The organism is Aeromonas sp. QDB11, from assembly GCF_027705265.1.
GTDB classification, from domain to species: domain Bacteria; phylum Pseudomonadota; class Gammaproteobacteria; order Enterobacterales; family Aeromonadaceae; genus Aeromonas; species Aeromonas allosaccharophila.
In genome coordinates, this window is the sequence record NZ_JAPDBM010000006.1 from 56,879 (window position 1) to 104,200 (window position 47,322).

Annotated in this window: 50 protein-coding genes and 1 tRNA gene; 18 read left to right on the plus strand and 33 right to left on the minus strand. The window is 58.4% G+C overall.

Features of this window, described 5'->3' with window-relative positions:
- Nucleotides 1-46 precede the first annotated feature (46 nt).
- Nucleotides 47-1,018, minus strand: coding sequence for an octaprenyl diphosphate synthase (gene ispB, locus OKC40_RS03325; RefSeq protein WP_270794070.1), 972 nt, complete (start codon nt 1,016-1,018; stop codon nt 47-49).
- Between the two features lie 242 nt (nt 1,019-1,260).
- Between ispB and rplU the strand changes: the two genes are divergently transcribed.
- From rplU to OKC40_RS03355, 6 genes are all read left to right on the plus strand, one after another.
- Nucleotides 1,261-1,572, plus strand: a complete 312-nt coding sequence (rplU, locus tag OKC40_RS03330) for a 50S ribosomal protein L21 (protein ID WP_005304210.1) — start codon at nt 1,261-1,263, stop codon at nt 1,570-1,572.
- A 17-nt stretch (nt 1,573-1,589) separates the two neighbouring features.
- The gene (gene rpmA / locus OKC40_RS03335; protein ID WP_005339028.1) at nt 1,590-1,847 is read left to right on the plus strand and encodes a 50S ribosomal protein L27; all 258 of its coding nucleotides are present in this window, start codon (nt 1,590-1,592) and stop codon (nt 1,845-1,847) included.
- Nucleotides 1,848-2,038: 191 nt separating this feature from the next.
- Nucleotides 2,039-3,241, plus strand: coding sequence for an Obg family GTPase CgtA (gene cgtA / locus OKC40_RS03340; protein ID WP_042059940.1), 1,203 nt, complete (start codon nt 2,039-2,041; stop codon nt 3,239-3,241).
- Nucleotides 3,242-3,608: 367 nt separating this feature from the next.
- A complete protein-coding gene (locus OKC40_RS03345) occupies nt 3,609-4,979 on the plus strand; it encodes a YjiH family protein (protein WP_270794071.1) in 1,371 nt (456 codons plus the stop codon).
- 165 nt (nt 4,980-5,144) lie between these two features.
- Nucleotides 5,145-6,134: a luciferase-like monooxygenase gene (locus OKC40_RS03350; protein WP_270794072.1), complete on the plus strand. Its 990-nt coding sequence runs from the start codon at nt 5,145-5,147 to the stop codon at nt 6,132-6,134.
- Between the two features lie 234 nt (nt 6,135-6,368).
- Entirely contained in the window at nt 6,369-6,869 is a 501-nt protein-coding gene (locus OKC40_RS03355; RefSeq protein WP_042059946.1) for a 2TM domain-containing protein, read from the plus strand.
- Nucleotides 6,870-6,987: 118 nt separating this feature from the next.
- On the opposite strand, the gene OKC40_RS03360 is transcribed toward OKC40_RS03355, so the two are convergent.
- From OKC40_RS03360 to lptD, 6 genes are read right to left on the minus strand one after another with little or no spacing between them, the layout of a single operon-like run.
- Nucleotides 6,988-7,809 (minus strand): symmetrical bis(5'-nucleosyl)-tetraphosphatase, encoded by an 822-nt coding sequence (locus tag OKC40_RS03360; RefSeq protein WP_075112529.1) that lies wholly within the window; start codon nt 7,807-7,809, stop codon nt 6,988-6,990.
- Between the two features lie 6 nt (nt 7,810-7,815).
- A complete protein-coding gene (apaG, locus tag OKC40_RS03365) occupies nt 7,816-8,178 on the minus strand; it encodes a Co2+/Mg2+ efflux protein ApaG (RefSeq protein ID WP_270794073.1) in 363 nt (120 codons plus the stop codon).
- A 4-nt stretch (nt 8,179-8,182) separates the two neighbouring features.
- Nucleotides 8,183-9,010, minus strand: coding sequence for a 16S rRNA (adenine(1518)-N(6)/adenine(1519)-N(6))-dimethyltransferase RsmA (gene rsmA, locus OKC40_RS03370; RefSeq protein ID WP_162518047.1), 828 nt, complete (start codon nt 9,008-9,010; stop codon nt 8,183-8,185).
- Nucleotides 9,000-9,995 carry a 4-hydroxythreonine-4-phosphate dehydrogenase PdxA gene (gene pdxA / locus OKC40_RS03375; RefSeq protein WP_270794074.1) on the minus strand — a complete coding sequence of 332 codons (996 nt, stop codon included), beginning with the start codon at nt 9,993-9,995 and terminating at the stop codon, nt 9,000-9,002. Before pdxA ends, rsmA begins: the two co-directional genes overlap by 11 nt.
- On the minus strand, nt 9,995-11,293 hold the full coding sequence (gene surA / locus OKC40_RS03380) for a peptidylprolyl isomerase SurA (protein WP_042060135.1): 1,299 nt from the start codon (nt 11,291-11,293) through the stop codon (nt 9,995-9,997). The genes pdxA and surA overlap by 1 nt, the downstream gene beginning before the upstream one ends.
- Nucleotides 11,294-11,319: 26 nt before the next feature.
- Nucleotides 11,320-13,785 (minus strand): LPS assembly protein LptD, encoded by a 2,466-nt coding sequence (gene lptD, locus OKC40_RS03385; protein ID WP_270794075.1) that lies wholly within the window; start codon nt 13,783-13,785, stop codon nt 11,320-11,322.
- A gap of 174 nt (nt 13,786-13,959) precedes the next feature.
- Here lptD and OKC40_RS03390 point away from each other — a divergent pair, with 174 nt between their 5' ends.
- The 3 genes from OKC40_RS03390 to djlA are packed head-to-tail and all read left to right on the plus strand — an operon-like array spanning nt 13,960 to nt 16,488.
- Nucleotides 13,960-14,970 (plus strand): aminoglycoside phosphotransferase family protein, encoded by a 1,011-nt coding sequence (locus tag OKC40_RS03390; protein ID WP_270794076.1) that lies wholly within the window; start codon nt 13,960-13,962, stop codon nt 14,968-14,970.
- Nucleotides 14,967-15,635, plus strand: a complete 669-nt coding sequence (murU, locus tag OKC40_RS03395) for an N-acetylmuramate alpha-1-phosphate uridylyltransferase MurU (RefSeq protein WP_270794077.1) — start codon at nt 14,967-14,969, stop codon at nt 15,633-15,635. Before OKC40_RS03390 ends, murU begins: the two co-directional genes overlap by 4 nt.
- A gap of 19 nt (nt 15,636-15,654) precedes the next feature.
- Complete coding sequence (gene djlA, locus OKC40_RS03400) at nt 15,655-16,488, plus strand: co-chaperone DjlA (RefSeq protein WP_270794078.1); 834 nt, start codon at nt 15,655-15,657, stop codon at nt 16,486-16,488.
- Between the two features lie 88 nt (nt 16,489-16,576).
- Here djlA and OKC40_RS03405 read toward each other — a convergent pair whose 3' ends face one another.
- Nucleotides 16,577-18,028 carry an aminoacyl-histidine dipeptidase gene (locus OKC40_RS03405; protein WP_270794079.1) on the minus strand — a complete coding sequence of 484 codons (1,452 nt, stop codon included), beginning with the start codon at nt 18,026-18,028 and terminating at the stop codon, nt 16,577-16,579.
- A gap of 948 nt (nt 18,029-18,976) precedes the next feature.
- Between OKC40_RS03405 and gpt the strand changes: the two genes are divergently transcribed.
- The 5 genes from gpt (at nt 18,977) to OKC40_RS03430 (ending at nt 23,996) form a co-directional block, all read left to right on the plus strand.
- Nucleotides 18,977-19,444 (plus strand): xanthine phosphoribosyltransferase, encoded by a 468-nt coding sequence (gene gpt / locus OKC40_RS03410; RefSeq protein WP_042656665.1) that lies wholly within the window; start codon nt 18,977-18,979, stop codon nt 19,442-19,444.
- Between the two features lie 172 nt (nt 19,445-19,616).
- Complete coding sequence (gene frsA / locus OKC40_RS03415) at nt 19,617-20,885, plus strand: esterase FrsA (protein ID WP_270794080.1); 1,269 nt, start codon at nt 19,617-19,619, stop codon at nt 20,883-20,885.
- 62 nt (nt 20,886-20,947) lie between these two features.
- Nucleotides 20,948-21,340 carry a sigma factor-binding protein Crl gene (gene crl, locus OKC40_RS03420; protein WP_042059969.1) on the plus strand — a complete coding sequence of 131 codons (393 nt, stop codon included), beginning with the start codon at nt 20,948-20,950 and terminating at the stop codon, nt 21,338-21,340.
- Between the two features lie 180 nt (nt 21,341-21,520).
- On the plus strand, nt 21,521-22,624 hold the full coding sequence (gene proB, locus OKC40_RS03425; protein ID WP_042656667.1) for a glutamate 5-kinase: 1,104 nt from the start codon (nt 21,521-21,523) through the stop codon (nt 22,622-22,624).
- 118 nt (nt 22,625-22,742) lie between these two features.
- The gene (locus OKC40_RS03430) at nt 22,743-23,996 is read left to right on the plus strand and encodes a glutamate-5-semialdehyde dehydrogenase (RefSeq protein ID WP_270794081.1); all 1,254 of its coding nucleotides are present in this window, start codon (nt 22,743-22,745) and stop codon (nt 23,994-23,996) included.
- A gap of 96 nt (nt 23,997-24,092) precedes the next feature.
- Here the strand turns inward: OKC40_RS03430 and OKC40_RS03435 are convergent, their stop codons facing one another.
- The 5 genes from OKC40_RS03435 to rsgA are packed head-to-tail and all read right to left on the minus strand — an operon-like array spanning nt 24,093 to nt 26,954.
- Nucleotides 24,093-24,494 carry a hypothetical protein gene (locus OKC40_RS03435; protein ID WP_270794082.1) on the minus strand — a complete coding sequence of 134 codons (402 nt, stop codon included), beginning with the start codon at nt 24,492-24,494 and terminating at the stop codon, nt 24,093-24,095.
- Nucleotides 24,495-24,496: 2 nt separating this feature from the next.
- Complete coding sequence (locus tag OKC40_RS03440; RefSeq protein WP_042059978.1) at nt 24,497-24,760, minus strand: DUF2960 domain-containing protein; 264 nt, start codon at nt 24,758-24,760, stop codon at nt 24,497-24,499.
- Complete coding sequence (locus OKC40_RS03445; protein WP_270794083.1) at nt 24,750-25,022, minus strand: VF530 family protein; 273 nt, start codon at nt 25,020-25,022, stop codon at nt 24,750-24,752. The genes OKC40_RS03440 and OKC40_RS03445 overlap by 11 nt, the downstream gene beginning before the upstream one ends.
- Nucleotides 25,019-25,891, minus strand: coding sequence for an archaetidylserine decarboxylase (gene asd / locus OKC40_RS03450; RefSeq protein WP_058053575.1), 873 nt, complete (start codon nt 25,889-25,891; stop codon nt 25,019-25,021). Before asd ends, OKC40_RS03445 begins: the two co-directional genes overlap by 4 nt.
- A 28-nt stretch (nt 25,892-25,919) precedes the next feature.
- Nucleotides 25,920-26,954: a small ribosomal subunit biogenesis GTPase RsgA gene (rsgA, locus tag OKC40_RS03455; protein ID WP_042059982.1), complete on the minus strand. Its 1,035-nt coding sequence runs from the start codon at nt 26,952-26,954 to the stop codon at nt 25,920-25,922.
- 91 nt (nt 26,955-27,045) lie between these two features.
- On the opposite strand from rsgA, the gene orn reads away from it, so the two are divergent.
- Nucleotides 27,046-27,591, plus strand: coding sequence for an oligoribonuclease (orn, locus tag OKC40_RS03460; RefSeq protein ID WP_042656672.1), 546 nt, complete (start codon nt 27,046-27,048; stop codon nt 27,589-27,591).
- Between the two features lie 178 nt (nt 27,592-27,769).
- A tRNA-Gly gene (locus OKC40_RS03465) sits at nt 27,770-27,845 on the plus strand.
- A gap of 385 nt (nt 27,846-28,230) precedes the next feature.
- On the opposite strand, the gene OKC40_RS03470 is transcribed toward OKC40_RS03465, so the two are convergent.
- The 3 genes from OKC40_RS03470 to OKC40_RS03480 all read right to left on the minus strand — a co-directional run bounded on the left by OKC40_RS03470 (nt 28,231) and on the right by OKC40_RS03480 (nt 31,584).
- Nucleotides 28,231-28,440 carry a cold-shock protein gene (locus tag OKC40_RS03470; RefSeq protein WP_042010507.1) on the minus strand — a complete coding sequence of 70 codons (210 nt, stop codon included), beginning with the start codon at nt 28,438-28,440 and terminating at the stop codon, nt 28,231-28,233.
- Nucleotides 28,441-28,713: 273 nt separating this feature from the next.
- Nucleotides 28,714-29,382, minus strand: coding sequence for a LysM-like peptidoglycan-binding domain-containing protein (locus tag OKC40_RS03475; RefSeq protein ID WP_270794084.1), 669 nt, complete (start codon nt 29,380-29,382; stop codon nt 28,714-28,716).
- Between the two features lie 99 nt (nt 29,383-29,481).
- Nucleotides 29,482-31,584, minus strand: a complete 2,103-nt coding sequence (locus tag OKC40_RS03480; RefSeq protein ID WP_270794085.1) for a methyl-accepting chemotaxis protein — start codon at nt 31,582-31,584, stop codon at nt 29,482-29,484.
- 274 nt (nt 31,585-31,858) lie between these two features.
- Here OKC40_RS03480 and gltX point away from each other — a divergent pair, with 274 nt between their 5' ends.
- A complete protein-coding gene (gltX, locus tag OKC40_RS03485; protein WP_270794086.1) occupies nt 31,859-33,274 on the plus strand; it encodes a glutamate--tRNA ligase in 1,416 nt (471 codons plus the stop codon).
- 159 nt (nt 33,275-33,433) lie between these two features.
- Here the strand turns inward: gltX and OKC40_RS03490 are convergent, their stop codons facing one another.
- The 17 genes from OKC40_RS03490 to OKC40_RS03570 form a co-directional block, all read right to left on the minus strand.
- Nucleotides 33,434-34,396, minus strand: coding sequence for an IS1595 family transposase (locus OKC40_RS03490; RefSeq protein WP_270794087.1), 963 nt, complete (start codon nt 34,394-34,396; stop codon nt 33,434-33,436).
- A gap of 91 nt (nt 34,397-34,487) precedes the next feature.
- On the minus strand, nt 34,488-35,831 hold the full coding sequence (locus tag OKC40_RS03495; RefSeq protein WP_270794088.1) for an NCS2 family permease: 1,344 nt from the start codon (nt 35,829-35,831) through the stop codon (nt 34,488-34,490).
- A gap of 263 nt (nt 35,832-36,094) precedes the next feature.
- Nucleotides 36,095-36,424, minus strand: coding sequence for a hypothetical protein (locus tag OKC40_RS03500; protein ID WP_042656677.1), 330 nt, complete (start codon nt 36,422-36,424; stop codon nt 36,095-36,097).
- A gap of 93 nt (nt 36,425-36,517) precedes the next feature.
- The gene (gene ettA / locus OKC40_RS03505) at nt 36,518-38,185 is read right to left on the minus strand and encodes an energy-dependent translational throttle protein EttA (protein WP_042059996.1); all 1,668 of its coding nucleotides are present in this window, start codon (nt 38,183-38,185) and stop codon (nt 36,518-36,520) included.
- Nucleotides 38,186-38,213: 28 nt separating this feature from the next.
- A complete protein-coding gene (locus OKC40_RS03510) occupies nt 38,214-39,521 on the minus strand; it encodes an Arm DNA-binding domain-containing protein (RefSeq protein WP_270794089.1) in 1,308 nt (435 codons plus the stop codon).
- Nucleotides 39,497-39,706 (minus strand): excisionase family protein, encoded by a 210-nt coding sequence (xisR, locus tag OKC40_RS03515; RefSeq protein ID WP_215807109.1) that lies wholly within the window; start codon nt 39,704-39,706, stop codon nt 39,497-39,499. The genes OKC40_RS03510 and xisR overlap by 25 nt, the downstream gene beginning before the upstream one ends.
- A 68-nt stretch (nt 39,707-39,774) precedes the next feature.
- Nucleotides 39,775-40,302, minus strand: coding sequence for a single-stranded DNA-binding protein (ssb, locus tag OKC40_RS03520; protein WP_270794091.1), 528 nt, complete (start codon nt 40,300-40,302; stop codon nt 39,775-39,777).
- Nucleotides 40,302-40,559 carry a hypothetical protein gene (locus OKC40_RS03525; RefSeq protein ID WP_270794093.1) on the minus strand — a complete coding sequence of 86 codons (258 nt, stop codon included), beginning with the start codon at nt 40,557-40,559 and terminating at the stop codon, nt 40,302-40,304. The genes ssb and OKC40_RS03525 overlap by 1 nt, the downstream gene beginning before the upstream one ends.
- A gap of 85 nt (nt 40,560-40,644) precedes the next feature.
- Nucleotides 40,645-40,842 (minus strand): hypothetical protein, encoded by a 198-nt coding sequence (locus tag OKC40_RS03530; protein ID WP_270794095.1) that lies wholly within the window; start codon nt 40,840-40,842, stop codon nt 40,645-40,647.
- On the minus strand, nt 40,832-41,098 hold the full coding sequence (locus OKC40_RS03535) for a hypothetical protein (protein WP_270794096.1): 267 nt from the start codon (nt 41,096-41,098) through the stop codon (nt 40,832-40,834). Before OKC40_RS03535 ends, OKC40_RS03530 begins: the two co-directional genes overlap by 11 nt.
- The gene (locus OKC40_RS03540) at nt 41,091-41,516 is read right to left on the minus strand and encodes a hypothetical protein (RefSeq protein WP_270794098.1); all 426 of its coding nucleotides are present in this window, start codon (nt 41,514-41,516) and stop codon (nt 41,091-41,093) included. The genes OKC40_RS03535 and OKC40_RS03540 overlap by 8 nt, the downstream gene beginning before the upstream one ends.
- Nucleotides 41,513-42,061, minus strand: a complete 549-nt coding sequence (locus tag OKC40_RS03545) for a hypothetical protein (protein ID WP_270794100.1) — start codon at nt 42,059-42,061, stop codon at nt 41,513-41,515. The genes OKC40_RS03540 and OKC40_RS03545 overlap by 4 nt, the downstream gene beginning before the upstream one ends.
- The gene (locus OKC40_RS03550) at nt 42,030-42,314 is read right to left on the minus strand and encodes a hypothetical protein (protein ID WP_270794102.1); all 285 of its coding nucleotides are present in this window, start codon (nt 42,312-42,314) and stop codon (nt 42,030-42,032) included. Before OKC40_RS03550 ends, OKC40_RS03545 begins: the two co-directional genes overlap by 32 nt.
- Nucleotides 42,301-42,468, minus strand: a complete 168-nt coding sequence (locus OKC40_RS03555) for a hypothetical protein (protein ID WP_270794103.1) — start codon at nt 42,466-42,468, stop codon at nt 42,301-42,303. The genes OKC40_RS03550 and OKC40_RS03555 overlap by 14 nt, the downstream gene beginning before the upstream one ends.
- The gene (locus tag OKC40_RS03560; RefSeq protein ID WP_270794105.1) at nt 42,465-43,589 is read right to left on the minus strand and encodes a phage N-6-adenine-methyltransferase; all 1,125 of its coding nucleotides are present in this window, start codon (nt 43,587-43,589) and stop codon (nt 42,465-42,467) included. Before OKC40_RS03560 ends, OKC40_RS03555 begins: the two co-directional genes overlap by 4 nt.
- Nucleotides 43,586-44,236 carry a hypothetical protein gene (locus OKC40_RS03565; RefSeq protein WP_270794107.1) on the minus strand — a complete coding sequence of 217 codons (651 nt, stop codon included), beginning with the start codon at nt 44,234-44,236 and terminating at the stop codon, nt 43,586-43,588. Before OKC40_RS03565 ends, OKC40_RS03560 begins: the two co-directional genes overlap by 4 nt.
- A gap of 35 nt (nt 44,237-44,271) precedes the next feature.
- Nucleotides 44,272-44,409 (minus strand): hypothetical protein, encoded by a 138-nt coding sequence (locus OKC40_RS03570; protein WP_232307780.1) that lies wholly within the window; start codon nt 44,407-44,409, stop codon nt 44,272-44,274.
- 1,427 nt (nt 44,410-45,836) lie between these two features.
- On the opposite strand from OKC40_RS03570, the gene OKC40_RS03575 reads away from it, so the two are divergent.
- On the plus strand, nt 45,837-47,231 hold the full coding sequence (locus tag OKC40_RS03575) for a DUF4041 domain-containing protein (protein WP_270794111.1): 1,395 nt from the start codon (nt 45,837-45,839) through the stop codon (nt 47,229-47,231).
- Nucleotides 47,232-47,322: the final 91 nt, after the last annotated feature.

The following is a 47,322-nucleotide window of genomic DNA, read 5'->3' on the forward strand; positions in this document are numbered from 1 at the left end:
AATAAAAAAGAGGCCAACGGCCTCTTTTTTCATGCATGTCGTTTACTCAGGCACTGCGTTGCACGGCCATGTGGGCCAGTGTTTCCAGCGCGTGCTTGTGCGGGGAGTCCGGCAGGATGGTGAGAGCGGCAATGGCCTTGTCGGCCTCTTCCCTGGCACGCATGCGGGAGTACTCCAGCGCGCCAGTGCGGTCGAGAATGCCAAGGATCTGCTCAAGATGCTCCATGCCGTTGCGGTGCTCGATGGCATCGCGCACCAGTTGACGCTCTTCCGGCGTGCCCACTTCCATGGCGCGCAGCAGCGGCAGGGTCGGTTTGCCTTCGGCCAGATCGTCACCGACGTTCTTGCCCATCTCTTCGCTCTGGGAGCAGTAGTCCATCACGTCATCGATGATCTGGAACGCGGTGCCCAGATACTTGCCGTAATCGGTCATGGCCTGCTCGACGGGCTCGGGCTGATGAGTCAGTACGGCGGCGAGCCGGGTAGCGGCCTCGAACAGCTTGGCGGTCTTGCAGTAGATGACCGTCATGTAGCTCTCTTCGGTGGTGTCCGGATCGTTGCAGTTCATCAGCTGCAACACTTCCCCTTCGGCGATGGTGTTGGTGGCATCCGAGAGGATCTCCATCACCCGCAGGTTGGAGAGTTCGGCCATCATCTGGAAGGAGCGGCTATAGAGGTAGTCACCGACCAGCACGCTGGCAGCATTGCCAAACATGGCGTTGGCGGTCTCCCGGCCGCGGCGCAGGTCGGATTCGTCGACCACGTCGTCATGCAGCAGGGTAGAGGTGTGAATGAATTCGATGATGGCGGCCAGTTTCAGGTGATCCTCACCCTCATAGCCCAGCGCACGCGCTGCCATCACGGTCAGCATGGGGCGCATCCGTTTCCCGCCGGCGCTGACAATGTAGAAACCCAGCTGATTGATCAGACTAACGTCGGACTGGAGTCGGGCCAGGATCAGTTCATTGACCGCCGTCATGTCGGCGGCACAGAGCGCACGGATAGTCTGTTGGTCCATAAGTCTCGTAACGTGACAGCAGCAATAACTGCGATTTTAGTAATGGCAGGGATTCTACACGATTTCACAATGGGTTACAGTTAGGCGTTTATCCACGGCGGCAGATATGCGCACAAAATAAACTTTTTGCTAAATTGGCCTTGCCTGAGCAGATCGATTTGCGTAGAATGCCCGCCCATTGTTATAGGTTTTTGCGCATGTCTAGCCTTGAGCAAAAGACATGCCTTTACGGAGTTAATCAAATGTACGCGGTATTCCAAAGCGGCGGAAAACAACACCGTGTGGCCGAAGGTCAAATCGTTCGTCTGGAAAAGCTGAACGTTGAGACTGGCGCTACTATCGACTTCAACGAAGTTCTGATGGTTGCTGCAGGCGACACTTTTAAAGTAGGTGCTCCTTTCGTTGAAGGTGGCAAGGTTGTAGCTGAAGTTGTGGCTCACGGCCGTGGCGAGAAAGTGACTATCGTCAAGTTCCGTCGTCGTAAGCACCATCGTAAGCAAGCGGGCCACCGTCAGTGGTTCACTGAAGTCAAAATCACTGGCATCAGCGCTTAATTAGAGGAGTCCGATAAATGGCACACAAAAAAGCTGGCGGTTCATCCCGCAACGGTCGCGATTCTGAAGCTAAACGCCTGGGCGTTAAGCGTTTCGGCGGCGAAACAGTTCTGGCTGGTAGCATCATCGTTCGTCAACGTGGCACCAAGTTCCACGCTGGCACCAACGTTGGTCTGGGCAAGGATCACACCCTGTTCGCAACCGCGACTGGTAAAATCCTGTTCGAAGTTAAAGGTCCGCTGAATCGTAAGTACGTTAGCATCGTTGCTGAGTAATTACGGACCGCAAGGATCCGAAGCCCCGCCAACAGGCGGGGCTTTTGTTTTTCTGAATAACTGACGAAAAAACGGAACGCAGATGACCCGGGCTCCGACAGGGGCGTGGATTGCCAAGATGCGTATCGCCCGCAGGGGTCTGTACCACTATAATTGCGTATCGGTTTTTCGAATTAAGGTGACGGTTACCTATGAAGTTTGTTGATGAAGTCCAGATTCGAGTCGATGCCGGTGACGGTGGTAACGGTTGTGTCAGTTTTCGCCGGGAGTTGTATGTTCCCAACGGTGGTCCGGATGGCGGTGACGGTGGCGATGGCGGTGATGTCTATCTGCTGGCCGACGAAAACCTCAACACCCTGATCGATTACCGTTTTGAGCGTTTCCATGCCGCCGAGCGTGGCGAGAATGGCCGCAGTGCCAACTGTACCGGCCATCGTGGCAAGGACAAGATCCTGCGTGTGCCTGTCGGTACTCGCGCCAGCGATGAGGATACCGGTGAGCGACTGGGCGACTTGACCACTCATGGTCAGAAGCTGATGGTTGCCAAGGGTGGTTTCCACGGTCTGGGCAACACCCGCTTCAAGAGCTCCGTCAATCGGGCTCCGCGCCAGAAGAGTAACGGTACGCCGGGTGAAGTGCGGACCCTGAAGCTGGAGCTGCTGCTGCTGGCTGACGTCGGTATGCTGGGTCTGCCCAACGCCGGTAAATCTACCTTTATCCGTGCCGTTTCCGCCGCGCGTCCGAAAGTGGCCGACTACCCCTTCACTACCCTGGTGCCGAACCTGGGTGTGGTGCGTGGCGAGAACTCCCGCTCCTTCGTGATCGCGGATATTCCGGGCCTGATCGAGGGTGCCGCTGAAGGTGCTGGTCTGGGGATTCGCTTCCTGAAGCACCTCGAGCGTTGCCGCGTGCTGCTCCATCTGGTGGATATCTGCCCCATCGATGGCTCCGATCCTGCTGAAAACGCCGTGACCATCGTCCGGGAGCTGGAAAAATACAGCCCCGAGCTGGCAGGCAAGCCGCGCTGGCTGGTGTTCAACAAGATGGATCTGATCCTGGAAGAGGAAGCCCAGGAAGTGATGGACCGCGTCAAGGCGGCGCTGGCCTACGAAGGTCCGGTCTACCAGATCTCGGCCATCAGCAAGGAAGGTACCAAGAAGGTCTGCTACGACATTCTGGATCTGCTGGACACCATGCCCCGTCAACTGGAGCAGGATGCCAAAGAGGCGATCGAGAAGGTCGAGTTCAAGTGGGACGACTACCACAAGAACCAGCTGGCTCAGGCTGAAGCCGAAGCGCTGGCAGCTTCCGTGGCCTTCGATGAAGGGTTGGATGATGACGATTGGGATGACGACGAAGATGACGGTGTTGAAGTCATCTACGTGCGCGACTGATCCTCGTCACTCTCATTGAAAACCGGAGCCTGAACAGGCTCCGGTTTTTTTATATCTATCGAGTCACCGCTCATTAGGTATATTTGTGATGTCACTTATTGTCTGCCATTGATAACCGATTATACTGCCCACCTAAATTAACAATAACGAAACAATCATCTGGCGATGTCGATTGAATCGATATGCGTTGCTGTATCCGGTTGTTTTGATGGAAGGTTTACCTGCGGAAATATTTATGCGCAGATTTCTGCCTTAAAGGCTTGTTTGTGCATTTTTTTAGAGTATTCTTGCGCCCGTTTTTGCCGGTTAATGCATGAATACGCAGGTTGACCGGGCTAGGGAAAAGTAACATTAGGGCAGTCATATCATGTTGGAAAAGAGTCTCGAAGCACCTGCGGTCAATACCCGCCGTAACTTGTTGATGTTTCTGGTTCCGTCACTCATCGGGATCCTGCTGTTCATGACGCCGGTCGTCTATGACGGTAACGTCACCATTCCGGTGACCGTGCTAGCCAAGCTGGTGCAGCGGGTGTTTGCCGATTATCTGGTCGCCATGGTCAGCGCAGTGATCACCACCACCATGCTGATGACGCTGATCGCCTGGTTGTTCAAACCTGCGATTCTGGTGCGCCGTCCTTTCCTCAACAGCTTGTTCAATGTCTCCCCTTTCTGGGCCTGCGTGCGGGTCTTGGGCGGTATCTTCGTGCTGCTGACCTTCTTTCAGGCGGGGCCAGAGGTGCTTTACTCGGGCGCAACCGGTGGACTGGTGCTCAACGATCTGTTGCCGGTGCTGTTCTCGGTCTTCATTTTCGCCGGTCTGCTGCTGCCGTTGCTGCTCGATTTCGGGCTGCTGGAATTTGTCGGCACCATGATGACCCGCATCATGCGTCCGGTGTTCCGCTTGCCGGGTCGCTCCGCGGTGGACTGCTTTGCTTCCTGGCTTGGCGATGGCAGCGTCGGTATCCTGCTGACCAGCAAGCAGTACGAAGGCAAGTTCTACACCCAGCGTGAAGCTGCAGTGATTGGCACCACTTTCTCCGCCGTCTCCATCACCTTCTGTCTGGTGGTGATCTCCCAGGTGAAGCTGGAGCACATGTTTGTTCCCTTCTACCTGACCGTCTGTTTAGCGGGTGTGGTTGCTGCCATCGTGGTACCGCGTCTGCCACCGCTCTGCTGGAAGAAGGACATCTATGCCGACGGCACCCCCCTGTGCCGCAAGCAGGAGGCGGTACCACACCAGCACAGCGTGATGAGCTATGGCTTCGAGCGGGCGCTGACCAAGGCTGACAGCATGACCGATCTCGGCGCCGTCGCCCGTGAAGGGGTGAAGAATGCGCTGGATATGGTGTTTGGCGTGTTGCCGGTGGTGATGGCGATCGGCACCTGTGCCCTGATGCTGGCCGAACACACCCCGATCTTCAACTGGCTGGGTGCCCCGTTCGTTCCCTTGCTGGAGCTGCTGCAACTGCCGGAGGCGGAAGCGGCCTCCAAGACCATCATGGTCGGTTTTGCCGACATGTTCATTCCGGCGGTACTGGCCTCGACCATCGAGAGCGAGATGACTCGCTTCGTGATTGCCGCCATGTCAGTGACCCAGCTGATCTATATGTCGGAAGTGGGTGCCCTGCTGCTGGGCAGCAAGATCCCGGTCAAGCTGTGGGAGTTGTTCGTTATCTTCCTGCTGCGCACCCTGGTCACCTTGCCGGTTATCGCCGCGGTGGCACACCTGCTGTTCTGATCACCTCGTCGTGGTGAAAAAGGCCATCCCGCTTGCGGGGTGGCCTTTTTGCATCCGGCGCATTGAGTCACCCGTCAGGCCATCAAGGGCAATTGTGTTCCGTTCGAACATCTCATGATAGAGTGCCCGTTCTGTTAGCAAATTGTGATGCAATGGAGTGTATTTATGTCTGCCATCCCCTATTCCGTGCTCGATCTGGTGCCTGTTGCCGAAGGTTCTGTGCCTGCCGAGTCGTTTCGCCGTTCGCGGGATCTTGCCCGCCATGCCGAGGGCTGGGGTTACCAGCGTTACTGGCTGGCCGAGCATCACAACATGCCGGGCATTGCCAGTGCCGCCACCTCGGTGCTGATCGGTCATCTGGCCGAGGCTACCACCACTTTGCGGATCGGGGCGGGTGGCATCATGTTGCCGAACCACTCGCCGTTGGTCATTGCCGAGCAGTTTGGCACCTTGGCCTCTCTCTATCCCGACCGCATCGATCTCGGCCTTGGCCGGGCGCCCGGGACCGATCAGCGCACCATGCGGGCGCTGCGGCGTATGCGCAGTGGCGAGGTGGACGATTTCCCTGCCGATGTGCGCGAGCTGATGAGCTACTTTGGCGACGAGATCGGCGCCGTGCAGGCGGTGCCCGGTCAGGGGCTGCATCTGCCAGTCTGGCTGCTGGGTTCCAGCCTCTATAGCGCCCAGCTGGCGGCGGCAATGGGCTTGCCGTTCGGTTTTGCCTCCCATTTCGCGCCTGCGATGTTGCTGCAAGCGCTGGAGATCTACCGTAGCCAGTATCGCCCCTCTGCCCGCTGGCCCAAGCCCCATGCGGTGGTCTGCATCAACATGATCGCCGCCGACAGCGAGCGAGAGGCCCGCTTCCAGTTCACCACAGTGCAACAGCAGTTCTTGCGCCTGCATCGCGGTGATGCGGGCAAGCTGCCCGCGCCAGTCGTCCTGCTTGGCGACGAGTGGGCACCCCGTGAGCTGATGGCGATGGAGCAGACGCTGGCCCGCTCTCTGGTGGGTGACCCGGAGCAGGTTCGTCATGGTCTCAAGGCGCTGCTGGCGGAAACCCGTGCCGATGAGCTGATGTTCAATGGCCCCATCGTCGACCATCAGGCCCGGCTGCGTTCTTTCGAGATCGCTGCCGAGCTGATGCAGGGTCTTTAATCCATGGTTTGAGCCTCGGTAAACGCTATCTTGAATAGATAGCGTTTGTCGGGTTGCTGTCGGGTGACCGACTCCTGTCTGCAGTGCTCACAGGCGGTGCTTGAAAACGACAGAGACGATGAGATTAATGTATTGATTTAAAAGGAAAGTCAGGTTTATGTCAGGCATCTGTCGTGTCGCTTGTCACATCTGAGCCCGTAAGCTGGCCCTGTCAATTACCACAAGGAGTTCGAGATGATCGTCAGGAAGTTGAGATTGCAACGGGGTTGGTCCCAGGATCAGTTGGCGACGATGACTGGTTTGAGTGTTCGCACTATCCAGCGGATCGAGCAGGGGCAGCAACCCGGACTGGAATCTCTCAAGGCCCTGGCCTCCGTCTTTGAACTCGATGTGGCTCAACTGGATGGGTCAGAGCAACAGGAGCGCGAGATGAGAGGAAGTGACACTATGGGTCAGGATGCGGTGCAGGTATCGGCCGAGGAGCGGGCTGCCATGCGCTATGTGGAGGCGCTCAAGGGCTTCTATCACCATGTCGCCAGCTATGTGGTGGTGATCTGCGGGCTGTTTGTCATCAACTACCTGAGCAATCCGGAGTACATCTGGGCCTGGTGGCCAGCACTGGGGTGGGGATTGGGGCTCGCCTCCCATGCCATTCGGGTATTTCAGCCCTTCAAGCTGTTTGGCCCGGAGTGGGAGCGGCGCCAGATCGAGAAGCGGCTGGGGCGCAAGTTGTAACGTCATCCACCGGAAAACAGAGAACATAAAACAGCAAGCCCGGCAGGTTGCCGGGCTTTGTTATTGATGCGGGTGTTGGCAATCCGTGCGGTTGCGACCGCCTGATTGCTGCGCGCCCCTAACTGGCGTGAGTGGGGCAGGGGGTGGCGATCAGGGCATCATCCTCGTAGCGCCACAGAGTGAGGCTGTTGCCCCAGACGCAGCCGGTATCGAGCGCCTTGATATCGCTCTTGCCGGTGTTGCCCATCAGGGCGGCCCAGTGACCGAACACCAGAATGGGGTCGTCCACGTGATGCTCCCGTTGTTCGAACCAGGGGCGCAGCCCCGGAGTCGACTCCTTGGGCCCCTTCTTGCATTTGAAGTCGAGCCGACCATCGAAGTAGCAGAAGCGCATCCGGGTGAAGGTGTTGATGATGTAGCGGTAGCGGTCGATCCCGACCAGATCATCTTTCCAGCCATCGGGCAGGTCGCCATACATGTTGTGCAGTAGCCACTGGTACTGATCGCCGCGCAGCAGGCTCTCCACCTCGCGGGCGCAGTTGCGGGCGGTGCGGGCATCCCACGCCGGGGAGATACCGGCATGCACCATCATGATGGGCAGATCAGGATGTTCGGCCAGCAGCGGGCGGTGGCGTAGCCACTCCAGCAGTTCATCCCGATCAGGGGCATCCATCAGGCTCTGCAGCTTGTCTTTCTTTTTCAGCGGCGCAACGCCATTAGCCACTGCCAGCAGGTGCAGGTCGTGGTTGCCGAGCACGGTGACGGCGCGGTTGCCCAACCCTTTGACGAAACGCAGGGTATTGAGGGAGTCCGGGCCGCGGGCGACCAGGTCGCCGCAGAGCCAGAGCACGTCTTTGTCGGGATCGAACGCGGCAAGATCCAGCAGACGGCGCAAGTCGTCGTAACAGCCCTGGATGTCACCGACAAAACAGTTCGCCATGAAACCTCAGTTGATAATATTGGGGATGGCCAGCGTGAAGGGGGCGATGGGCGCCTCGAACGGCTGACCAGAGCCATCTTGCAGGGTATAGCTCCCTTCCATCACTCCGAGCGGGGTCGCCAGCGGCACGCCGCTCTGGTAGCGGTAGGTCTCACCTTCGGCAATGACGGGTTGCTCCCCGACCACTCCGGGACCTTCTACTTCCAGCATCTTGCCATTGGCATCGGTGATGAGCCAGCGCCGGTGCAGCAGTTGCACCGGGCCGGGCCCCAGATTCTCAATCTCGATCAGATAGTGAAACTGGTAAGGGTCTTGGGAGCCCGCCACATACACGGGGTATGGGCGGATCTCGATGTGCGGGTGAGCCACAGGATCAGGCCTGTTGCTGATCCGCCAGCCAGTTGGCGATGATGACGAACTGCTCGAGGGAGAGGTTCTCCGGGCGCAGGTTGCCATCGATACCAAGCTCGGTCAGCTGGGCGTCGGTGATGAAGTTGGAGAAGCTGTTGCGGATGGTCTTGCGACGCTGGCCAAAGCCCTCGGTACAGACGCGGCTCAGGCAGCGCATGTCTTTCGCGACCAGAGTCGGGTTCTTGTGGGGGATCAGGCGGACCACGGCAGAGTCCACTTTCGGCGCCGGTTTGAAGGCGCCCGGACCCACTTCCAGCACTGGCACCACCTGGCAGTAGTACTGCACCATGACGCTCAGACGGCCATAGGCCTTGCTGCCCGGGCCGGCACACATCCGCAATACCACCTCTTTTTGCAGCATGAAGTGCATGTCTTCAACCCGGTCGGCAAATTCGCACAGGTGGAAGATGAGCGGGGTGGAGATGTTGTAGGGCAGGTTGCCGAAGATGCGCAGCGGCGGCTTGCCTTCACCCATCAGGGTGCCGAAGTCAAAACGCATGGCATCTGCTTCGATGACGGTCAGTTTGTCCTTGAGGGTCGGGTGCTCGCGCAGGCGAGCGGCCAGGTCCCGGTCAAGTTCGACCACGGTCATCTTGTCCATCTGGGAGGCGACCGGTTCGGTCAGCGCGGCCAGACCCGGACCGATCTCCACCAGATTCTGACCCGGCTGCGGGTTGATGGCGGCGACGATCTGGTCGATCACATAGCGGTCGTGCAAGAAGTTCTGACCGAAACGCTTACGGGCCGTGTGACCCATGTGCACCTTATTGCTCTGCACCTTACTGCTCATATCTTTTTTTCTCTACCATCTTGATGGCGTGGTTAATCGCGGTGATCAGGCTGCCCGAATCCGCCAGGCCCTTGCCTGCCAGATCCAGCGCGGTGCCGTGATCCACCGAAGTGCGGATGAAGGGAAGCCCCAGGGTGATATTGACCGAACTGCCGAAGCCCTTGTATTTGAGCACAGGCAGCCCCTGGTCGTGGTACATGGCGAGTACCGCATCCGCATCCTTGAGGTATTTATCCTGGAACAGGGTGTCGGCCGGCAAGGGGCCGACCAGATCGATTCCCTCCTGGCGCAGCGTGGCCAGAGCGGGTTCGATCACGTCAATCTCTTCACGGCCGAGATGGCCACCTTCCCCGGCATGGGGATTGAGGCCGCAGACGTAAATACGGGGTTTGGCGATGCCAAATTTGGTGGCGAGATCCTCGTTGAGGATCCTGATCACCTTGCCGAGGCGATCCTCGGTGATGGCCATCGCCACATAGGCCAGCGGAATATGGGTGGTCGCCAGCGCGACCCGCAGCCCCTCGGTTGCCAGCATCATCACCACATCGGCGGTGTTGGATTGCTGGGCAAAGAACTCGGTGTGGCCGCTGAACGAGACACCGGCCTGGTTGATGATCCCCTTGTGCACCGGTCCGGTCACCACGGCGGCAAATTCGCCGCTCATGTTGCCATCGCAGGCGCGTTGCAGGGTCGCCAGCACATAGGCGCCATTGCCTTCGTTCAGCTCGCCCGGCACCACGGGGGCGCCGAGGGTGATCGGACAGACGGTCAGGGTGCCCGCCCGCTGCGGATGGGCAGGGGCGGTGGCATCATAGGGCTCAAGCTCGATGCTGAGCCCCAGCAGGGCGGCCCGCTCGCGCAGCAGCGCCGGATCGGCGATCACCACCAGCTGGTGAGGCCAATCCTGCTGGGCAATCTGCAGCATCAGGTCCGGGCCGATCCCGGCCGGTTCGCCCGGGGTAACGGCAAGGCGACGGCAGCTCATCAGCTACCGGCGCCTTCGATCTGGATGTAGGCCTCGTCACGCAGCTCATCCAGCCACGCCTGGGATTCTTCCACGAAGCGGCGGTTGTAGATCAGCTGGTAGGCGCGCTGTTCCTGAGCCTTGTCGGTGGCATCCTGGCTGCGGCGATCTTCCACCTGCACGATGTGCCAGCCGTGGCTGGTACGGAACGGGGCACTGATCTGGCCCGGTTGCAGGCGGTTGACCATGTCGCGGAACTCCGGCACATAGACGTTGGGATCAGACCAGCCCAGTTCGCCACCTTGCACCGCAGAGCCCGGATCTTCGGAGTACTTCTCCGCCATGCTGGCGAAGTTGGCCTTGCCGCTCTTGATGTCGTGCAGAATGCCGTCCAGCATCCCCTTGGCTTTCTCTTCGCTCAGGATGATGGAGGGTTTGATCAGGATGTGGCGGGCTTTCACCTCGGTCTGCATCACTTGCTGCTGACCCTTGGTGTCGAACACCTTGACGATGTGCAGACCGGCGCCGGAGCGCAGCGGGCCAACGATGTCGCCCTTCTTGGCACCTTGCACCGCTTCGGCCATCAGGGTAGGCATCTCTTGCGGGCTCATCCAGCCCCAGTCGCCCCCTTCCAGCGCCTTGGGACCATTACTCTCGGCAATGGCCAGCTTGCGGAAGTCAGCGCCCTCTTTCAGAGCGGCCAGAATGCGCTCAATCTTGCTTTTGGCGGCATCCAGCTGGGCGGCGGTGGGGTTGTCCGGCAGGGCAATCTGGATATGACCGACGTGGTATTCATCCTGCTGTTGACCCTGTTTCTTCAGGATCTCCACCACCTGCTTCACCTCCTGCTCGGAGATGTTGATACGGCGGCGTACCTGGTTGCGGCGCACCTCGTTCATCAGGATCTCGCGGCGCACCTCTTCCCGATACTGGGCATAGGTCAGCCCTTCACGGGCGAGCTGGGCACGCAACTGATCCAGGGTCATCTTGTTGTCGGCGGCGATGCCCTGAATAGCCTGTTCCAGCTGGGTATCGCTGATCTTCAGCCCCTGGCGATCCGCCAGTTGCAGTTGCAGGCTCTCCTGGATCAGACGATCCAGCGCCTGTTTGCGCAGGGTGGCGTCGTCAGGCAGGGACTGGCCGCTCTCCTGGGCGGAGAGTTTTACCTTGTTGACCAGTGCATCCTGTTGACTGGACAGCACTACGTCCTTGTTGACCACGGCCAGCACCTTGTCCATCAGCTCGGGTGCAGCCAGTGCGGCCTGGCTCATGGCGCCGAACATTCCCGCGGTCAGCAGGGCAATCAGGGTCTTTTTCATATCCATCTCTCAAGGCTGGGCCAGCATCATTGCTGGCCTTTCAGATTAAACGGGCGAACATAGGGCAACAGCTCGGTATCCAGCGTGACACTGCGGCCACCGGTACCCACGCTGCCAAGTCCCTTCATTTCAAACTGCAGACCAATGACTTTTTCCGAAGTGGGGGTCAGGGTGACGTTGTCCGGCTGGTTGTGCCACTCCAGGCTCATGTTGATACTCCAGCAGCAGGAGTCGTATTTGACACCGATTTTGCGGTCAATGTTCACATCCTGCTTGATATCACGGTAGTAACCGCCATACATCTGCCACTGATCGGCGATCGGCGCCATCACCACCAGACCCGCCTGGCTCAGATCTTCCGCCAGCGCCGTATTGGTCGGATAGCGATAGTCCAGGTTGCCATCCTTGATGTAGCGGTAGTTGACCTGGGTGGTCAGCTTGCCGGTCCGGTATTCGACTGCGCCGTTGCCTGCGGTAAATTCACCTTCCGAGGTATCGTACTGGGTGCCCGCATGGGTAAACCACTCATCGGTGATCCGGGCATCCCCCTCAAACGACAGCAGCGAGCGGGCGTTGGTGCTTTCCGGATCGGACGGGTAGAGGCGCACCTTGGGTGGCGTCATCTCGAAGGCCTGGGCCACCGCCAGACGCAACCGCTCATCACCCGCATTGTCATAGACCCGGCTGGTCAGGCCAACGGTGATCCGGTTGGCATCACTGATGCGGTCGAGACCGGCAAAGCGGCGATCGCTGAACAGGCTGTAGTAGTCCTGACGGGTGGTGGTGGAGTCGTAGATCCCGATCTCGTCCTGATTTTTGTAAGGGATATAGAGGTACTGGAACTCGGGTTCCAGGGTCTGGGTACCCTTGCCATCATACCAGTCGAGCGGCCGATCGAAGTTGACGCCCCCCTTGAGGCGGAAGGATGGCAGGGTGCGGGTAATGGTGCCGTCTTTCAGGGTCAGCTGTTTGCTGTCTGCATCGGTGAAGCGGCTGCGGTCCGTATAGACCAGATCTTTGGGCACCTCCTGGTTGTAGGAGGTAAACATCAGTTTGTACTGGCTGGTCAGGTAGTAACCCGGCGCATCCACCAAGGGGACGGTCAGGGTCGGTGCCAGATGCAGACGGGTGGCGGTGTAGCGTTCACCGGCCTGCTGGGTAGTGGCACTGCCGCTGTCATAGCCAAACTTGGTCAGCTCGCTGTTCCAGGCCAGATCGAACCACTTGCCCTGCTGGAAGTAGTTGTGGTCGATGCGCGGCAGCATCTCGTGGGGCAGCAGCGCATACGGACTCAGGATCTGGTAGCGGCGAATCTCGGAGGTAAGGTTCCAGTTGTGCTGGTAGTAACCGGCGGTAAAAGATTGCTGCAACTGGCTGTCGACCTGGGTGCCTACTTGCGGGCTGAAGTCGTTGAAGTAGTTGTAGTCCTTATCCCGCACCTGGGTGTAGTCGATGCCAAAGCGCAGTGAACCATCCATCAGGGTTGAGCCGTGACGGACATTCATCAAATAGCGATGGCCATCGGAGAGGTACGGAGTGCCGGTCGCAGGGTTGGTGAAACTAGAGTTGCCCGCGGCATACTGCTTGTCATCCGCCAGATTTTCAAAATAGAGGGTGCCGGTGTGGGCGGGGTCCGGCATGTAGCGGAACTCCACCTGCTCCATCAGGCCGCGCTTGTCCATAAAACGGGAGGTGATGGTGGCATCGTAGTTGGGGGCAATGTTCCAGTAGAAAGGCTGGGTGATATCCATGCCGTTGCTGGAGCTTTGCTTGTAACCCGGGTAGAGCAGACCGGTCTTCCGCTCATCCTTGATGGGGAAGTTGATATAGGGGAAGTAGAACACCGGGTAGTCATAGAGCCAGAGGCTGGCGTTCCAGGCTTCGCCGAACACCTCTTTCTGGTCGATATCGATGCTGCCTGCTTTGAGGGTCCACACTTCCTGACCGGGGGGGCAGGTGGTGTACTGGGCCCCCTCCATGGTGATGTTCTGGTTGTTGTTGGTCATCACCACGCGCTTGGCAAAGCCGCGCACCGGTGAACCATGCACCTGATATTTGCCCTCTTCCAGTTCGGAGTTCTTGGTATCCAGGTTGGATTTGAGGGTCTTGTCGCTGGTAACGGTCACCTGACCGTCGTTGTAATAGATGTTGCCGATAGCGATGACATCCCGGCTCTTCTGGTCGAGCTGGGCATAGTCGGAGTCAAACTTGCGCACACCCTGACGAACCTTGACGTCACCCTCATAGACGGCGGTGCCGCCCTGTTTGGCCTCGAGACGGTCGGCATCAACCTCGACCGGCTGTGCGTTGGCCTCCTGATCCGATGCAGGCTTCTCTATCTTGGGAACATAGTCATAGCAGAGACTATCGAGAATGCCGGTGGCTGGCGGCGTTTCGAACGGGGCTGCCTGCACCACCATTGGGGCGAGTGCGGGGGCCAGGCTGATAGTCAGGGCGATGGGATAGCGGTACCCCAGTGTCCATTTGGTCATGTGAAAGACTCGTGCAATCCGTGATAGATACGGTTGATCCAAGGCATGCATTTTACGACAGGTTTCATCGAGTTGACATTGCATGTCATTGCTTTATGTTAGCCGGCAATGATAAAGCATTATTGCGGCCAGGGCTAACAGCCAAGTGCTGCTTTCCACCTTGGTCCTCTACTTATGCACGATCGCGATTCCCTGCTATTGCAGTGGGCACGCCGTATTTCCGGCGATGCCACTCTCACGCTTACCCTCATTTCCGGTGATGCCAGTTTCCGCCGCTACTACCGTGGCGGTGGCCAGGTGTGGGTGGATGCCAATCCGAAAACCGAAAAAAATCATGAGTTTGTTCGTAACGCGGCCGCCTTGCAGGCGCGTCAGTTGCTGGCGCCAGAGGTGAAGGCGGTGGACTACCAACAGGGGCTGCTGGCGGTCAGTGATCTGGGCGATACCCAGCTGATCTGCTGCCTGAACGAGCACAACGTGCTGGCCTGGTATGGCAAAGCCATTGATCTGCTGCCCCGACTGGGGGCGGTCGAACTGGCGCTTGAGCCCTTCGATACGGCCTTTATGGCGCGGGAGAACAGCATTTTCCCCGAGTGGCTGCTGGGCCATCATCTGCAACTGACCCTGACCGATGAAGAGCAGCAACTGCTGGACGAGACCTTTGCCTGCCTCACCGCCTGCAATCTGGCCCAGCCGCAAGGGGTGATGCACCGGGATTTCCACAGTCGCAACCTGATGGTGTGTGGCGGTGATACCCCCGAGAGCAGCACCCTTGCCATCATCGATTTTCAGGACATGGTCATCGGGCCGCTTACTTATGATCTGGTTTCCCTGCTGAAAGATTGCTACGTGCGCTGGCCGGACGAGGTGATCGATGAAGGGATGCGCCACGGCTTTGCCACCCTGCAACAGGCGGGGCTGCTTGGCGAGCTCGATTATGCCAGTTTCCGTCGTGGTGCCGACCTGACCGGCATGCAGCGCCACCTCAAGGCGGCCGGGATCTTCACCCGGCTCTATCATCGCGACGGCAAGTCCGGTTATCTGAAGGATATTCCCCGCACTCTCGGCTACGTAGTGGATGCCTGTCGCACTCACGGTAGCGCCTATCCGGTACTGGCCCGTTTTGGTCAGTGGCTGGAGCAGGTGGTATTGCCCGGGATAGCCAACGCTGGAGTGAAACCATGAAGGCGATGATCCTGGCCGCTGGCCGTGGCGAGCGGATGCGCCCGCTGACCGACCTGCTGCCCAAGCCGCTGCTGGCGGTGGGGGGCAAACCGCTCATCGTCCACCATATCGAAAAGTTGAAGTCAGCTGGCGTGACCGAGCTGGTGATCAACCACGCCTGGCTCGGCCACAAGCTGGTCGAAGTGCTCGGTGATGGCAGTTCGCTTGGGGTGACCATCCACTGGTCAGCCGAGGAGAGTGCGCTGGAGACCGCGGGCGGCATCGTGCAGGCGCTGCCACTGCTGGGCGCAGCCCATTTTCTGGTGATCAACGGCGATACCTGGCTCGATCTCGATTATCACACTCTGGTCAGCCAGCCCCTTGGCGACGATCTGGCCCACCTCTGGCTGGTGCCCAATCCGCCCCAGCATCCGAGCGGGGACTTTGCCCTGCAAGGGGGGCGAGTCATGGATACGCCAGCGTTTACCTTTAGCGGGGTCGGGCTATATGATCCGGCGGCCTTTGCCGGTCTCGCGGGCGGCGCCAGCAAGCTGGCGCCGCTGCTGCGTGACTGGATGGCGCAAGGGCGGGTGGGCGGCAGCCTGCTCGCTGGCGAGTGGCGCGATATCGGCACAGTCGATCGACTGCGCGAGCTGGATGACCAGCTCCAGGCCCGCACTCATTAACTTCAAGAGGTCTTGAACCATGCGTATTTGGGGTAAGGTGCTGGGCGCCTTCTTCGGTTTTCTGCTCGGCAATATCATCGGCGCCCTGATTGGTCTGTGGATTGGCCACCGTTTCGACCGTGGCATGGGGCTGCAGGGGGCGTTTCGTCGCAGCCCGAGTCAGGCGCAGCAAGCCGTTTTCTTCCACGCCACCTTCTCGGTGATGGGCCACATTGCCAAGTCCAGTGGTCAGGTGACCGAGCAGGAGATCCGGGTTGCCTCCAACCTGATGGACCGGATGCGGCTGGCGGGCGAACAGCGTGCCCGGGCGCAGGAGTCATTCCGTCTCGGTAAAGAGGCTGACTTCCCACTGCGCGAAACCCTGGCCGAGTTTCGTCGCGCCAGCCTCGGGCAGCGCGACATTCTGCGCTTCTTCCTCGAGGTGCAGTTGCAGGCGGCCTTTGCCGACGGGCGGGTAGAGGAGGGCGAGCGTGCCATTCTTCATACCATCGCCGACGAGCTGGGGTTCAGTCGCATCGAGCTGGCCCGCATTCTGGCGATGGCCGAAGCGCAGATGAACTTCTTCAATCAGGCCCATGGCCAGTATCAGGGGGGCCATTCCGGTGGCCAGCAGTATCGCCAAGAGCCGCCCTCTGCGGATCGCCTCAAGAATGCCTACCAGTTGCTGGGAGTGAGCGAGAGCGACAGCGATCAGGATATCAAGCGCGCCTACCGCAAGGAGATGAGCAAGCATCACCCGGACAAGCTGGCCGCCAAAGGGTTGCCGCCTGAGATGATGGAGATGGCCAAGGAGAAGACCCAGGAGATCCAGCAAGCCTGGGAGTGGATCCGCGAGGCACGCGGCATTCGTTAAGCGCCAAAGCCTGATAGACCTGAACAGCAGACAATAAAAAGCCCCGCAGCAGTGCGGGGCTTTGTTTTGTTGTTTTATCCGGGCCGGCTTACTTGGCCGGAATGGCTTCCAGCACGTGCACCAGCAGTTGCCAGAAACGCTCGACCGCCGGGATGTGAACTTTCTCGTCAGGGGAGTGAGCACCACGGATGGTCGGGCCGAAGGAGACCATGTCCCACTCCGGATAAGCGCTCTTGAACAGACCGCACTCGAGACCGGCGTGGATCACCATCACGTTGGGCATGGTGCCAAACAGAGTCTGGTAGCTGCTCCGCACCAGCGCCATGACGGGGGAGTCCACGTTCGGCGCCCAACCCGGATAGGCACCGGTGAATTCGCAGCTGGCACCCGCCAGGGTGAACAGGGAACGGGTCATCTGCTCGATGCTCTCGCGGCCGGAATCGATCAGGGAGCGGATCAGGCACTGGACGTACACTTCACCATCCTGAGTCTTGATGACCCCCAGGTTGGTAGAGGTTTCGGTCACGCCGGGCATGGCATCGCTCATGCGCATCACGCCGTTCGGGCAGGCCAGCAGGGCATCCAGCAGGCGCTGCTGCAGGGAGATGCTCATCAGCTTGGCCGGTTTGGCGGCGCCGTTGACCAGCAGGGTCAGGTTCGGCTCGGTGGCGGCCAGTTCGGTCTGGTAGATACCGGTATAGCGGTCAACCAGCGCCTTGAACTCGTTCACGCTAGCGGCGGGCACCAGCAGGGTGGCGCGGGCTTCGCGCGGGATGGCGTTGCGCAGGGTGCCGCCGTGGATCTCGGCCAGACGAATACCCAGCGGCTCGGCTGCTTTGAGCAGACGCACCAGCAGCTTGTTGGCGTTGCCACGACCGCGATGAATGTCGCAACCTGAGTGACCGCCACGTAGCCCTTTGACCGCCAGCTCGAGCGCTTCGCCTTCGCTGGCGTCAACCAGTTCGAGCGGGAAACGGATATTGGCATCCACACCGCCAGCGCAGCCCATGTAGACCTCGCCATCCTCTTCGGAGTCGGTGTTGAGCAGGATCTCGCCCTCCAGCCAGCCAGCTTCCAGACCGAAGGCGCCGGTCATGCCGGTCTCTTCGTCGGTGGTCAGCAGCACTTCCAGCGGGCCGTGTTTGATGGTCTTGTCAGCCAGCACCGCCAGGCAACCGGCCATGCCGATGCCGTTGTCAGCACCCAGGGTGGTGCCACGGGCAGTGACCCACTCGCCATCGACATAGGCATCGATGGGATCGGTCGCGAAGTCGTGCTGGGTGTCGGCGTTGGCCTGCGGCACCATGTCGATGTGTGCTTGCAGTACCACGGCTTTGCGGTTTTCCATCCCCGGGGTGGCCGGTTTCTTGATGATGATGTTGCCGACCTTGTCCTGCTTGACCGCCAGACCTTCTTCCTGTGCCCACTGGATGATCCAGGCGCTCAGTTTGGCTTCATGCTTGGAAGGGTGGGGAATGGAGCAGATCTGTTCGAAGAAATGCCAAATCAGTTTGGGAGAGAGAGAGCTAAGCTGTGCCACGTCGGGACTCCTTACCAGCACGGAATAAACAGGGCCCCATCAGCGGGCCGGGGAAGAGGGTAACGATAATACAGTCAATCACACAAAAATGTGAGCAATCAGCGCAAATCGCAGGCAGCTTGTGCTGGCCCATGGCAACCAGGCAGTACGATCGTCAGGTTTGGACGACGCTGGCCGGTAGAAAAGAAATTATGTGACCTATCTCACAAAAAAGTTGAATTTAACGCGCCGACTGGTAAATTAGCTCCCGTGGTTCGCCACCCGTCAGGATGACGATGAAAGCCTCCAGGGAACCGAAGCAAAGCAAGTGCGCCTCCATGGAACCGAGTGTTCGTTCAAGGATTTGAGCCCGCATTAAAGGTACGTAACTTGTTAAGCAATCAGGAGTTTCAATATGCCAGGCAGCAACTCAACCTATTGGTTTGCCCCGTCTTTGTATACCCAGGGTTTCAGCTACCCTAACCCCTTCGTCACTCGTCGCTAAGACGAGCTGCCTGACCGGGCAGAGGCGAGAAAGCAGCAGGTGCGTGAGGTCAAACCTCCCCCTGCTATTTTTTTATCTGCGATTTGCCGCTACACCCATTTTGGTGTCATTAGCAGCGGTGACAGGTTGGCCGTTTGGCTCTCTGGATGTGCCAAATGGAGAGGGTGATGCCGATTTTTCCTGAATTTGGCATACGTTTGCCAGGCATTTTCTCTGTAAACGGTGCTATCATATCGGCCCAACAGCCTGTCCGCGGTTTGGACACATCATCGAACCGATCGCCGGATACGCCCATCTTGCTTCCATTGTCATCAGATTTGCTGCCGAGGCTCAGCCCTGAGGCAGCCGAAGTGCAATCTGAATTCAGTCGGGCAAGGGCCGCCATTTGCTGGCATCCGCAGGGAGATCTGCGGGTGTCATTATTTTAAGTGATTGTTTTTATATAACTATTTGAGATCGATAACATGCCGAAAAAGTTCTATGTGTCGTGGGACAACCTGCAACGTGAAGCTCGTCGTCTGGCCCGTCGTCAGCTGCCTGTCAGCCAGTGGAAAGGTATCATCGCGGTCAGCCGTGGTGGTCTGGTGCCCGCTGCCCTGATGGCCCGTGAACTTGGCATTCGTAATGTGGAAACCCTCTGCATCTCCAGCTATGACCACGACAACCAGCGCGAGCTGGTGGTTGTGAAGGCCGCCACCACCGCCGGTGACGGCGAAGGCTGGCTGGTGGTGGAAGATCTGGTGGACACCGGCACCACCGCCAAGGCGATCCGCGAGCTCTATCCGAAAGCCAAGTTCATCGCGATCTTCGCCAAGCCGATGGGCGAAGCGCTGCTGGACGATTTCGAAGTGGCGATCCCGCAGGATACCTGGATCGAACAGCCGTGGGATATGGCGCTGGAGTTCGCCACACCGATCTGCGACGAAAAGTAACGGGATCGGAATTTGACGTTCACTGCGTCAATTGGCCGCACGCGGCAAGAATGGTTTCACAGGGCTCCAATTTGGAGCCCTGTTTTTTTGTCTATCAATCTGTTGCGGGGTGGCTGAGTGGCGCTAAAAGTGGTTAAGATGGGCCATTGCATGATATGAATGAGACACTATCTTGGACTTGAACGACGACCTAAACCTGACCGAACAGCTCTTTACCCGCGTCAAGAAGGTATTGGAAACATCCGAGATCTCCAACTCCAGCCCGGCTGATCTGGCGGAGGCCGCGTCAGACGAGATGTTTATCGACGGCTCCATGTCAAAGAGCTGGTATCGCCTGCTGCGCCGACCCTCCTGGGCCTGGCAGGGGGCTGATCCGATCGAGGTGGAGCAGACCCTGGCCCGCATCGCCATGGCGACGGGTGAGCGCACTCACGACTGCTATCTCGATACCATCAAGGGCTATGTGCCCGGCAACTGGATCTACGAGTGGAGCCAGGTGGCTGGCAACTACTTCAAGCAGGGCCGCGAGCTGCGCGAGCAGGGGGATGCCGCGGGCGCGCTGAAACAGCTGCTCAAGGCGGTTCGCTATTACTCCATCGCCAGCTATCCCCATCTCAAAGACGACGAACTGGCGGATCAGGCCCAACTGCTTGGCAACATGGCCTATCGCGAGGCGGGTCGGCTGTTCAAGGTGCCGCTCAAAGAGATCCAGGTGCCGTTTCGCGGCAAGAATATTCAGGGCTATCTCCACCTGCCGACCACCGACAAACCGGTGCCGCTGGTGATCATCAGCGGCGGGATCGACTCACTGCAGCTCGATTTCCTCAACTTCTATCTCAAGCGACTCGAACCCCATGGCATCGGGATGCTCTCTCTCGACATGCCGGGCATCGGCTATGCCGAGCATTGGCCGCTGGTGCAGGATACCAGCCGCCTCCATCAGGCGGTGCTGCATTACCTCTCCGAGGTGGCCTGGGTCGATCATCAGCGTATCGCCATGGTGGGGATGCGTCTGGCGGGGAATGTCGCCGCCAGATTGGCCTTTATCGAACCGTTCAAGCTGCGTACCGTGGTCTGTGTCGGGGCCGGGGTCAATCAGGTGTTTACCAATCAGGAGCTGTTTGCCAAGTGCCCGCGCATGATGCGGGACAGTCTGGCCAACCGGTTGGGGGCCGATGCGGCGCAGTGGGATGCCATGCGCACCAAGTGCCAGGTATTTTCACTGAAAACGCAAGGATTACTGGGGACTCGCACCTCTGTGCCGATATTGAGTATTGGACACAAGCGAGATTTTATTTGTCCCGAGCAGGATGTACGGGCATTGGCGGCGGCCAGTCGTAATGGCAAGGCTATCGTCTTCGACAAGCAGCCTTTGCTGGAGGTGTATGACAAGGCGCTGGACGAAATCGTCGAGTGGCTGAAACAACATTTGTGTACCTGATATTGCGCTAAAAAACTGACGCCATCCCGAGGTGGCGCGGCTTGTTTAACAGGGAGGTTAACATGTCTGAAAAAGTGACCTACAAGCGACTGCTGCGGCAGTTCGCTGCCATTGGCCCCTATTTGCGCGAAGATCTCTGCGAAGAGGGGCGTTATCGTTTCGACTGCCTGTCGGTCTGCGTCAGCGCCAAGCCGGCGCCGGACAAACGGGAGTTCTGGGGCTGGTGGCTGGTGCTGGAGCAGGACGATCACCATTTCCGTTATCACTATCAGCTCGGTTTCTACAATGCTGACGGTGAGTGGCTGGACAAGCCGATCCCCAAGAAGCACCAGGTCGAGGTGGAGCGAACCCTCAACCGTTTCTACAAGCTGATCAGCGACAAACTGACGGCACTGGAGTGCCAGCTGGTGCCTGCCGAGCAGGTCACCAACGAGTTGAGCGTCACCGCCGCCTGATCCCTGATGCCCGGCGAACCGCGTCACGCTGCTTGCCGGGCCATCAGTCAGCCATTTTCCGCTCCGCTCGCAATCTCCGGGCCTTTGCCCGCATCTCCTCACCCCGGCGTTAATTGCCTTGCAGGGCTCCATGGCCGTGGGTATAAAGATATTCCTTACTTTTTTAGCCTTTATGCTCCCATGGAAAACAGAACCATAGTCGTCAAGTTGGGCACCAGCGTGCTCACAGGGGGGTCTTCCCAGCTCAATCGTGCCCATATGGTCGAGCTGGTCAGACAATGTGCGGCCTTGCACCGTCACGGCCATCGGGTCGTGGTCGTCACATCAGGGGCGATCGCCGCCGGGCGTGAGCATCTGGGCCACCCGCCACTGGCGCCAACCCTGCCCAACAAGCAGATGCTGGCTGCGGTCGGCCAGACCCAGCTCATTCGGGTATGGCAGGATCTGTTCAACCTCTATGGCCTGCATATCGGCCAGATGCTGCTGACCCGTGCCGATCTGGAAGATCGGGAACGCTATCTCAATGCCCGCGACACCCTGCGTACCCTGCTTGATCACCGGATTATTCCGGTGATCAACGAAAACGACGCAGTGGCGACCGCCGAGATCAAGGTGGGCGACAACGACAACCTCTCCGCTCGTGCCGCCATTCTGGCGGATGCGGATCTGCTGATCCTGCTGACCGACCAGAAGGGGCTCTTTACCGCCGATCCGCGTACCAATCCGGATGCCCAGCTGATCGAAGAGGTGCAGACCATCGACGATACGCTGCGCTCGCTGGCGGGTGACAGTGTCAGCGGCCTCGGCACCGGCGGCATGGCTACCAAGCTGCAGGCCGCCGATGTGGCGCGTCGTGCTGGCGTCAATGTGGTGATCGCCACCGGCCAGATGCCGGAGGTGATCGGTCGTCTCGCCAAGGGCGAGCGGATCGGCACCTTGTTCCCCGCGCTGGCGTCCCCGCTGGAAGGGCGCAAGAGCTGGATTTTGGCAGGCCCACCCCCTCACGGCGAAGTGCAGGTGGATCAAGGGGCTGTCGCCGCCATGAAGGATAAAGGCTCCAGCCTGCTGCCCAAGGGGATCGTCGCGGTCAGGGGCGACTTCATCCGGGGCGATGTGGTGCGCATTCTCGATCCCAAAGGGGTTGAACTGGCCCGCGGCATCTGCCGTTACGACCATCTGGAGCTGGAGAAGCTGCGCGGCGTCCACTCGGATCAGATTGAGCAGGTACTGGGCTATGGATATGGTTCAGTAGCCATCCATCGAGACGATATGGTGCTGCTCTGAGTGGATCGGTGCTAGCAGCCCAGAGCCAACGATGGCTACGGGATCTGTGGGCTATCCACCGAGATAATAGGGTGCTGCTCTAATCAGGGCGGCACAGCATGAATAAAAGGGAACCGAGATGAGTCTGGAGAAAATGGGGCAGGCGGCCCGTGAAGCCGCCTATCAGCTGGCCACCATCAGCACGGCGCAGAAGAATCGGGCGCTGGCCGCCATCGCCGACGAGCTGGAGGCGCGAAGCGAGCAGATCCTCGCGGCCAACGACAAGGATATCGCGGCTGGCCGTGAGGCTGGCTTGTCAGAAGCCATGCTGGATCGCCTGCTGCTCAATCCGGCTCGTCTGGCCGGGATTGTGGCGGATGTGCGCAAGGTGATCACTCTGGATGATCCGGTCGGCGCCGAAATGGATAGCCGGGTGCTGGAGAACGGCCTGCGGCTCTCCCGTCGGCGGGTGCCCATCGGGGTTATCGGCGTCATCTACGAGGCGCGCCCCAACGTCACCATCGACATCGCCAGCCTCTGCCTCAAGACCGGCAACGCCAGCATACTGCGTGGCGGGCGCGAGACCTTCCACTCCAATCTGGAGCTGGTGCAGGTGATCCAGCATGCGCTGGTCGCCTCCGGCTTGCCGCAGGCGGCAGTACAGTACATCGACAACCCTGATCGGGCGCTGGTCGGCGAGTTGCTGCGCCTCGACCGTTATGTGGACATGATCATTCCGCGCGGCGGTGCCGGGCTGCACAAGATGTGCAAGGAGAACAGCTCTATCCCGGTCATCATCGGCGGGTTTGGCATCAGCCACATCTTCGTCGATGAGAGCGCCGATCTGGTACGCTCCCTGGCGGTCATCGAGAATGCCAAGGTACAGCGTCCCTCCGCCTGCAACGCTCTCGATACCCTGCTGGTACACGAGAAGGTGGCTGCCACCTTCCTGCCGCAGTTGGTGGCGCTGATGAATGAACGCAAGGTGACACTGGTCGGCGCGGCCAATGCCATGGCACAGCTGGCGGGCGCCGACAACCTGTGCGAGGCAGGGTCAGAGGATTTCGATACCGAGTGGCTGGGGCTGACCCTGGGGGTCAAGCTGGTGGCGGATGTCAACGAAGCACTGGCTCATATGCGCGAGCATAACGCCGGTCATTCCGATGCCATCCTGACCAACGATCTGGCCAACGCCGAGCGTTTCGTCAATGGCGCCAGTTCGGCGGCAGTCTACGTCAACGCCTCGACCCGCTTCACCGATGGCGGCCAGTTTGGTCTGGGGGCCGAGGTGGCGGTCTCGACCCAGATGCTGCATGCCCGCGGCCCCATGGGGCTCACCGAGCTCACCAGCTACAAGTGGGTGGGGCAGGCCGATTACCTTAGCCGAGCCTGATCACAGGCTGTTTCACATGCAAAAATGCCGACCACATGGTCGGCATTTTTTTCACTGGTATCGCGTCGATACCATGCAGTGCGCTATCGCTCGGGGTTATTCCCCCTGATAGAGCACCTTGTCACCGGACTTGAGTACATAACCCTTCCAGGGGAAGAGGATGTAGTCGCCACCCTGCCAGGACCAGTTGCCTTCCGCACCCTGACGGGTCAGCGCAAGCAGCTCGCCGCTTGGCAGATGCAGTTCGGCCTGCGTCTGGTCAGCGTTGAACAGCACGAAAGCGCTGCTGGTCTGGCTGGTATCGGCCGGGTTCAGTCGTACGCCCTGTTCAAACAGGCGCACGCACTGGTTAGCCAGTGGTGACCACTGGTAACCGGCACTGCCGATACAGCCGTGGCTGTCGCGATCACTGCCTGGCATGGTGCCTGTCATAGGTTGCTCCGGTGCGCTGCAGGCGGCCAATAGCAGAGAGGCGGCCAGCAGAGTCAAGGTTCTCATGATTACTCCTGCTTGTCTTCGAGATGGTCCCGTTCAATGACGATGTTGGAGAATCCCAACTCTTTGAAGTAGTTCTCCTGGTAATCCTTTACGCTTTTCTTGTCACGGCGACAAACCTGAGCCAGCTGAGCCTCCATGGCGTGGAAACTGGAGAGATCCAGCCCTTCGGCAGCGGCGATGGCGTCGTAGATGCTGCGGAACTTGTCGTTCGCATAGCCGATCTCTTTGGCCTGTTTTTTATAGGTATAGGTAATCTTAAAGGCCATCATGCCCTTCCTTCTTCGATTTGGCTTGCTTGCGCTGGACGTAGAGGTAGAGGCTCTCTACCTTCTCCCGAGCCCAGGGGGTCTTGCGCAAGAACTTCAGGCTGGACTTGATGCTGGGATTATCGGTGAAGCAGCGGATATTGATCTGCTGCCCCAGCTCTTCCCAGCCATAGTGTTCGATCAGCGCGGTGACGATCGCTTCCAGGGTCAGCCCGTGCAGCGGGTTGTTTTTCTGCGCCGGGGTCGGCTGTTCTGCGCTCATGCCTGCTCCGCCAGTTTGGCAAAGGGTTGGCCCATGCGGGTGGTCACCCCGTTGGCCAAGTGAGGTTCGAAACCGGCCAGCATGCCCGGGCCAAACAGGCAGACCACGGTGCTGCCCAGCTTGAACAGGCCCATCTCGGCGCCTTTTTGCAGGGTAATGGCCTCGTCGCCGGTGTAGTCCCAGCGCACCACCTTCTTCTCTTTGGTCGGAGCAATGTTGCCGGCCCAGATGGTCTCGATGCTGGCCACGATAGTCGCGCCGACCAGCACCAGCGCCATGGGGCCGTGCGGGGTGCGGAAGGTAGCGACCACCCGCTCGTTGCGGGCAAACAGGTTGGGCACGTTCTCGGCGGTGAGCGGGTTGACGGAGAAGAGATCCCCCGGCACGAACACCATGCTCTCCAGCACGCCGTCCAGCGGCATATGGATGCGGTGGTAATCCTTGGGCGCCAGATAGATGGTGGCAAAGTCGCCATCCTTGAACGGCGCAACCAGATCCTCATAGCCACCCAGCAGCTCGCGGGCGCTGTAGTCGTGGCCCTTGGCCTGAATGATGCGGCCCTGCTGGATGGGGCCGAGCTGGCTGACGGTGCCATCTACCGGCAGTGCCAGAGTCATGGCATCGTCAACCACCGGGCGGATGCCGGGCTTGAGCTCACGGGTGAAGAAGGCGTTGAAGCTCTTGTAGTGGGCCGGACTCTCATGCAGCGCCTCGCTCATGTCGACCTGATACTGCTTGATAAAGGCTTCGATCACTTTGGTGGTGAGGTTGCCCGCTTCGGCCGCGGCAAACTTGCCGATCAGACGGGAGAGGGCGTGCTTGGGCAGACAGTATTGACCGGCAATTTTCAGGTTGTCAGTAATGCTCATGTTCATCATCAACGTAGGTTTATTAGGGTCACAGGCGCGCCTGTTGGCGACCGTGACGGGCTTCCTGCATGGTTTCCAGGATGCGGTGATAGTTGTGGAAGCGATCGGCGCTGATGGCGCCACTGTCGACTGCCGCCCGCAGGGCACAGCCGGGATCGTCCTTGTGGGTGCAGTCGCGGAACTTGCAGCCACCCAGATAGTCGCGGAACTCGATAAAGCACCAGGTGATGCGATCGGCTTCCAGATGCCAGAGGGCGAACTCGCGGATCCCGGGGGAGTCGATCAGATCGCCGCCGCTCGGGAAGTGGTAGAGTCGCGCTGTGGTGGTGGTGTGCGTGCCGAGTCCCGAGTTTTCGGAGATCTCGCCGGTCAGCACATCCAGACCCGGCATCAGGGCGTTGGTCAGGGATGACTTGCCCACCCCTGACTGGCCGACGAAGATGCTGATCTTGCCTTCGAACTGGGCCTTGAGCTCGTCGAGCCCTTCGCCGCTCTCGCAGCTCACCAGGATCACCTTGTAGCCAAGCTTGCGATAGGGTTCGAGCTGGCGCTCGATGCGCTTGCGCGCCGCGTCATCCAGCATATCGACCTTGTTCAGCACGATGAGCGGCTGGATCTCCACATCCTCGGCGGCAACCAGATAGCGGTCGACGATGTTGGTGGAGAACTCGGGCATCACCGCCGAGACGATGATGATCTGGTCGATATTGGCGGCGATGGGTTTGACCCCGTCGTAGAAGTCCGGCCGGGTCAGTACCGAGTGGCGCGGATGCACCGCCTCGATGACGCCCGCTGTCGCGGCATTGAGGCCGGGACGCCACACCACCTTGTCGCCGCACACCAGACTGCTGATGCTGCTGCGACGCAGGTTGCTGCGGTGGATGGTGCCATCGACCGCTTCCACGTCTGCGTGCTGACCAAAACGGCTGATCACCACCCCTTCGATGGCCGGGCCAAACAGGGTGTCATCCACCACAGTGGAGTGATCTTTTTGCAGCCGCCGTTCGCGGTTGGCCTGGACGCGCCTTTGTTGACCCAGATTGAGTTTTGCTTTCTTTGCCACTCGATTCGCCAGTTTATGAACAGATCCAAAGCCAGTATGATACATGCAAATTGGCAAAATTCCGCCATTCCTCCCAATAGAGAGAGCAATCATGACAGTCAGCGCGCAGAACTTGGTATGGATCGACATGGAGATGACGGGTCTGGACCCCGAACAGAACGTGGTACTGGAGATCGCCACCATCGTCACCGACAAGGATCTGAACGTACTGGCCGAAGGGCCGGTCATCGCCATTCATCAGAGTGATGAAGAGCTTGCCAAGATGGACGACTGGAACGTCAACACCCACACCAAGAGCGGTCTGGTGGCCCGGGTCAAGGCGAGCCAGCACGACGAGGCGAAAGCCATTGCCGAGACCCTCGACTTTATCCGCCAGTGGGTGCCGGAGCGCACCAGCCCGCTGTGTGGCAACAGCATCGGTCAGGATCGCCGCTTCATGGTCAAGCACATGGCCGAACTGGAAGCCTTCTTCCACTATCGCAACGTCGATGTCAGCACCATCAAGGAGCTGGTCCGTCGCTGGCAGCCGGAATTGCTGGATCAGTTCACCAAGAGCGGCACCCATCAGGCGCTGGATGACATCCGCGAATCGATCGCCGAACTGCGCTTCTATCGCAGCCACGTCTTCAAGATCTGAGTCACTGGCAAGGAGTTGCCCCGGTTTGGTTGCTAAAATCGACAGTTCGGCCAGCTTTTGAGCGAACGCGCGCAACCAGACAAAAAAGCCCTTGCAATTGGAATGTCTGCTCTTATAATTCGGCTCCCGTACAGTAGCGCAAGCAACCAAATGCTGTACGGCATGTTTTAAGGTAGTTGCGGGAATAGCTCAGTTGGTAGAGCACGACCTTGCCAAGGTCGGGGTCGCGAGTTCGAGTCTCGTTTCCCGCTCCAATCTCTCTTCGAATTCAATCTCTTTTCCCCCCAAGCTCAAGAATCCAGTTTCTCCATACAATCACGGCCACATTCAGTTGGTAGAGCATGATCCGTGCTTGCCAAGGCTGGGGTTGCGAGTTCGAGTCTCGTTTCCCGCTCAAAATCTCTCTCCTCGAAGTACACCAATCCATATTCGAAATTGCCCATCACATCGCGCTGCGATGCTTTGTCGTATCTGGCGTTTACTCCGCGCGTCTCTGCCTTCTTCTGTCAACAGGAAGGGCATGCGAGGGGCTTACTCTGTGGGCTGAGCGAGACAAGCGGTGGTGACCGGAGAGGGTAAATTTCGGGCAAAAAAAGAGGAGGGGCCTTGGCTCCTCCTGCATGATTCACTGGCGCGGGCTTAGACCAGAGTAACGTTCTCAGCCTGGGGGCCTTTTTGGCCCTGGGTCACAGTGAACTGGACTTTTTGACCTTCAGCCAGGGTTTTGAAACCGGTGCTCTGGATGGAGGAGAAGTGAACGAAAACGTCCGGACCCTGAGATTGCTCAATAAAGCCAAAACCCTTGGTTTCGTTGAACCATTTTACCTGGCCGGTGCGAATGTCAGACATGTGCTAAATCCTATCAATAACAAAATGAAACTAAGCCCGTGCTGGGCTGCATTTGCCTTGCAAGCAGGGGTTGGCTCATGACTGACCACGTCTATTTGTCCCAGTAGCACGTAGAACAATCCCTGTCTAAAGCACAAACGATTGTACGTTAGCGCCGATCCTTGTCAATTTGACCCCTTTCGTTTTTTGAACAAGCTAAAAATATTGTGAAGTCAGTAGCTTATTTGAAGAGATTTGACCGAAAAAAACGGGAGGCCAGCGCCTCCCGTGTTGTTATTCCTTGAGGGCGAACCCTTCACCCTGCCGGTCGTAGCGGTAGACCGCCTGACCGTAGGAGCGGATCTCCACCCGCTGGATGCGGCGGGTGTCGTCCACCAGAATAAAGACCGAGCGACCCGATTGCAGGCGGGTCAGGGGGCGATCCGGCCCCTCGATGGCGATCAGGCGGCTCAGCTCGGCACCCGGCAACTCGAATTTGCGCCAGATGGAGTAGAGGGTCTCACCAGCCTGCACATCGTGTTGCAGCCAGGTGCCGTTGACCTTCTCTTCGACCGGTTTGGCTGCCGCAGGCGCACTGCCTGTCGCGCCGTTACCGACGGTGAGGGCCTGAGCAGGCACGGCCAGCGGCACTTCCAGCGAGCCGGAAGGGGCGGCTTTGGGGGCGGACGGTGCCGGCTCCCAGGCCAACACCAGCAGCCAGAGCGGGACCAGGATCAGCAGACCTATGGTGTTTTTGCGGGGCAGCGGGCTGGACAGCTTGAATTTGCCTGCTTTGGCATCCTGGCGGCGTTGGCCAAGGTTGCTCATCCCTTGGCCAAAACGTTGGCGCAGGGACAGGGTCGCGGCATTGATGCGATGGAGCAGGGATCCTTGTGATTCGTCTTGGCGACGCTGCTGGGCTCGTCTGTTATGGCCTCGTGGGCGACGGTCCGGGGTGGGCACGGCATTTACCTCTCACTACATTGCCTGCCATCAGGCAAATTCGTTGCCTATGGTAAACGGACTCGCCCCCGAGGGGGAGAGTCCTGATGCGGAAAATTATCAGCTGAGACGAAATTGACCCAATAATTGCTGCAATTTGTCGGCCGCCTGACGCAATGCCTGACTGGCTTTGGCCGTTTCGGTCGCATCCTGAGCAATGTCGTTGGCCAGTGCGTTGGTTTTTGACAGGTTGCCGGAGACTGTCTCGGAAACCGAGCTCTGCTCCTCGGCGGCGGAGGCGATCTGATAGGTCATGTCGTTGATGGTCGAGATGGCCTTGTAGATGCTGCCTAGCGCCTCTTCCGCCAGATCCGCTTCGCTCACCGCCTGATGGGTCAGTTGCTGGCTCTGGGTGATGGCGTTGACCGCATTGCTGGAACTCTGGCGGATCTTCTCGATCAACTCCTGAGTGTTCTGCACCGCTTGCTGGGTATTGCCCGCCAGTTTGCGCACCTCGTCGGCGACCACCGCAAAGCCGCGTCCCTGTTCGCCTGCCCGTGCCGCCTCGATGGCGGCGTTGAGGGCGAGCAGGTTGGTCTGATCGGCAATCCCCTGAATGACGGTGAGAATGCTGGTGATCTGGGCGCTGTCGTGAGCCAGCCCTTCGACCACTTCGGCCCCTTTACCGGCTTCTGCCGCCACCTTGTGCATCGACTGGATCACCTGCTGGAAGCGCTCCTTGCCCTGATCCGCCGCGCCTTGCGCCTGTTTGGCCGAGTCGGCGGTGTTGTTGGCGTGGGTTGCGACCTCCTGACTGACATAGGACATCTCCTGTACCGCGGTCAGCATCTGCTCCATCTCCGCCTGATGATGTTGCAGGTTGGTGTCGGTCTGACCGGCGATGCGATCGGTGTCGCAGGCGTGGCGGTTCACCTCGCTGGCCGTTTTCAGCACATCCCCGAGCAGCCCTTGCAGCTTGTCGATAAAGCGGTTGATCCCCTTGGCAAGATCCCCCAGCTCATCCACCGAGCGGGTCGCGAGGCGCTTGGTGAGATCCCCCTCGCCATCGGCGATGTCATCCACCAGGCTGACCATCTGACGGATAGGGCCGGTGATGCTGCGGGCAATCACCAGCATGGTCGCCAGCGCCAGCACCAGCACAATAAAGGCTCCGACCAGCTGTTGGGTCACGGCGGCCCGGTTCATCTCGTTGAGTTGGCTCTCCAGCTGATCGGCCCCGGCCAGCACCACCTTGTAGGGCAGGGTGACGATGATGGCCCAGTTGCGGCTCATCCCCGGCACCATGATGGGGACTGAAATACGGAATGATTCGTCCAGCTCCTGACGCTGCACTTCCGGTTTCAGGTACTGCTGCCACTGATTGCCGAGCAATTTGTCGGCGCGGCTGCCAAGCAGGCTGGCATCACCGCTGGTGCCGGTAATGACGCCAGCAGCGCTGACGATCAGGGTTTCTCCCTGGCCATCATAAATGTTGCTGTTGAGGCTCTTGGCCTGACGGCTGATGGAGTCCACCGCCAGATCCAGCGCAGCGACCCCCTTGAACTGACCGTCCACGAGAATGGGGGTGGTGATAGTGCTGACTAGCACCTGCTGGCCGTTGATGTCTACCTTGAAGGGATCGATCAGGCAGGAGCGACCTTCCCGTTTCGGGCAGGCGTAGTAGTCGTTGGCGGGATTGCCGAATTCGTCCGGGTCGGTTTTTTCGATGGAGAGCAGCAGATCGGTGCCAATTTGATCCTTGTCGCGATAGAAGTAGGGCACGAAGCGCCCCTTGTCGTCACTGCCCAGCGCCGTCTGGCCGGCGAAGCTGGCATCCTGACCGTCGAAACCGTTGGGCTCGAAGCCAGCGAAGGCGCCATAGAGTTGCGGCTCCAGCGCCAGTTGCGCCTTGAGCAGGTCGGTCGCCTGCTGGCGATCCAGCGGCAGTTTGCCTTGCTGTTGCAGGGCGAGGGCGCTCGCCATCTGCTGGGTGTAGGAGAGCCCCTTTTGCAGCAACTGGGTGATGGTGGCCGCCTCGGCGCGGGCGTTGGCGCTGACCTTCTGCCATGCCTCCTGCTGCAGCGCTTCACGGCTGGAGCTGATGGTCAGTTGTTGGGTTTGTTGGCCGGAGTATTGGTTGAGCAGGATCAGGATGACCAGGGCTGCGGTCATGGCGATCCCGGCCATCACTAGAATGCGATTCTGGATAGAACGGAACTGCATCGTCTCTTCCTTGTGCGTGAGAAGTGTGGTGAGCGTTATCTGAGTATCGACCGGAGGAGGCAGCTCTCCAGCATTGTGCATAGCAAATCGGAAACAGGGCTTCTGTTTTGCGATCCTCTTCAAATATCGGGCTACAGATGAAAATGGTGACAGATTTAATCCCCTACTTTAGCCCGCAATGGCGTCATGGTTTTCCCATCCGCGATGGTCGGTGCTAAAATGCGACGGTTTTTTCTAACGAATTGGCCCAAGGCCCTCTACACAAGGCTTAAAGATGAAAGTCAAAACCCGTTTTGCTCCCAGCCCGACCGGCTTTTTGCATGTCGGCGGTGCCCGTACCGCGCTCTATTCCTGGTTGTTTGCAAAGAACCAGGGCGGTGAGTTCGTGCTGCGTATTGAGGATACCGACCTGGAACGTTCCACTCAGGAGGCGATCGACGCCATCATTGAGGGCATGGAATGGCTGGAGCTGAACTGGGATGAGGGCCCCTACTACCAGACCAAGCGCTTCGATCGCTACAACGGCATCATCGACGAGATGCTGGCCGATGGCCGCGCCTACAAGTGCTACTGCTCCAAGGAGCGTCTGGAAGCGCTGCGCGAAGGCCAGATGGCCAACGGCGAGAAGCCCCGTTATGACGGCAAGTGCCGCGATCACGCCCACGATCACCCGGCCGATGCGCCGCACGTGATTCGTTTCCGCAACCCGACCGAAGGTTCCGTGGTGTTCGATGACCACGTTCGTGGCCGCATCGAGTTCGCCAACACCGAGCTCGACGATCTGATCATTCGCCGTACCGATGGCGCGCCGACCTACAACTTCTGCGTGGTGGTCGATGACTGGGATATGGAGATCACCCACGTGGTGCGTGGCGAAGACCACATCAACAACACCCCGCGCCAGATCAACATCTACAAGGCGCTGAACGCGCCGGTACCGGAGTTTGCCCACGTTTCCATGATCCTGGGTGACGACGGCGCCAAGCTCTCCAAGCGCCACGGTGCAGTCTCCGTGATGCAGTACCGCGATGACGGCTACCTGCCGGAAGCGCTGCTGAACTATCTGGTGCGTCTGGGCTGGTCCCACGGCGATCAGGAGATCTTCACTCTTGATGAGATGATCAAGCTGTTCAGCCTGGATGCCATCTCCAAGTCTGCTTCTGCCTTCAACACCGACAAGCTGCTGTGGCTGAACAACCACTACATGCGCAGCCTGGATCCGGTCTATGTGGCCAAGCATCTGGCCTGGCACATGGAAAACCAGCAGATCGACACCAGCAAGGGCCCGTCGCTGCCAGAGGTTGTGACCCTGCTGGCCGAGCGCTGCAACACCCTGGTCGAGATGGCCGCTCAGAGCCGCTATCTGTTCGAAGAGTACGAAGCGATCGACGAAGCGGCAGCCAAGAAGCATCTGCGCGGCGTCGCTGCCGAGCCGTTGACCCTGGCCAAGGCCAAACTGGCTGCACTGGATAGCTGGACCACCGAAGCGTTGCACGAGCTGATTGAAGCCACTGCTGCCGAGCTGGGTCAGGGCATGGGCAAGGTCGGCATGCCGCTGCGCGTGGCCGTGACCGGTCTCGGTCAGTCTCCCGGTATCGACGCCGTGATGGCGCTGGTGGGTAAAGAGCGCGTACTGGCTCGTATCGACCGCGCACTGGCTTACATCGAAGCCCGCATGGCTGCCGAGTAAGTTCTGCCAAGGTGGCAGGCGAGGGAATAACCCAACTCTGCCACATGCTGAATAGAAAAAATCCGAAACCACTGGTTTCGGATTTTTTTATGGCCAGCGCACAGGCCGAGAATATTTTGGGATAAAAAAATGCCAGTCAGCTGACTGGTATTTTTATGGCTATGTCCCAATTACGTGCTGCATGGGGTGCCCCAGCGCCTCATGCAAACACGCTTTGATATTTACGCCCCTCCCGTAACGATCCAGCATCCTGCGCCAACCCAAATAATTCATCAGGTAGTGCGTCGCCACACCATGGAACCGCTCCATCCACTCTTTCAACCGATGGTGATACCCGTTCACGTGCTGGATGTGATACGCACCGACCACCCGTTCGCCCTGGCGATTGCGCACTACCTGATGGGTAACGCCCTGCGCTTGGCTAAAACTGGCATACACACCCGCACCATCGCTACACAGCACCGCATCCGGTGACACCAGCGGCGTCAAGACCGCGATGACCGCCTCGGCATTTATCTTCTCCAGCTGAAAATCCGCATGGTGGCCTGCCCTGTCTTGCACCACCATCACAGGGATGTAATCCGACCTGGTTCCACGAGTTCGACCTTTACCACCGCGATGACGTGCCGGACGCGGCAGCCCCCGTTGCCCCTTGAACGATTCAAGGAAGAAGGTCTCGTCTACCTCAACGATGCCCTCTTCCTGTGTGGCTTGATGGCCTGCCATGGCACGCAAGAAGCGGTGACGCCAGAGGAAGGCGGTGTTTTTGCTGACCCCACAGCGCCGCGCTGCCTGGCGGACGGTCAGCCCTTCGATGAGGGCTTGCGCGTAGTCTTCCCAGCACTGTGCTTTACGCAACCGGGCCAGAGGCGTCTTGGTGAGGATGGAGCTGGTGCGCAGACATTGTTTGCAACGGTAGCGGCGCAGTCCCCGACTCCATCCCCAAGGCGCCAGCTGGGTAACATCGGCCTGACAATGTGGGCAGCCACTGCATGCCGGTAACTGAGTATTGAGTGAGGTAATGGTGTGGGGTGCAGTGAGTTCCTGCTGAGCAACACGGCGCTGGCGCAGGGTTAACTGGGGAAAGAGGGACAACAGGTGTTGAAAGGCTGGGGTATCCATGATGGTAGACCTCAAGGTGATGGCCTACGTCAAGATTAGCCTTTCAACACGTAATTGGGACATAGCCATTTTTATTGGGGCAGAGTGCCCCTTAGTGGCTGTCGACCCAGACGAACTTGAGCACAAACAGCAGGGCGACCACCAGCACGCAGGGGTTGATCTCGCGCCAGCGGCCGGTGCCTGCTTTCATCACGCAGTAGGAGATAAAGCCGACGGCGATCCCCTCGGTGATGGAGAAGCTGAACGGCATCATCACCGCGGTCATGAAGGCCGGTACCGCTTCGGTCAGATCTTCCCACTTGACCCGGGTCAGCTCGGAGCACATCAGTACGCCCACATAGATAAGAGCGCCAGCAGCGGCATAGGCTGGCACCATGGCGGCAACCGGGGAGAAGAAGATGGCCAGCAGGAACAGGATGCCCGCGATGATGGCGGTCAGACCGGTGCGGCCGCCGACGGCGACGCCGGAGCTGCTCTCGATAAAGGCGGTGACCGAGGAGGTGCCCATGAAAGCGCCGCCGACGGAGCTGACGCTATCGACCATCAGCGCTTGCTTCATGCGCGGGAAGTGGCCGCGATCATCGGCCAGCTTGGCGCGGTTGGTGACGCCAATCAGGGTGCCGGAGGAGTCGAACAGGTTGACCAGCATAAAGGAGAAGATGATCCCGGCCAGGCTGATGTCGAGCGAACCCATCAGATCCAGCTGACCGAATACCGGTTCGATGCTGGGGGGCATGGAGACAAAGCCCTTGAAGGTGACATCACCAAACAGCCAGCCGAGGGTGGTGGTGACCACGATGGCGATCAGCACGGCGGAGTGAACGCCACGGGCAGAGAAGATGCAGATCAGGAAGAAACCGAGCAGACCCAGCAGGCAGGGCAGGGAGGTGAGGTTGCCCACGGTCACCATGGTGGCGGGGCTGGCGACCACGATACCGGCGTTGTGCAGGCCGAGCAGGGCGATCAGCAGACCGATACCGGCGGTGATGCCAACCCGCAGGGTGAGCGGGATGTTGCCGATCAGCCAATAACGCACCCGCAGCAGGGTGAGGATCAACAGACCCATGGCGCCCCAGAAGATGGTGCCCATGCCCACTTGCCAAGAGTAGCCTATACCCGCGACCACCACGAAGGCGAAGAAGGCGTTGAGGCCCATGGCGGGAGCCAGCGCGATCGGCAGGTTGGCCAACAGGCCCATCAGGATGCTGCCGATACCGGCGATCAGGCAGGTGGTGACGAACACGGCCTGGGTGTCCATGCCCGCCGCAGAGAGGATCTGCGGGTTGACGAACACGATGTAGACCATGGTCAGGAAGGTGGTGATGCCGGCGATCACTTCGGTGCGGGCGGTAGTGCCATGGCCTTGCAGGGCAAACAGGCGCTCAAGCAATCCTTGCCCGGCGGCCTGATTGGCAGCTTGGTGTTGTTGATTCATGTTGGATTCCAATAGGTGACGTGAAATAAGCAGCAGGGGAACGGGCTATCCCATCCATGCGGGGTAAATTGCCCTGTTTCTGGCGGTTAAGTAACCAGACTCGTCCTGATACCGTGACAGCGCGCACATTTTTACACAGGCGGCGCCGTTTACAAACCCTGGATCTGCGAAGCAGATCAATGAATAGTGCAAAAATTCAAACGTTTGCTTTTTGAGCATGAAAAAAGGTTCTCAGCAGAGAACCTTTTATCGGAAAAGGGGGCTTAAAGGGTCTTGAAGTAGCGCTCGACCAGTTGGGCCAGCACGGAGTCGAGTCGGTCTTGAACCTCACCCAGCTCGCGGCCGAAGCGGCGCAGAAAGAGACTGGCCTGCTCTTCGGTCAGCTTGCGCCCCTCGATAAAGAACTCCTGCTCCGGCAGCTGCTTGTCGTAGCGGGGGATCAGCACCCAGCTCACGAGATCAGGGTAGATAGCGGCGAAGATCTTGGCGGCAGCGGCACAGAAGGTCTCTATGTGCGCCTTGCCATCCGGTCCGAGGCAACCCGGTTCAACCCGGATCTGGATGGTGAGTTTTTTCTCTATGGGGGTCGTCATCGTGCTACATCCATGCAAAGGCATCCGTCTTGGATTGTAAGCTAAAAGGAAATAGAAAGGGGAGCCGAAGCTCCCCTCAACACGCAGTCAGCCTTATTTGGTGATGCGCTTGTACTTGGCGCGATGGGGCTGGATCGCCTCGGCGCCGTAGGTCTTCTTCTTCCACTCTTCGTATTCGGTAAAGTTACCTTCGAAGAACTCGATCTTGCCCTCGTCCTGATAATCCAGGATGTGAGTGGCGATACGGTCTAGGAACCAGCGGTCGTGGGAGATGACCATGGCACAACCCGGGAACTCCAGCAGGGCGTTCTCGAGGGCGCGCAGGGTTTCGATATCCAGATCGTTGGTCGGTTCATCCAGCAGCAGCACGTTGCCGCCGGTCTGCAGCAGCTTGGCCAGGTGCAGACGACCACGTTCACCACCTGAGAGTTCGCCAACCCGCTTCTGCTGGTCGGAACCCTTGAAGTTGAAGCGGCCGATATAGGCACGGCTCGGGAACTCGTAGTTGCCGATGCGCAGGATATCCTGACCGTCAGCGACCTCTTCGAAGACCGTCTTCTTGTCATCCATGCTGTCGCGGAACTGATCGACAGAAGCCAGCACTACTGTGTCACCCAGGGTGATGGCGCCGGAATCCGGCTGCTCCTGACCCGACATCATGCGGAACAGGGTCGACTTACCGGCACCGTTCGGACCGATGATGCCGACGATGGCCCCCTTCGGAATGGCAAACGACAGATCGTCGATCAGCACCCGATCACCGTAGGATTTGCGCAGGTTGGCCACTTCCACCACCTTGTCGCCGAGGCGCGGTCCGGGCGGAATGAACAGCTCGTTGGTCTCGTTGCGCTTCTGGTAGTCGTTGGTGTTGAGCTCTTCGAAGCGAGCCATACGGGCCTTGGACTTGGCCTGACGGCCTTTCGGGTTTTGACGAACCCACTCCAGCTCTTTCTCGATGGACTTGCGACGGGCCGCTTCGGAACTTGCTTCCTGCGCCAGACGGGCATCCTTCTGCTCCAGCCAGGAGGAGTAGTTGCCTTCCCACGGGATACCTTCGCCGCGGTCCAGCTCCAGGATCCAGCCAGCCACGTTGTCGAGGAAGTAGCGGTCGTGGGTGATGGCGACCACAGTGCCTTCGTAGTCGTGCAGGAAGCGCTCCAGCCAGGCCACGGATTCCGCATCCAGGTGGTTGGTCGGTTCGTCCAGCAGCAGCATGTCCGGCTTTTCCAGCAGCAGACGGCACAGTGCCACACGGCGACGCTCACCACCTGAGAGGTGTTTGATCTGGGCATCCCAGGCTGGCAGGCGCAGGGCATCGGCCGCACGCTCCAGCTGGTTTTCCATGTTGTGGCCACCCTGAGCCTGAATGATGGCTTCCAGCTCGCCCTGTTCGCGGGCCAGTTTGTCAAAGTCGGCATCCGGGTCGGCGTAGGCCGCATAGACTTCGTCGAGACGGGCCATGGCGCGCTTCACCTCGCCAACGGCCTCTTCGACCGCTTCGCGTACGGTCTGCTCCGGATCCAGCTTCGGCTCCTGGGGCAGGTAGCCGATCTTGATGCCGGGTTGCGGGCGGGCTTCCCCTTCAATATCGGTATCGATGCCCGCCATGATGCGCAGCAGGGTCGATTTACCGGCGCCGTTCAAACCCAAAACGCCGATCTTGGCGCCCGGGAAGAAGCTCAAGGAGATGTTCTTGAGAATATGACGCTTGGGCGGCACGACCTTGCCGACCCGGTTCATGGTGTAAATAAATTGAGCCATTGGCTAATTCTCTTTAATTTACAGGTTGTTATCGTGATGCAATAAATTCTTGGGGCCGTATTGGGGCCAAATCAGAAAAGCTGGCCCCAAGTCTGCCCCAAACCCTGTCCGCTTCGTCGCGGTCTTGCTCGGGGATCCATTTGCCATAGACTGTTCGCACCATGGTGCTGTCCTCATGCCCCAGGTATGACGCCACCCACTCCGGGTTGGCGCCCGCGGTCAGCATCCAGCAAGCAAATGTATGGCGCATATGGTATTGGGTTCGGCGGCGAATGCCAGCCCTCTTTATCAACCTGTCCCATTTGTCGCCCAAAGTGAATGCCGTGTAGCAGATACTGAGCCCAGGGGTCTTGCTGGTAACATCAGGGCTGAACACGAACGTGACCTTCTCATCTACCTGCCGGCGGTCTCGCAGCGTCTTTTTGATGTAGTGGGTCTGGCGCATGGCTGTCATTGGCCGCAATCGGCGGAGAGCTTCTATTGCCGGTGGCAGGAGTACGATGGTGCGCTCATGGCCTGTTTTCGGTACCTTGAAGTTGCGGGCTTGGGTTATGTTGCGGCGGATCTGCAATTCCCCGCGCTCAAGGTCAACATCCTCCCAGGCCAGCGAGCAGAGCTCACCTGTCCGCATGCCTGTCCAGCAAGCCAGCTGAATCCACATTGCGTCCATATCGTGCCTTGCCGCCTCTTGCAGGCGCCGGAACTCCTCTTGATCAAACGGGTCTGGTTTGTCCCGGATCACCTCTACCTTGGTGAGAACCGATGAGAGGTCTTGGTGGGTGTAGCCATTCTGCTTTGCAAAGTTGAACAGCCCGGCCGCTACCATCATGTAGTAGTTGACCGATCTTGGGGCCAGAGGCTTGTTTGTTCTTCCCCGCGGCTCAGTCATCAGGAAGCGGCGCCATTGCTGCAGGTCTTCAGTTCGGAAGGTGCTGACGATTCTGGTGTGGTCAAGGTCTGAAGCCATCATCCCAAGAATGGAGCGATATCGCCCCCTAGCGTTGTCGCCGATGTCCACATCCTTAATCTTCAGGTAGTGCTCAACCAGGTCGCCAAGCGAGATGTCCCTGCTGGCTGTGGTGCCGGCGAAACGGTGGGCATTCTTGCTGTCCGGGAAGTGCTTGGCATAGTCGAAAACGCCGATGGCGATTTCGTGCAAGATGGCCTCCCGCTTTCGGGAGGCATGCTTGATATTGGCTTTGGTGGCCGGCATGTTGAGCGTTTCCCGGCAACGCTTGCCGTGAAAGCGGAAGTCAATGCGCAAGCTCTTGCCGTGAAGCTCGACGCCTGGGGTGATCGCAATGATGTCGGTCAGTTCTTGGTTCCGGTCAGCCAATCCTCATATCTCCGCCAGTGATAGACATACTTCCCATCCGGGGCCATTTTATAGTGAACCCCCTCGATTAGCTGGCCCTTCTTCCGCTTCTCGCTGATAGCCTTCTCAGTGTACCCGAACATCTCCCCCAAAACCCTAGGCAGAACCCAGTTGGGGCGCTCCATCACTATGACCTTCTGGTGCATGTGTCTCTCCTTTACGCCTCACGGCGAGAATGGCGGCCACCGCTAGCCGCCGGTTGTTCTGTTGTACCTCAGATGCAGTTCATCAGAGCCGGATGCCCAGCGAATCTAAAGAACGGGATGTCGTCGTCAAACTGGGGTGGCGGCTCGTTGTAGTTCTGGTTGTGCTGGGCTGGTTGCTGGGCTGGTCGTCCATATCCTCCCTGTGGCTGCGAGGCTGGCGCCTGCTGCTGACCGGTACCCTGCGGCTTGCCGCCCAGCATCTGCATCACGCCGGTGAAGCTATCGACAAGCACCTCGGTGGTGTAGCGCTCCTGTCCGCTCTGGTCCTGCCATTTGCGGGTCTGCAGTTTGCCTTCCACATAGACCTGGGAGCCTTTCTTCAGGTGCTTACCTGCCACTTCAGCCAGAATGCCCATGAACACTACGCGGTGCCACTCGGTGCGCTCTTTCTGCTCCCCTGTCTGCTTGTCACGCCACGTTTCAGAGGTGGCTAGGGTGATGTTGGTGACGGCGCCTCCGCTCGGCATGTAGCGTACTTCCGGATCCTGACCGAGATTGCCGATCAGGATGACTTTGTTGATACCGCGGCTGGCCATCAGCGAGCCTCCAGAGTCTGATGGAGTTGCTGGAACTTCTCATTTACTTGGCGCCACTGTGGATCATTGGCGCTCTTGAGGCAGCGAATGCGGCGGGCCATGGCGAACTTGGCCTTGCTCAGCATGTTGGCGCTGGCGGCGTGGTGCTGGGCCTTCTTGTAGGAGAGTGCGGCATCGGCAAAAGAGCCGGCTTGCTCTTGCTGGATGGCCTGTGCCATATCATCGCGGTAATTGCGTTGGTGGAGTTTGGTACTCATCGTGTCCTCCCGGACAGTTGTTATCTTTTATATCGCGGCCAGGGTGGCCAGAATCAGTGTTGCGCTGGCCAGAATTGCCAGCCCTTCAATTTGTGCCCGCTTCAATCTCCTGATACTCCAGCTCGTTGAAGTTGAGATACTGGGCAGGGGCCTTATCAATGGCCGCCAGCCGGATCTGTTGATGGGTCATCGGGTGATGCGACTCGATGGTGCCGGTCAGGCGATCCGGCGCAGAGCCCAGTTCGGTCGCGGCGCTCAGGGTGTAGCTGTACTTATGCATCATCGCGATCTCGCTTGAACTCAACAAACATTTGATCGTCGTCATCAACATCAACTTCAACTACATACGTTGGAGTTATTTCCCCCTCGCCTATCTCATCAAATGCAGGATGCTCAGCGGTGAACACCGCCTCGTCTTTGAACACGTTGTGCTCGATGTGCAACACGACCATGTCTTTCTGAATAGCCCGCATCAGCTCATAATTTCCCGGTCTGATGTTGTGCCCGCTCACTGCAAACTTTCCGATTCGATTACCCATTAACAACCCCTTGCTTCTCTTGTGTGGCAATTTCCCAGCTGTACCCGCCGTGCTTCTCTTGCTGGCCGGCAAGGCAGCGGGTGATACCAACTCGGACAAAACCGCCCTTGGTCTCGGCGTCGGTGACGCTGTCGAACCGGACTACCAGATCCCCGCAAGTTCCTATCACCGGGGTCTTGCGCCACTGCGGCGGCTTCACCACGTCAACATAGAGGCGGCGAGTGTGGCGGCCACGGCCGTTATCTCCGACCAGACAGAAGTGTTCAACCCGGGTAGTGAAGCGGGACTCTCTGTGGATCTGCCCCATCACAATGCTGGCCTCGCTGACAGTGAGGGAGAATTCGGCGGCCACCTCGGCACTGATGGCCCCTACTTCTCTGCCGTGAATCCACTCGGCTATGTCCTGCACGATGCTCATGCTGCACCGCCTTGACTCGAATCGCTGACACCTCCGTGAGCGGCGATGATTGCTGTCGCCTGGTTTACCGTGAGGCCGCTGGCTATGAGCCCGTCAGGGCCATGGATTGAAACGAGCTCATCCCGCCAGTCGCCTGACATCATTCGCCATGCCACATGTTTGGAGCATGAGGCCTCTGTTACCGTGTCATGTTCATGATTTGCTGCTTTAACTAAGCGCAAGGTGGATGCTTGCCGCAGGTCGATCTGTGCGTTGTCAACCTGATCGCCCAGCGCGTCGCACTCTTTTGCAGTTGGGCGCACTATGTCGCAGACGGTTTCGAAGACCGGCGTTGCTGTCAGATAGATTTTTTTGGCGGCAACCATCAGCTCAGCTCTGTTTGGCCAGTTTGGATCTGTTGCGGCTGATCTCATTTCCATGCCTCCCAACAGGGCGGTGCCATGCCAACCAAGTAGTGCAATCAGGCGTTTCAGCTGTACCGGATCGTCACTGGCCAATACCTCTGCTATATGTTCAGGGCTCATCATCATTTTCCATCTCTTCATAAAATGGGGTGCTCTCGAGCGCGGAAAGTGTTGCATCAGCTTGGCTGATCGCTAATGCAGCCACATCTTTCGCCGTCATTTCATTCCGAGCACGATTTACCATCAGAGCTGAAGTGAAGTGCATCGCCATCATTTCGCGTTTTGACATCCCAGTAGCTTCCTGACACCAAAGGATTGCGTCATCAAGACCCATCCTAATGGGTTCACCATCGCTACCGCGCACGGGCATGGCTGGCATATCAGCGTTTTTCACAGTGGATCTCCTCGTGGTCAATGCCATACTGGCGGGCAAGTTGGCGGAGTTCGATCTCCGCCCGTTTCTGCTGGCGGCGCTTGAGCGCTTCGGTCGCAGCGCGGTCTTTCTTCAGGCCTTTGCTGCAGATCAGCTTCTGGCTGTTGGTGGTCATGCTGCCTCCCCGTTGTCGAGAGCGATCTGGAGCTGCTCTTCTTCAGGGTTCAACAGATGCTTTGCCATCTGAATGGCGTGGCTGAGCGTGTTTTCGCTGTCAGCCCCTGATTCCTGCAAGCCCTTTATGTATCCGGCCAGCAGGCGGGTGTTTGCTGGCGTGAGTAGGTCAGCCTCATCAATCTGGTAAATCACGGATTTGATTGCAGGGTGCTGCTGCCAATCATTCAGTGGCTCAATGTTTTGAACATCATTACCGCCGGCGATCCGCTCAATCTGATCAAGGCAAATTGGGCGGCTGTCCTCAAACTCCAACAAAGCCAGCTCTTGAGCAGCTGCCTCATTGGTCTGGTCATCGGTTGCCACCGGCGGCTCCCACTCCGCCGGCGTTGCAACGGCATGCAGGTCTTGCAGCATGGCTGGCTCTGCATTGACTGACTTAGCAATCGCTTGGCTGGCCTCTTCGTTGAGCGCAACAGCCTGGCGGTGGATCATGTCGAGGATGATCTGGCCTGTGGTGATCAGGTCGTCACGGCGCAGGCGGGCTTCTGGGCGGCGCTCGCCCTGCCAGCTGGCATCGAAGATCACCACGGCGGAGGCGAAACCGCTGGAGCTTGGTTTGTCCTTCTTCGGATCACGCGGGACGTACCAGCTCGGCACCTCAAATCCGATGCGGCCGCTGATGAACTGGATAAAGTCGGCATCCTCCGGCCACCATGTTTCGCTGGTAGCAGCCTTGATGAGCAGCATGATTTTGGCGCCCTGCGCCCGCTGCTCACGGCAGAAGTTGAGGATTGGCTCCATCCCGGTGATGTGGTTTCCTTCACCATCGACGCATGGGCGGGAGTAGGGCGGGTTACCGTAGGCTGCACCACCCAGGCGGCGCAGGTCGGATGCCAGCTCCTGAGTGAGGGCATTGTCAGCCGCATCGTAGTAGTTAGGCACCAAGGCGTTGCAGTCATCGGCGAACATGTCGAGCACCACAGGCCCCAGGGTGGGTGCGAAGTGGTGGAACAGGCCCCATGCCAGCGCCTTGGGGGTCTGCCACTGGTCGCCGATCTGCTTGAGTTCGTGGTCAGGCTGGAGCTGGAGCTCTGCCAGTGCTTTGGCGTAGTGGTTCATTCCTCATCATCCTCTTCGCGACTTCTTCCAGTAACCTCGTAAGCAAAATCAGACCACTTGGCACGGTCCAGCTCAGACATCTCGATCCAGCGGCCTGCGCATTCTTTATCCACGATGTTTCCATCCATGAATGTCAGCGTTCCGCAGTTGCTTCCGATATCCTCGTCAGCGTATTTGGCGATGATGTTGATGCCAGGGTGCTGTTTTGATAGCTCCTCCAGTAATTTCACCGGGCATGCCCACGCTGTATCAAACTGAACAAACCCATCATCTAGACAGATCTTCTGCGAATAGGCATTCCACTTGGTTCCCCACTTCTCTCTGGCAAAGTCCATCGTGTGGAAGAAGCCGTGCTGGCGCTTATTGCGTAGCATTTGGACGAACTGCTCAAACCCTTCATCATCCATTTCGAGCACATTCACATCACTGCGGTTCTGGCGCTCAAGACTTGCGATAAGTGGGTTTTCACTCAGCGGAGCCTTGGTGATTACCTCTGCGGCTTGTTCTGCATCAAGACGTATTCCGTTCCATTCGAATTTGCCTTGAAATCCGACCACGCTATTGAAGTCGACTTTCCCTTCGCCATTGATGAGCGACTCAAGTACATGGCGCGGGGCTTGGATGATGTTGGTGACATGGTTTGGCATGGTATTTCCTCACTCGTTGCGACCCGTACCACGGATCAGGGCTTGGCCTGCTTGGCCGATTCCGCCTTTTTCGCGATCCTTGCTACTGCGCGGGCCGCCTTGAGGCACTCATCGAACACCTTCCCTTTGGCAAAGCTGGGTGTCCGGTCGAAATAGCGCTTGGCTTCAGCCACGCCCAGCGAGATCGCATGGGGGGGGGAATTGCTCTTTCTCCAGCGTTGCCTTGATGTGCTTGGCAATGAACTCGCTTGGGTGCATGGCTGCCTCCGCTATCTCTGAAATTGGTCTCATCAGCTACTCATCGCTGACTTATCACACAAGCGACAGGCAAAAGGAGGCCGTGACCCGCTGTTGGGCCGCTATCGCTTGTGGGATAATGGCCCCGTTTCCGGGGCCAGGAGAGAACATGTTGGGCTGGTTTGGCAGGGCCTGGAGCCCTGTGCCATCGTGGGCGGTGGAGCTGCCCTTGATGGCGCCGCCATGGAGGTGACGGTTGGTGTTGCTTGTTGGTCAGCTGCCAGCCCGAGCAGCCAGATCAACATCAGGAGTAGTAACCACATGCGTTGCACCTGTGGTGAGGCTGAGTGTTGGCGCTTCACAGCGACTCAGCCGTTCTTGTTGTCGGCACCGGTGCGCCCTCACGGGCAGACCTACCATTTCGAAACTGTCGCCTCTCGGCGAGGGCCTTGGTGGCGCTTCACAGCGGGACCAGGCGACCGCGTAACGCGGTTGTTCGCTCACCTTCCAGCAAGCTCGGTTCGGATAAACACGCTGCGCGTATTGCTACGAACTAGGCTGGATCATGGTTGCAGCGCCGCCTCGTTGGTCTGCATCATTCCGGTTACCTGATCCGGCGACCGCTAGCGTCCAGTTAAAGGCTGTAGCCCGGCCGGTTTGTTGTAGTGGCCGGAGCTGATCCCGGCATGTGCTCGCTAGGTGTAAACCACATAGCCCGTTACGTTTGCACTCGTTTGGTCGCGAACCGGTGGGTACTCAACTTTGCCACCCGATTGGCGCATCAGCCTGCGCATTCACCACAACTGTGGATTGCACTGATCTTGCTTTCAGTCCGGGCGGTTCGACCGATCCAGTCTTGCCATGCTTGCTGGCCTTCCTGTCGCTGCCTTAAGTCCGATGCCGGTGTCCTATCAATACAATCCCGGTTGTGTCCCGGCCTTTCACCGGGTGGGTGGCTGGGGGAGTCAGACCCGCCACTCGCTTTGTTCGCCTTAACTTCGCTGTATTTCCAGCTGCCAGCCGGTCACTGATTTTGTTTTCCGGTCACCCTTGTCGGCACGCATTACACCTTTCAAGGGGAGAGCGGGGAGGTGAATCAGCCCGGTTGCCGGTGTTATATCCCCAAGCGGTCTGTTGCCACCGCTGCCAGTGTTGTGCTGGCCCTCCGGCTGGGGTCGTCTTTCGCACTTGTTTTTAACTGGTGTGTGTTTACGAGAAATACAGTAACCAACGGTGTGCGTTTCGTCAATCAGTGGTGTGTATTTTTTTTATGGTGTTTTTTAGCAGCAAGCGAAGAGGTTAGAATGAGACCTTGAAACGAGATGCTTGAATCCGGTTTAACAACAACTACTTGGGGTGGGTTATGGAAGTGTTCATTGGGCTGCTGGTTTTCTTCGGCCCCTATGTCTTGGCATTTGTCTTGTACCGAAGGAAGCGATTACTTGAAGCAAAGTTGAGGGATGCGGACTCTGCACTGGTGAAGATGGCAGTGCGAAATGCCGAGATGGAGGCGAAGCTGCAGCCAATTGAAGATGCAGAGCGGTACACCAGAATGCTGGTTATTAATGCTGAAGATAAAGTTGCTGAGCTCATGGCTGAGCTGGAGAAAAGCAGCCTTGAAATAAATGAAAAAATATCTAAAGACAAAGAGTTATCTGCGTTTTTAGAGCGCACTGTTCAAGCAATGAAAAATTCAATTGAAGGTTACAGTGATGAGTACATCATTCCGAACCATAGTGTTTTGGATGATCTTGCTGAGTCGTATAGTCACAAGCAAGCCGGTGAACAACTAAAGATTGCGCGTAAAAATGTTAGGCACCTGATCCAGAGCAACCAGGCTGGTAACTGCGATTACAGCAGCTCATATCGCCGCCAATTTGCTATCCATTTTGTTGTCGATGCTTTCAATGGGAAGGTTGATTCTGCTCTTAGCAGGGTCAAGTCCGACAACTATGGGAAGATAAAACAAGAGATCATTGACGCCTTTACTTTGGTGAACCATAACGGCATGTCATTTCGCGGCGCTCGAATTGAACAGGCCTATCTCGATGCTCGCCTTGAAGAGTTGAAATGGGCTGTCGCGACATATGAACTTCAGCAACAAGAGCGTGAGGAACAGCGCCAGATCCGTGAGCAGATGCGAGAGGAGGAACGGGCCCAGCGTGAGATGGAGAAAGCCATCAAAGAAGCTGAGAAAGAAGAGCGAATGTTACAAAAAGCCTTGGATAAGGCTCGTCAAGAACTGGCTGGTGCAAATGATGAGCAGCGCCAGCTGTTTGAGGCGCAACTAGCTGAGCTTGAAGCGAAACTTCAAGAGGCAGAGGCAAGAGGGCAGCGAGCGATCTCAATGGCTCAGCAGACTCGCAGAGGGCATGTCTATGTCATAAGTAACATTGGCAGCTTCGGTGAGAATGTCTTCAAGGTTGGCATGACCAGGCGCTTAGAGCCACTCGATCGTGTTAAGGAGCTGAGTGATGCTTCGGTACCATTCGACTTTGATGTTCATGCGATGATCTACAGTGATGACGCTCCATCCTTGGAGAAAGATTTGCACCGAGTATTCGACGAAAACTCTGTCAACAAAGTGAATCCACGAAAAGAGTTTTTCCGCCTACCGCTGGCCGATATTAAGAAGGCGATCGAAGGCCATGGTTTGAGTGACATTCACTGGACAATGAAAGCAGAGGCTACTGAGTATCGCGAGTCACTCAGCTTGCTAAAAAAGGAACAGACAGTCAGAGAACTTGTTGAAGCATAAAGCGCAAATTAAGGGAGCCTGTAAATAATTCTGTGTAACTGCCCACGCCATTACAGGTGACCGTTCAGGCGATCACCGAACTCGATAATAA

What these genes read in the sequence shown, in the direction of transcription:
- ispB (WP_270794070.1), bottom strand. Translation starts at nt 1,018, where the DNA reads ATGGACCAACAGACTATCCGTGCGCTCTGTGCCGCCGACATGACGGCG.
- rplU (WP_005304210.1), top strand. Translation starts at nt 1,261, where the DNA reads ATGTACGCGGTATTCCAAAGCGGCGGAAAACAACACCGTGTGGCCGAA.
- rpmA (WP_005339028.1), top strand. Translation starts at nt 1,590, where the DNA reads ATGGCACACAAAAAAGCTGGCGGTTCATCCCGCAACGGTCGCGATTCT.
- cgtA (WP_042059940.1), top strand. Translation starts at nt 2,039, where the DNA reads ATGAAGTTTGTTGATGAAGTCCAGATTCGAGTCGATGCCGGTGACGGT.
- OKC40_RS03345 (WP_270794071.1), top strand. Translation starts at nt 3,609, where the DNA reads ATGTTGGAAAAGAGTCTCGAAGCACCTGCGGTCAATACCCGCCGTAAC.
- OKC40_RS03350 (WP_270794072.1), top strand. Translation starts at nt 5,145, where the DNA reads ATGTCTGCCATCCCCTATTCCGTGCTCGATCTGGTGCCTGTTGCCGAA.
- OKC40_RS03355 (WP_042059946.1), top strand. Translation starts at nt 6,369, where the DNA reads ATGATCGTCAGGAAGTTGAGATTGCAACGGGGTTGGTCCCAGGATCAG.
- OKC40_RS03360 (WP_075112529.1), bottom strand. Translation starts at nt 7,809, where the DNA reads ATGGCGAACTGTTTTGTCGGTGACATCCAGGGCTGTTACGACGACTTG.
- rsmA (WP_162518047.1), bottom strand. Translation starts at nt 9,010, where the DNA reads ATGAGCAGTAAGGTGCAGAGCAATAAGGTGCACATGGGTCACACGGCC.
- pdxA (WP_270794074.1), bottom strand. Translation starts at nt 9,995, where the DNA reads ATGAGCTGCCGTCGCCTTGCCGTTACCCCGGGCGAACCGGCCGGGATC.
- surA (WP_042060135.1), bottom strand. Translation starts at nt 11,293, where the DNA reads ATGAAAAAGACCCTGATTGCCCTGCTGACCGCGGGAATGTTCGGCGCC.
- lptD (WP_270794075.1), bottom strand. Translation starts at nt 13,785, where the DNA reads ATGACCAAATGGACACTGGGGTACCGCTATCCCATCGCCCTGACTATC.
- OKC40_RS03390 (WP_270794076.1), top strand. Translation starts at nt 13,960, where the DNA reads ATGCACGATCGCGATTCCCTGCTATTGCAGTGGGCACGCCGTATTTCC.
- murU (WP_270794077.1), top strand. Translation starts at nt 14,967, where the DNA reads ATGAAGGCGATGATCCTGGCCGCTGGCCGTGGCGAGCGGATGCGCCCG.
- djlA (WP_270794078.1), top strand. Translation starts at nt 15,655, where the DNA reads ATGCGTATTTGGGGTAAGGTGCTGGGCGCCTTCTTCGGTTTTCTGCTC.
- gpt (WP_042656665.1), top strand. Translation starts at nt 18,977, where the DNA reads ATGCCGAAAAAGTTCTATGTGTCGTGGGACAACCTGCAACGTGAAGCT.
- crl (WP_042059969.1), top strand. Translation starts at nt 20,948, where the DNA reads ATGTCTGAAAAAGTGACCTACAAGCGACTGCTGCGGCAGTTCGCTGCC.
- proB (WP_042656667.1), top strand. Translation starts at nt 21,521, where the DNA reads ATGGAAAACAGAACCATAGTCGTCAAGTTGGGCACCAGCGTGCTCACA.
- OKC40_RS03430 (WP_270794081.1), top strand. Translation starts at nt 22,743, where the DNA reads ATGAGTCTGGAGAAAATGGGGCAGGCGGCCCGTGAAGCCGCCTATCAG.
- OKC40_RS03435 (WP_270794082.1), bottom strand. Translation starts at nt 24,494, where the DNA reads ATGAGAACCTTGACTCTGCTGGCCGCCTCTCTGCTATTGGCCGCCTGC.
- OKC40_RS03440 (WP_042059978.1), bottom strand. Translation starts at nt 24,760, where the DNA reads ATGGCCTTTAAGATTACCTATACCTATAAAAAACAGGCCAAAGAGATC.
- OKC40_RS03445 (WP_270794083.1), bottom strand. Translation starts at nt 25,022, where the DNA reads ATGAGCGCAGAACAGCCGACCCCGGCGCAGAAAAACAACCCGCTGCAC.
- asd (WP_058053575.1), bottom strand. Translation starts at nt 25,891, where the DNA reads ATGAGCATTACTGACAACCTGAAAATTGCCGGTCAATACTGTCTGCCC.
- orn (WP_042656672.1), top strand. Translation starts at nt 27,046, where the DNA reads ATGACAGTCAGCGCGCAGAACTTGGTATGGATCGACATGGAGATGACG.
- OKC40_RS03470 (WP_042010507.1), bottom strand. Translation starts at nt 28,440, where the DNA reads ATGTCTGACATTCGCACCGGCCAGGTAAAATGGTTCAACGAAACCAAG.
- OKC40_RS03480 (WP_270794085.1), bottom strand. Translation starts at nt 31,584, where the DNA reads ATGCAGTTCCGTTCTATCCAGAATCGCATTCTAGTGATGGCCGGGATC.
- gltX (WP_270794086.1), top strand. Translation starts at nt 31,859, where the DNA reads ATGAAAGTCAAAACCCGTTTTGCTCCCAGCCCGACCGGCTTTTTGCAT.
- OKC40_RS03490 (WP_270794087.1), bottom strand. Translation starts at nt 34,396, where the DNA reads ATGGATACCCCAGCCTTTCAACACCTGTTGTCCCTCTTTCCCCAGTTA.
- OKC40_RS03495 (WP_270794088.1), bottom strand. Translation starts at nt 35,831, where the DNA reads ATGAATCAACAACACCAAGCTGCCAATCAGGCCGCCGGGCAAGGATTG.
- OKC40_RS03500 (WP_042656677.1), bottom strand. Translation starts at nt 36,424, where the DNA reads ATGACGACCCCCATAGAGAAAAAACTCACCATCCAGATCCGGGTTGAA.
- ettA (WP_042059996.1), bottom strand. Translation starts at nt 38,185, where the DNA reads ATGGCTCAATTTATTTACACCATGAACCGGGTCGGCAAGGTCGTGCCG.
- xisR (WP_215807109.1), bottom strand. Translation starts at nt 39,706, where the DNA reads ATGCACCAGAAGGTCATAGTGATGGAGCGCCCCAACTGGGTTCTGCCT.
- ssb (WP_270794091.1), bottom strand. Translation starts at nt 40,302, where the DNA reads ATGGCCAGCCGCGGTATCAACAAAGTCATCCTGATCGGCAATCTCGGT.
- OKC40_RS03525 (WP_270794093.1), bottom strand. Translation starts at nt 40,559, where the DNA reads ATGAGTACCAAACTCCACCAACGCAATTACCGCGATGATATGGCACAG.
- OKC40_RS03530 (WP_270794095.1), bottom strand. Translation starts at nt 40,842, where the DNA reads ATGATGCATAAGTACAGCTACACCCTGAGCGCCGCGACCGAACTGGGC.
- OKC40_RS03535 (WP_270794096.1), bottom strand. Translation starts at nt 41,098, where the DNA reads ATGGGTAATCGAATCGGAAAGTTTGCAGTGAGCGGGCACAACATCAGA.
- OKC40_RS03540 (WP_270794098.1), bottom strand. Translation starts at nt 41,516, where the DNA reads ATGAGCATCGTGCAGGACATAGCCGAGTGGATTCACGGCAGAGAAGTA.
- OKC40_RS03545 (WP_270794100.1), bottom strand. Translation starts at nt 42,061, where the DNA reads ATGAAGAGATGGAAAATGATGATGAGCCCTGAACATATAGCAGAGGTA.
- OKC40_RS03555 (WP_270794103.1), bottom strand. Translation starts at nt 42,468, where the DNA reads ATGACCACCAACAGCCAGAAGCTGATCTGCAGCAAAGGCCTGAAGAAA.
- OKC40_RS03560 (WP_270794105.1), bottom strand. Translation starts at nt 43,589, where the DNA reads ATGAACCACTACGCCAAAGCACTGGCAGAGCTCCAGCTCCAGCCTGAC.
- OKC40_RS03565 (WP_270794107.1), bottom strand. Translation starts at nt 44,236, where the DNA reads ATGCCAAACCATGTCACCAACATCATCCAAGCCCCGCGCCATGTACTT.
- OKC40_RS03575 (WP_270794111.1), top strand. Translation starts at nt 45,837, where the DNA reads ATGGAAGTGTTCATTGGGCTGCTGGTTTTCTTCGGCCCCTATGTCTTG.